Source organism: [Actinomadura] parvosata subsp. kistnae (assembly GCF_900323885.1).
Lineage (GTDB): Bacteria > Actinomycetota > Actinomycetes > Streptosporangiales > Streptosporangiaceae > Nonomuraea > Nonomuraea composti.
The window spans coordinates 284230-340805 of the sequence record NZ_OOHJ01000008.1 but is presented as its reverse complement, the minus strand read 5'-3'; the positions used below and the strand labels follow the sequence as shown (position 1 = coordinate 340805).

Genomic DNA, 56576 nt, shown 5'->3' with positions numbered 1-56576 from the left:
GCCATCGCCGCCGCGGCGGCGGGCAGCAGGCAGCGGACCAGCAGGTCCTGGACGGCCTCGGTGTCGTCCACCATGCGGCTCAGCAGGTCGGCGCCGCCGTGGCGGGGGCGCTGGGGCGGGATCAGGGCCTCGTAGAGCTGCTCCCGGGTGCCGGCCTGCGCGCGCAGGGCCACGTCGTGGCCGGTCAGGCGCTCGGCGTAGCGGAAGACGCCCTTGCCGGTGGCGAACGCCCTGGTCGCCACGATCGCCACGCTCAGCGCGGCCAGGGGCGGCTGCTCGGCGGCCCTGGTGATCAGCCACGCGGCGGCGGCGATGAGCCCCAGGCCCGCCAGGTCCGCCGCCGACCCCGCCAGGACGGCCCACACGAGGCGCGTGCCCATGCGCCGGTTCATCGCGCCTCCCCCTCACGCCGCGCCGCCGCCGCGACGCCGGCCGGTCCTCCGTCCACCACGTCCGCCACGTCCGCCGCATCCGCCACGTCCGCCGCATCCGCCACGTCCGCCGCGTCCGCCGCGTCTTCCACCGTCACGTGCGCCGGATCCGCGCCTTCGCCGGGCGCGGTGCCTGTGACGTGGGTGGTGTCGGAGAGGATGCGGCCCTCGTGGACGCGGATGACGCGGTCGGCGAGGTCGATCATGGCCGGGCGGTGGGCGACGATGACGGCCGTGCGGCCGCGTGAGAGCTCGGCCGTGCCCGACACCACCGCCGCCTCGCTGCGCCCGTCCAAACGGGCCGTGGGCTCGTCCAGCAGGAGCACCGACGCGTCCGGGCGGCAGAAGGCGCGCGCCAGGGCGATGCGCTGGCGCTGGCCGGCCGAGAGGTTGGCGCCGCGCTCGCCGACCAGGGTGTCGAAGCCCTGGGGGAGGGAGTCCACGAAGTCCGCGTGCGCGGCCGCCGCGGCCCTGCGGACGTCCTCCGGCGTGGCGCCCGGGGCGCCGAGGCGGATGTTGCCGGCCACCGACGTGGCGAACAGGTGGGGCCGCTGTGCCACGAACGCCAGCCGCGCCCGCCAGCTCGCGAGATCGAGCTCGCGCAGGTCCGTGCCGTCGACGAGGACGCGGCCCGCGGTCGGCTGGACGAAGCCGAGGATGAGGTGGAGCAGCGTGCTCTTGCCGCCGCCGCTCTCGCCGACCAGGGCGACGCGTTCGCGGGGGCCGATGGTGAGGGAGACGTTCTCCAGGGCGGCGCCGTCGCGGCCGGGGTAGCGCACGGTGACGTTCTCCAGCCGGATCTCCGGCGCGCCCCGCGCGGGTTCGAGGTCGCGTCCTGTCCGGGAGGTGAGTTCCGGTTCGTCCGCCGACCGGTCGAGGACGGCGAAGGCGGCGTCGGCGGCGGCCACCCCCTCCATGCTGGCGTGGAAGCGCGTCCCCATGGCCCGCAGCGGCAGGTACGCCTCGGGCGCCAGCAGCAGCACCAGCAGCGCCGTCGTCAGGTCGAGCGACCCGCCGAGCAGCCGCAGCCCGATGGGCACGGCCACCAGCGCCAGCGACAGGGACGCGCACAGCTCCAGCACCAGCGACGACAGGAACGCCACCCGCAGGGTCCGCATGGTGGCGCTGCGGTGCGCGTCGGCGATCTGCCGGATGACGCCGGCCTGGTAGCGGGCCCGGCCGAAGGCGCGCAGGGTGGGCAGGCCGCGGACGACGTCGAGGAAGTGCCCGCCGAGCCGCGACAGCGCCACGAACTGCCGCTCGGTGACGGCTTTCGTGGTCATGCCGACGAGCGCGCCGAAGACGGGGATGAGCGGCAGCGTGACCAGGACGATGATGGCGCTGGCGAGGTCGGCGGCGAAGAGCCGGATGAGGACGGCGACGGGCACGACGGCGGCCACCGCGATGGCGGGCAGGTAGCCGGTGAGGTAGTTGTCGAGCCCGTCGAGGCCGCGCCCGGCGAGGGTGACGAGCTCGCCGGAGCGGTGCGCGGTGAGCCGGGCGGGCCCGAGCTCGCGCAGCCGTTCCAGGAGCCGGTGCCGCAGGGCGGACTTGACGCCGGTGGCGGTGCGCCCGGCGAAGACGCCCTGCGTCCAGGCGAGCAGCGCCCGCACGCCCACGACGGCCGCCAGCACGGCCAGCACGCCCGTGGCGAACCGGCCGGACAGCACCCCGGCCAGCAGCTCGGCCTGCACCAGCACGAGCAGCCCGGCCAGCACGGCGGCGGCCATGGTGACGCCGAGGTGGCGGCGGACCGAGCGTTCGGCCCGCATGAGCGCGAGGAGATCCTTATGCACGTGCCCTCAGAAGAACGACGGGAGCCGGAAGGCGTCCTTGCCTGGCCGGAAAGTGCGCCATACCCATACTTGCGCGCCCAGCATGATGGGTGCGACGGGCAGGACCATGACACTGAGCACACTCAGGGTGGCGGCGGGCGCGCTGTGCTCCAGCAGGTACGGCATGGCGCCGCCCAGCACCCCCAGCGCGGGCAGCGCCGCGACGAGCGCCGACGCCGCCAGCACCCATCCCGGCCGGCTCACCCCGAACGTGCCGGGGGAGCGCCAGCCGAGGAACGTCCATCCGTGGAAGGCGAACAGCAGCGTGACGACCATGCCGAGCAGGAGCCCGAGCGGGTGCACGGGTGAGGCGTGAAAGCCGGTGGCGGCGGCGTACAGGACCATGCCCCAGCCGGCCGACAGGCCGAGGGAGCCGAACGCGATGGCCGCGTCCCAGAAGCCCCGCCAGGCGGAGCCGCCGAGGCGGCGGCGGAACCACAGGCCGGCGTCGCGCAGGATCCAGCTCAGCAGCATGGCCACGACCAGCGGGTACAGCCCGAACAGCACCTCGCCTTCGAGCAGCGGGTAGACGCCGAACAGGGTTCCGGCGACGGCGACCAGCCACACCTCGTTGGCCAGCACGTACGGGGCGATGGCGGCGACCATCCGGTCCCGGTTCTCGCGGGTCCTGCCCAGGACGGGCAGCAGCAGCCCCACGCCGAGGTCGAAGCCTTCGAGGGCGAAATATCCGGCCAGCAGCACCGTGAAGACGGCGAACCAGATCACTTCCATGTCGCTGGACTCTCCTCAGTGACTCAGCGCGGGGGTGCGCGGCTCTTCGCGGGTGGTGGCGCCGAGGTCGAGGTCGCGCGGGCCGCGCCTGATCACCCGGGCGATGAGGACGTAGTCGACGACCGCGAGCAGCCCCAGCACGGCGGCGAACCCGATGAGCGAGGCCGTCACCATGCCCTGGGTCAGCCCCGGCGACATGGCGTCGGCGACGGTGAGCCGCTCCCAGATCATCCAGGGCTGGCGGCCGATCTCCCTGGCCATCCAGCCGAGGATGGACAGCACGAACGGCAGCGGCGTCATCGCGATCAGGATCGGATGCGCCCACCGGGCCCGCGGCAGAACCTTGATCATCGGCAGCATCACGAACAGCACGACCAGCCCGAGCAGCTGCCCGAACTCGATCATGAATCCGAGCGGGGCGGCCGCGGCGAGGTTCTGGCCCCCGAACTTGCCCTCGGGGACGGCGCCGAACTGCGCGTAGCCGAAGGCCATGGTGACGAAGATGCCGATGGCCGCGGTGACCACGCCCATGCGCAGCGACCGGCTGAAGAACTCGTTCTCCTGCGCCTTGCGCCGCAGCCGGTACGCGCTCGCGCCGACCAGCACCATGCCGCCGGTGAACAGCCCGGCCCCGAGGACGTGCGGGAAGGCGAAGATGAGCGCCTTGTTGGTGAGCAGCGCCCCGAAGTCGACCAGCTCCATGCGGTCGCCGCGCACGACGGCGCCGGCGGGGTTCTGCAGGAACGCGTTGCCCATCATGATGAAGAACGCGCTCGCGTACGCGGTGAGGGTGACGAGCCAGATGCACGCGAGGTGCGCCCACGTGGGCAGCCGGTGCCAGCCGAAGATCCACAGCCCGAGGAACGTGGACTCCAGGAAGAAGGCCACGAGCGTCTCCATGGCCAGGGGCGCGCCGAAGACGTCGCCCGCGTAGTGGGAAAGGCCGCTCCACGACAGCCCGAACTGGAACTCCATCACCAGCCCGGTCACGATGCCGAGCGCGTAGTTGATGACGTATATCTGCCCCCAGAACCTCGTCATGCCCTCGTGCAGCGGCTTGCCCGACATCGCCCATCGGGTGTGCATGATCGCCACGAGCGGCGCCAGGCCCAGCGTGAGCACCACGAACAGGAAGTGCAGGCTGCCTGTCACCGCGAACTGTGTCCGCGCCAGATCCAGTACGTCCATGAACCGCTCCGTTGTTGTGCCTACCTACATATAGACAGCCTACATGTAGACTGGCTACTTAGCGGAATGGTGTTTAGGATCAGAGGCATGAACCCGGACGCGCTGCGCGGACACATGGACGCGCTGTTGCTCTCAGTGCTGGAGCGCGAGCCGCTGCACGGCTACGCCATCATCGAGGCGCTGCAGGAGCGCAGCGGCGGCGCGCTCAACGTGCCCACGGGCACCGTCTACCCGGCCCTGCGCAGGCTGGAGCGCATCGGCTACCTGTCCAGCGAGTGGGCCACGGTGGGCGGGCGCAAGCGGCGCACCTACCGGCTGACCGACTCCGGCAGGAAGCAGCTCCAGGGGGAGCGGTCGGCCTGGCGGGAGTTCACGAGCGTGATCGGCAGCGTCCTGCGCGCGGAGGCCACCGCCCTGCGCTGAGGGGTGCGGCAGGTCAGCGCGCCTCGGCCAAGGAGGTACGCGTGATGCGGACGCACCGCGTGGCGCCGTAGAGCTGGATCGCCCACATCGCCGACGTCACCAGGTTGGCCACCACGCTGGGCAGGCCGTGCAGGGTGTTGGGGGAGTCCATTCCGTAGGTCATCAGCATCCCCAGCCCGGCCGTGATCGGCAGCGAGGCGAAGACGAGCACGCCCAGCGACCGGGTGGCCAGGCGGGGCCGGCGGATCCAGCGGGAGCCACGGCTGAGCGCGAACAGCACGAGACCGCCGTACAGGCCGGTGCCGAGCTGGACGAGGTCGAGCAGGCGGGAGGCGGGCGCGTACCACCACGGCTGGTTGAGCCAGGCCTGGTCGGTGCCCGGGTAGATCCGCCACAGCACCGACCACATGGCGACGGTGATCGGCACGCTGATGAACAGCAGCACCCCCAGCCGCCGCCCGCGACGGCGGTCAGCTCGGCCTGGTAGCCGGGCGCGACCTCGTGGACCGCGCCGAACTCCGCGACGGCCAGCCGCTCGGCCTCCGCCCGCTCCAGCCCGTCGGCCTCCAGCGCGTCGGCGGTGTCGATCAGGCTGTCGCGTGCCTCGACGACGAGATCGCGCTTGGGGCCGTGCGGACCGCTCAGGGCGCCGTCGAGCTCGGCCACGTAGTCGTCGATGAGCATGGCTCAAGTCTACGGAACGCGATCTAGGCGGTCCATCGGGGAGCTCCCTGAGATTCGCCCGGCTTGTCATGTAGGAAATTTCCTACGTATAGTGGCCGACATGCTCATCTCCTCCCTTCTCACCGTCACCGTGCCCGTCACCGACCAGGAACGGGCGCTCGGCTTCTACACCCGCGTGCTCGGCTTCGAGGTGCGCACCGACAACCCGTTCCCCATGGGCCGCTGGCTCACCGTGGCGCCCGAGGGCGCCGCCACCACGCTGCTGCTGGCCTCCTGGTTCCCCTCCATGGCGCCGATCGGCGGCCTGGTCGTGGGCGCGCCCGACCTCGACGCGCTGGCCGCCAGGCTCCAGGAGCACGGCACCGCCTTCCAGGGCCCCAGCGAGGAGGCGTGGGGCCGGCAGCTGCTCTTCCACGACCCGTTCGGCAACGGCTTCGTGGTCAGCCAGACGTGAGCGCCGACCACGTCTTCACCGCGCTGGCCAGCCCGGCCCGGCGCGAGCTGCTGCGCCTGCTGCTCGACGAGGGCGCCCAGCCCGCCGGGCGGCTGGCCGAGCGGTTCGACATGAGCAGGCCCAGCGTGTCGGAGCACCTCAAGGTGCTCAAGGACGCGGGCCTCGTGGCCGAGACCCGCAAGGGCAGGGAGCGGCACTACCGGCTGGAGGCGGCGCCGCTCATGGAGATCCTCGACTGGCTCACCCCGTACGAGCGGTTCTGGCGCGAACGCCTCACCGCGCTCACCACCCTTCTCGACGAGATGGACGACGACGAAATGGACGGCAGCGATGGCTCACGACACGACGGCTGAAGACCTGCGCGCGATCAGGCTCGACCAGTTCCTCGCCCATCCGCCCGCCAAGGTGTGGCGGGCGCTCACCGAGCCCGACCTCGTCGCCCGGTGGCTCATGCCGGGCGACTTCAAGGCCGAGGTGGGCCACCGGTTCACCTTCACCACGACGCCGAAGAAGCAGGTCGGCTTCGACGGCATCGTCTACTGCGAGGTGCTGCGGGTCGAGCCGGAGAAGCTGCTGCGGATCAGCTGGAGCGACGGCAAGCGGGCCGACTGGACGGTCACCTGGCGGCTGGAGCCCGAGGGACGCGGGACCCGGCTGTTCCTCGACCACGAGGGCTTCGACCCGGGCGACGAGGTGCAGCAGCTCTCGCGGCGGATCATGGGCGGCGGCTGGCCGCGCATGTTCGGCGCCATCGAGAAGATCGCCGCCGAGCTGTGAGCACCCCCCTCACCGGTGCAGGGCCGGGCCGGGGACGAGGTCGGGCCGCTGCGCCGCGTGAGGGGTGGAGTTCCACGCCACGGCCGCTGCCATGAGGGCCATCACCAGGGCGAACCAGGCCGCCGCCCGCCCCATGCGCATGCCGTACCCGCACAGAAGCCACGACACCGACAGCCACCACCCGTGACCGGCCTGCCGCCGCATCTCCATGGCGGCGAAGGCGAAGTCGGCCGAGGTGGCGCTGTCGGTGGGCCGCAGACCGGCGTAGAGCGCCGCGAGCCGGTCGGGCGAGGCGCCCGGATCGTCGGGGCCGGAACGCCCGTGCACGGTGCCCTCGTCGGCCAGCGCGCGGCGGCGGGAGAACCACCGCAGCATCGGCCAGCGCAGGCTCACCCGCACCCCGCGGGGCGTCAGCGCGAACGTGCACTCCTTCACCCGCACCCCCGAGGGATGGGTCAGGCCGGCGAACCGGCACGCCGACAGGTCGAGCCCGAACAGCTCCAGGCTGGCCGCGTCGACCTGCCGCAGCGAGGTCAGCACGGACCTGCCCCGCCCGGTGACGGTGGCCGGGCCGTGCAGCACGGCGCCCTCCAGGTCGGCCTGCGCGTCGGTCAGCCGCACGGTGGTCGGGCCCTTCACCTCCACCTGCCGCAGGTCCACCCCGCACCGCGTGACCGTCACGTCGAGCAGCCCGTCGGCGCGCGCCCTGGCCGCCGTGAGCCGGCCGGTGGCCGACAGGTACGCGTCGGCGGCGAAGTGCGCCGCCTCGAACCCGGCGTGCCCGCTGACCTTCCGGAACGACAGCGTCCGGCCGAACCGCGCCCCCCGGAACGCGGCCCCGTCGCCGAGCCGGGCGCCGTCGAAGGTGGCGTAGCCGTCGAACCTGGCCCGCTCGCACGACAGCCCGTGGCCGAACACGGCCTGGCTGAACAGCGCGTCACGCGACATCACGGCCCGGTCGAGCGAGACGTGCCCGCGCGCGGTCACCCCGTGGAAGGACAGCTCCCTGGTGAACCGGACGCCCGCGAGCGAGACGTTCCCCTCGAACCGGGCGCCGAAGAACGAGGCCAGCCGGTCGAAGCGGGCGCCGTCGAGCGAGACGTCGCCGGTGAAGGTGACGCCGGAGAGCCTGACGTCGCCGGTGAACCTGGCCCGGTCGAGCCGGGTGCGGCCGGGTCTGCGGCCGGTCGCCTCGAGCACCCTGGACAGCAGGTCGCTGGTGATGGTGGTGCCGCGCAGGTCGAGCAGGCGGCCGGGGGCGAGCTCGCCCAGGGCCGCGGCGAGTGGTTCGGGATCGAGGTGAGCCAGGCAGAAGCCGGACGGCCGGCTAGCGACTCCGGTGCAAGCAGCCGAATACGCGCAGGTGACCCAGTCCATGCATGGGTGATACCCGCCGCGGCCCGGGTCAAGGATCGACAATTTTATGGTCTATCCACATTTGTGCTGATATATGCGGTCTAAAATCTCCCGATCGTCCGCGAAGTGCCCGCAGGGCCCGCGCACGAGGGTCCCGCGGGCCCGCCGGGCATGGAATGCTGGTGATGGGTACGTGGTTGAGACGGTTGCACTGCAAGCGACAACGAGCGAGGAGCCACTTGTGGCGACCATCGAAGTAACAGAGAAGAACTTCAACGACATCGCCGACAAGGGGATCGTGCTGCTCGACTTCTGGGCCGAGTGGTGCCCGCCGTGCAAGAAGTTCGGGCCGATCTTCGAGCAGGCGTCGGACAAGCACGACGACATCACCTTCGGCAAGATCGACACCGACGCGGAGCAGGGGCTCGCGCAGGGCTTCGAGATCACCTCGATCCCCACGCTGATGGCCATCCGCGACGGCATCGTGGTCTTCGCCCAGGCCGGCGCCATCCCCGCGCCCGCGCTGGAAGACCTGATCAGCCAGGTCAAGGCGCTCGACATGGACGCCATCAGGGCCGAGCTCAGCGAGGAGCTCAAGAAGGCCCAGCAAAACTGACGCCCGGCCGCTGAAACGACGAAACCCCGCCCGAGCAGGCGGGGTTTGTCATGTGCGGCCTTTTCGTCATGGGCGGCCTCAGAGCTTGCGGCCGACGCCCACGTACCCGAAGTTGATGCCGTTGCCCGGCGCCGTCGGGTCGTCGGGGCGCCAGCCGTTCGGGTACGTCAGCCCCGGCTCGGCCAGCTCGTACCCCTCGAAGAAGCGCAGGATCTCCTCGCGGGTGCGCAGGTTCAGCGAGGCCGTCGCCTTCTTGTAGATCTCCAGGGCCTGCGGGGTCGCGTCCGGCGTCGAGTCCACGGCGTGGCTGATGACCAGGTGGCTGCCGGGCACGCTGACCTTGCGCAGCTTGGCCACCACGTCGTAGGCGCTCTCGTCGGGGATGAAGTGCAGGATCGCCAGCGCCAGGAACGCCACCGGCTGCTCGAAGTCCACCAGGCCGCCCAGCTTGTCGAGCAGCGCGTCCGGCTCGCGCACGTCGGCCTGGAGGAAGTCGACGTTGTCCTTCCTGGCCAGCAGCGCCCGGCCGTGCACGCACACCACGGAGTCGTAGTCGACGTAGACGACGCGGGCCTCGGGGGCGATCTCGTGCGTGTTGCCCTGCGTGGGCAGGCCGGCGCCGAGGTCGACGATCTGGCGGACGCCCTGGTCCACGACGTACCGGACGGCGCGGCGCAGGAAGGCGCGGTTGGCGCGGGCCCCCACCTTGGTATCGGGGAAGTTCTTGAGGATCTGCTCCGCCGCCGCCCGGTCGGCGGCGAAGTTGTCCTTGCCGTCGAGGTAGTAGTCGTACATACGCGCGACGTTGGGGACGTTGGGGTCGACTCCCTCCGGAGCACTGTCCACGTTATTCTCCCGAAAAATGGGCTCTTTTCGGGGTGATCATAGCTCCGGAAGCTCCGCGTATATCGTTAAATCGGCACAGCGGCTTAATGAGAGGTAAATCACTCGAACAGGCCGTGACGAGGCCGACGCGGGCCGGAGTTCCCCGGCCCGCGCGCCCACGAGTGAGTGATCAGCCGCGGTAGAGCTCCGCCACCCGGAAGGCCAGATCGAGCGACTGGCCCCGGTTGAGCCGGGGGTCGCACGCCGTCTCGTAGCGGGTGGCCAGGTCGGTCTCGGCGATCTCGAACCCGCCGCCCACGCACTCGGTGACGTCGTCGCCGGTGAACTCGATGTGGATCCCGCCCGGGTGCGTGCCCAGCGAACGGTGCACCTCGAAGAAGCCCGCCACCTCGTCGAGCACGTCGTCGAGGTGCCGCGTCTTGTGCCCGCTCGGCGCCTCGAACGTGTTGCCGTGCATCGGGTCGCAGATCCAGGCCACCTTGGCCCCGGTCGCCGTGACCTCCTTGACCAGCGCGGGCAGGTGCTCGCGGATCTTGGAGGCGCCCATCCGGGTGATGAACGTGAGCCGGCCCGCCTCGTTGGCGGGGTTGAGCTTGTCGATCAGCGCCAGCGCCTCGTCGGGCGTGGTCGTCGGGCCCAGCTTGACGCCGATCGGGTTGCGGATCCTCGAGAAGAAGTCGACGTGCGCGCCGTCGAGCTGGCGGGTGCGCTCGCCGATCCAGACCATGTGCGCCGACACGTCGTACGGCAGCCCCGTACGCGAGTCGATGCGCGTGAGCGCCCGGTCGTAGTCGAGGATGAGCGCCTCGTGCGAGGAGTAGAACTCGACCGTATGGAACTCCTCGGGGTCGGCCCCGCACGCCCGCATGAACGCCAGCGCCTGGTCGATCTCCCTGGCCAGCTGCTCGTAGCGGCGCCCGGCGGGCGACTCGGCCACGAAGTCCTGGTTCCACGCGTGCACCTGCCGCAGGTCGGCGTAACCGCCCTTGGTGAACGCGCGCGCCAAGTTGAGCGTCACGGCCGAGGAATGGTACGCCTTGAGCAGCCGCCACGGGTCGGGCCTGCGCGCCTCGGCGGTGAAGTCGAAACCGTTGACCATGTCGCCCCGGTAGGCGGGCAGCTCGACGCCGCCCCGCACCTCGGTGCCCTTGGAGCGCGGCTTGGCGAACTGGCCGGCCACCCGGCCGATCTTCACCACCGGCACCCGGCCCGCGTACGTCAGCACGATGGCCATCTGGAGCAACGTCTTCAGCTTTTGGCGCACGTTGTCGGCCGTCGCGCCGGCGAAGGTCTCGGCGCAGTCACCGCCTTGCAGGACGAACGCCTCGCCGCGGGCGACCGCGGCCAGTTGCTCCTTGAGCTGGTCGCACTCGCCGGCGAACACCAGCGGGGGGAGGCTGCCGAGCTCGGCGACAACCTTGTCGAGCTCGCCGCGGTCCGGCCAGTCGGGCTGCTGCGCCGCGGGGAGGGCTCGCCAGGAATCGAGATCCACTAGATTGCTGCTCACGAGATACGAGGGTATTCCACTGGCTCGGCCCCACCGACCCCCTTGTCCACGTTGTGAGAATGCGGTTATACGCAGACGAATCTCGGACGGGTCAAAGTTCCTTTACGGTCACGTGCTCGGGCCGTACGCCGTGGCCGACGAAACGCGGCGCCACCCGGTTGAGCAGCGGGATCCTCGTCAGGTCGCGGGGCAGCCGCGACGGGTCGATCCGCCGCCGCAGCGCCGGGCCGATGACCAGGCTCTGCACCACCCGCTGGGCCGTCTGCGTGACCACGGTCGGCGGCATGCGGCGGCGTTGCAGCCGGTGCAGCGTCGCCTCCGGGATCGGCGCCCCGGCCCGCAGCGGCGCGGCCAGCAGGTTGGCGGCGGCCACGGCGTCCTGGACGGCGAGGTTGATGCCCACCCCGAACACCGGCGACATGGCGTGCGCGGCGTCCCCGACGCACAGGAAACCGGGCCGGTGCCAGCGGCGCAGCCGGTTGATCGTGACGGTGAGCACGCTGACGTCGTCGTACGAGCCGAGCCCCTGGAGCCGGTCGGTCAGCCACGGCAGCAGCGTCGCCACCGGGCGGCGCAGCGCGTCGATGCCCCGGGCGGCCATCTCGTCGTAGCCGCCCTTGAGGATGAGGTAGGCGAGCTGCCAGTAGCTCTCCCTGTTGATCGCGACCATCATGTGGCCCGGCGAGATCCGCAGGAACGTGTCGTCGCGGTCGCCGGCCTCGCGGGGCAGCCTGAACCACACCACGTCCATGGGCGCGCCGAGGTCGCGCGGCACGAGGCCGGCCCGCCCGCGCAGCACCGAGTGCCGCCCGTCGGCGGCGACCGTCAGGGCCGCCCTGATCTCGTGCTCGCCGGACGGGTCACGGTAGCGCAGGCCGCGCACCGCCCCGCCCTCGCGGATGAGGTCGTACGCCTCGGCGTTCATCAGCAGCCGGAACCCGGGATAACGCCCGGCGGCCGACGTGATGAGGTCGAGGAAATCCCACTGCGGCACGAACGCGATGTACCGGTAGGCGCCGGGCAGCCGGCGCAGCGTCGCGATCCGCACGTCGCCGCCGTCGGTGACCAGGTTGAGATCGTACGCCTTGCGGTGCGGCAGCTTCAGGAACTCCCGCACCAGCCCGAGCTCGTCGAGCACCTGCAGCGTCGAGGGGTGGATGGTGTCACCCCGGAAGTCGCGCAGGAAGTCGCCGTGCTTCTCCAGCAGCGTCACCTCGACGCCCGACCTGGCCAGCAGCAGGGCCAGCATCGCTCCGGCGGGCCCGCCGCCCGCGATCACGCATCCCATAATTCATCACCCAATGAGATTGTGTCATCTCCCGCGAAATGAGCAAGGCCCAAGGCCATCCGGCGTGCCGCAGCCACCGAAGTACATGCAGTGAGCCGCCTCTCACACACAGGGAGTGGACATGAAGGACGAACTCCACACCCTCTCTGGCGCCTACGCCGTGCACGCACTGCCGTACGCCGAGTGGGTGCTGTTCGAGGAGCACCTGCACGCGTGCGGGCCGTGCGCGGACGAGGTGCGCCACCTGCGCGAGACGGCCGCGCGGCTGGCGGAAGCGGTCGCCGAGCGGCCCCCCGCCCGGCTGCGCCGCCGCCTGCTCGACGCCGCCGCCCGCTCGCGCGGCTTCGAGGACCCTCCCGAGCCGGTACGCGACGACAGCCCGACCGTCTGGCGACGCCCTCCCACCGTCGGCGCCCACCCGCCCGGCGACGCCTTCCCGCCTGGTGAGGCCCTGTCGCCCGCCCGGAACCCCTACCGCATGGCGGCGGCGATCCCCGTGACGGCCGACGGCGGCCAGGTGGTGCCGCTGCCGCGCCGGCGCGCCAGGGCGATGGCGGCGCTGACCGCCGTCGCCGCCGCCGCGGCCGTCGCGCTCGGCGTCGTCGCCCTCGACGCCCGCCACGACCTCAGCGAGCTGACCAGCCGGAACGAGGAGCTGGTCGCGGTGCTGGCCGCCCCCGACGCCAAGACCATGCGCCGCCCCGTCACGACCGGCGGCACCGGCACGGTGGTGATCTCCCGCGACATGGGGCGCATGGTGTTCACCTCGTCCGGCCTGCCCGAGCTGCCCGACTCCCAGGGCTACGAGCTGTGGCTGATGGGCCCCGGCGGCCCGCGCCCGGCCGGCCTGCTCGACCGGCGGCAGGACGGGGTGAGCCACCCCATGCTCCTGGCCCCGCTGGACCGCGACGGGCGCGTGGCGCTCACCGTCGAGCCCGCCGGCGGCTCCGAGCGGCCCACCACGACGCCCATCATGCTGGCCGAGCTGCCCAAGGCGTGATCGAACCGGGATGGACGGGCGGCCCCGGCGGGCCGATAGTTTCGATCATGCGTATCTTCGCCGCCCTGACCCTGGCCACCGCCCTGTTATGCGTCTCCCCAGCGGCACCCGCCGCGGCCACTTCGAGCGGGACCGCCGCGCCGGGCTCCGCGACGGTCGTGCCCGTGCAGGTCACGGGCGCCCCGGCCAAGAGGTTCAACCTGGTCATCCTCGGCGACGGCTACACCGAGGCCGAGCAGGCCAGGTTCAGGGCCGACGCCGACCGGCACCTCAACGTGATGTGGTCGATCGAGCCGTTCAAGTCCTACCGCAACTACATCAACGTCTACCGCGTCGACATCGTCTCCGGCGAGTCCGGCATCAGCTGCGACCCGGGGCTCGACGCGCCCCGCCGTACGACGCCGCTCAGCATGGGCTTCTGGGGCCGCTGCAACCCGGCCAGCGTGCAGCGCCTGATCACCATGGACAACGCCGCCGCCACCCGCTACGCCGACCTGGTCACCGGCACCACCTCCGGCAACCGGCAGATCCTCGCCCTGGCCAACAGCGGCACGTACGGCGGCGCCGGCGGCTCGTACGCGACCGCCTCCGGCAGCAACAGCATGTCCGCCCTGATCAGCCCGCACGAGCTGGGCCACTCCCTGGGCGGCCTCCAGGACGAGTACGACTACTACCAGCGCGGCGTCCCCGGCGGCGCGTACACCGGCGGCGAGCCGGCCAGCGCCCACCACACGCTGCTGACCGAGCGGGAGATGCTCGACCAGCGCGGGAAGTGGTGGCGCTGGCTGGGGGAGCCCAGCGAGTCGGGCGGCCGGATCGGCCGTTACGAGGGCGGCCTCTACTACACGACCGGCGTGTGGCGGCCCAGCGCCCACTCGATGATGAAGACCCTCGGCTACTACTTCGACCAGGTGAGCCGCGAGGTCATGACGCAGCGCATCACCGCCAAGACCATGCTCGTCCAGGACGCCACGCCCGCGGACGGGCCCGTCGGCGCCGACCGCGTGCTCTGGGTCGAGCCCATGCGCCCCGTCGGCCACTCGCTCGTGACCACCTGGTCCGTGGACGGCAAGGACCTGCCCGGCGACCGCGACTCCCTCGACCTGCGGACGCTCGGCCTCGCCCCCGGCACGCACACGGTCACCGCGACCGTCTCCGACCCGACGGAGTTCGTCCGGGACCCGGCCGTCAGGGCCGCCATGACCAGGACCCGCACCTGGACCGTGGACACCGCGATCACCACCCCGCCGGACGGCCTCCAGCCCGAGATCGTCTCCGCCACCCCCACCGACCGGCCCGTCGGGCGCGACGACGTCGTGTACGTCGAGACCACCCACCCGGCCGCGACCGTCCCCGACGTCACCTGGACCCTGAACGGCCGCACCTACCACGGCACCGACCTGGACCTCGGCGCGCTGGACGCCGGATCGGGCCCGCTCACCGCCACCCTCGGCGGCCGCACGCTCACCTGGGCGGTCGACGCCGCCACGCCGTCCACGGCGTACGAGCTGTCGAAACCCCTGGCCCGCTCCGGTGACACCTACGTCTACAACGGCCCCTTCACCATGCGCCTCACCGGCACCGACGACCGCGACGGCCACGTGGTCTCGGAGTCGCGGGTGGACGGCGACGGCTGGTTCAACTACTTCGGCTGGCCCACCTCCTCGGAGCTGCCGTGGACGTTCTCCGAGCAGGGCACGGTGATCGACTCCCTCGTGTACGGGAAGCTGCCGCGCGGCAGGCACGTCGTCGAGTACCGCTCCATCGACGCGGCCGGCAACTACGGCAAGGCCAGGAGCTTCACCGTCACCACCATCGCCCCGCCGCCCGCCTGCACCAGCACCGTCACCGGCACCCACCGCGGGCCGCTCACCGTCACCGGCGGCGTCACCTGCCTCGACGGCGCCCAGGTCACGGGCGTGGTCACGGTCAGGCCGGGCGCGTCGCTGGTCGTCAAGGGCGGCCGGATCACCGGCGCGGTCACCGCCGACCGGCCCGCCGAGGTGCACCTGCTCGGCGCCCGCGTGGACGGCGCGCTCGCCGTGCACGGGGCCGCCACGCTCACGATCGCCGGCGCGGACCTGCGCGGCGCCGCCCTGCTCACCGGCGGCGGTGGTACGGCGGTCCTGACGGGCAGCACGGTCAAGGGCGCGCTCGCCTGCCAGGGCGTCCGCCCCGCCGACCTCGGCGTGCCGAACACGGTCAAGGGCGGCGACCGCTGCGGCGACCTGGCCGACGGACGCCCCGCCGGGCACGCGTACGAGGCCGTCCGGCACACCGGCCGGTGACCGTCCCACCGAAGCGCCCGCGAGAGGCGGTCCGGCACGCCGGCCTACCGGACCGCCCGCGCGAGGCGGTCGAGCACGCCGGCCTACCCGACCGCCCGCGCGAGGCGGTCGAGCACGCCGGTCAGTGACGCCGTCGCGAGATCGCGGATCCCGGCGTACTCGTCCTCCGGGTACTGCCGGGGCCCGTTCTCGATCAGCAGGATCAGGTACAGGTAGGCGCGGTAGAGGTCGAGCCGGATGTGCGCCGCCGGCGTCAGCTCCAGCGGCGTCACCTCGCGGTAGCCCGCCAGCAGCGGATCGTCCTCCGCCAGCTCCCCGAAGATCGTCGGCGTGACGAACTCGGCCAGCGGGTCGCCCCAGAAGGCCCGCTCGTGGTCGATGATCGCCTGGATCCGCGGCGTCCCCCTCAGATCGAGGAAGACGTTGCCCGCCCACACGTCGAAGTGCACCAGCCGCGGCGTCGTCACCTCGTCGAGCACCGGCGCCGCGGCCTCGAACACCGCCATGATCTGCTCGGCGGGCAGCGGCAGCGGCGCCGGGTAGCGCTCGGTGTCGCCGAGCAGCGCCGCCACCATCGCCAGGAACGCCTCCCGCCACGTGGCCCCCGTGATGCCCGCGTGCGGGTAGCCGAACACCTCGCCCGTCACCGCGTTGAACCGGGCCAGATGCCCGCCCAGCTCCCTGCGCAGCGCCGCGTGCCCGTCCGGCTTGACGTCGTTCCACGACACGCCGTCGAGCGCGGCCAGCAGCAGGTAGTCGCCGCCGAGCACCGGGTCGTCGTAGCCGGCCCGCAGCAGCCCCGCCACGGGCACGCCCGCCGCGGAGGCCAGCCCGATCGCGGTGGCCTCCATGCGCAGCAGGTTGCGCTCGTAGCTGAGCTGCTCCAGATCGGGCGGGGGAGACAGCTTGAGCACCGCCTCCCGCCCGTCGTCCAGCTTCAGCCGCCAGACGGCGTTGGCGTAGCCGTCGGTCAGCTCGGTGGCCGCCGTGACGCCCGCGCCCACCGCCCGGCGTACGAGGGCGTCGAGCTCGGCCTCCGTTAACCGGCGCTTGGTCCTGCTGTCCACGCGACCCCTTTCAGGCCGATTCCCGGCGCACCAGATGCGTGTCGAGGATCACGACGGGCTGGCGCAGCTCCTCGCCGTGGATCCGGGCCACCAGCAGCTGCGCCATCTGCCGGCCCATGGCCTCGGTCGGCTGGTGCACGGTGGTCAGCGGCGGGTCGGCGTGCAGCGCGGCCTTGGAGTCGTCGAAGCCGATCACCGCCACGTCGCCGGGGATCGAGCGGCCCTCGGCCTTGAGCACGCGCATCGCGCCCAGCGCCATCGGGTCGGACGCGGCGAACACGGCGTCGAGATCGGGATGCGCCCGCAGCAGCTCCTGCATCGCCGCCGCCCCGCTGTGCTCGGAGAAGTCGCCGTAGGCGACCAGCTCCGGCAGGCCGGACGGCAGCAGCGCGTCGCGGTAGCCCGACAGACGGTCGACACCCACGCCCATGTCCTGGGAGCCGGCGATCGTGGCGATCGCCCGGCGGCCGAGACCCAGCAGGTGCTTGACCGCCTGCCGGGCCCCGGCCCTGTTGTCCATGTCCACGTAGCTGTAGGGGTCGAGGCCGACGGGACGGCCGCCCAGCACGGTCGGCACGCCCATCGCCTCCAGCCTGCCCGGCAGCGGGTCGGCGCCGTGCAGCGACAGCAGCAGCACGCCGTCGACGTGCTGGCCCGTCAGGTAGTGCTCCAGCCGCGCGTGCTCCTCCGGGGTGCGCGCCATCGCGAGGATGAGCTGCAACCCGGTCTCGGCCAGCGCCGAGCCGATGCCGCGGATGGTGCCCGCGAAGTACGGCTCGTCGAAGACCCGGAACTGGGACTCGGACACCACCAGGGCGACAGTGTCCGTGCGGCGCGTGACCAGCGCCCGCGCCGCACGGTTGGGCACGTAGCCCAGCTCGCGGATGGCCAGCTCGACGGCCTCGCGGGCCTTCGCGCTGACGTTCGGCGAGCCATTGATGACTCTAGACACCGTGCCCCGGCCTACCCCGGCCCGAGCCGCGACTGCCTCAAGAGTCGGTCGGTTCATGGCGCCTATTCTGCCGGATGATCTCCGCGTACCAGAGCGCGCTGTCCTTGACCAGCCGTTCCTGCGTCTCGAAGTCCACGCGGACCAGGCCGAACCGCTTGCCGTAGCCCCACGCCCACTCGAAGTTGTCCATCAGTGACCAGGCGAAATACCCCTCCAGGGGCACGCCCGCGTCGATGGCCTCCTTGCACGCCCCGAGGTGCGCCTCGACGTAGGCCAGCCGCTCCCGGTCGTGGATGCGGCCGCCGTCCAGCACGTCCTCGAAGGCCGCGCCGTTCTCCGAGACGACCATCGGGATCGGCGGGTACTCCCGCGCGACCCTCGTGAGGATCTCCACGAGGCCGCCCTCGTCGATCTCCCAGCCCATCGCGGTGACCGGCCGCCCGCCGTTGACGAACGACACGTGCTCGCTGCCGACCCACGGGGAACCCGAGTCCGTGGGGGCCGCCGCCGCCGACGCCTTGCCTCCCGGTGCTCCCGAGACCGTGAAGCGGCTGTAGTAGTTGACGAGCAGCACGTCGATGGGCGCGTTGATGGTCTTCATGTCGCCCGGCTCGATGAAGCCCTTGTCGAACGGCAGGTCCGCCAGGACGTCCTCCGGGTAGCGGCCCAGCAGCAGCGCGTCCAGGAAGAAGCGGTTCTGCAGGCCGTCGATGCGGCGGGCCGCGTCGAGGTCGCGCTCGCTGTCGGTCTCCGGGCTGATGGCGTACAGGTTCACGCAGCCGCCGACCCTGCGCGCGTTCATCGCCTGCACGGCCAGCCCGTGCGCCAGGTTGAGGTGGTGCGCGCCCCTGATCGCGTTCTCCGGCTCGCGCCTGCCCGGGGCGTGCTCGCCCGAGGCGTAGCCGAGGAACGCGGCGCACCATGGCTCGTTGACCGTGCTGAAGGTGTGGACGTAGTCCTTGAGCGCGTCGTGCACGGCCGCCGCGTACTCCGCGAACCGGTAGGCCGTGTCCCGGTTGGGCCAGCCGCCCTTGTCCTCGAGCGCCTGCGGCAGGTCCCAGTGGTAGAGGGTCAGCCACGGGTCGATGGCGTGCTGGCGCAGCTCGTCGCAGAGCCGCTTGTAGAAGTCCAGGCCCTTCTGGTTGACGGCGCCTGAGCCGGTCGGCTGGATGCGCGGCCACGACACGGAGAACCGGTAGGCCGACAGGCCCAGGTCCGCCATGATCGCGACGTCTTCCCGGTAGCGGTGGTAGTGGTCGATCGCCACGTCCGCGTTGTGCCCGTTGAGCACCTTGCCAGGAGTCTTGGCGAAGGTGTCCCAGATCGACACGCCGCGCCCGTCCTCGGCGACGGCCCCTTCGATCTGGTACGCCGACGTCGCCGCCCCCCACGCGAAGCCCGCGGGGAAGCGCAGCTCGGCACGCGTCTGTTCTTCTTGTGTCGTCACGCCTTGACCGCACCTTCCATGAGTCCGCCGACGATCTGACGGCCGAAGAGGACGAATACCAGCACGAGCGGGATGATGGACAACGCCGTTCCCGCGAAGATCAGCGAGTACTCCGTGGAGAAGCGGGCGTTGAGCCCGTTGATCGCGATCTGAACGGTCGGGTTCTCCTGGTTGAGCACGATCAGCGGCCACATGTAGTCGTTCCACATGAGCATGAACGTGTTGATGCCGAGCACCGCCATGCCGGGCCGCACGGCCGGCAGCACGACGTTCCACCAGATGCGCAGCGTCGCCGCGCCGTCCACCCGGGCGGCCTCGACCAGCTCCATCGGCACCGACTGCCGGGTGTACTGCGTCATCAGGAACACGCCGAACCCGTTGAGCAGGTACGGCAGGATGACCGCCTTGAGGGTGTTGGTCCACTCCAGGCTCACCATGAGCCGGTAGAGCGGCACCACGCCCATCTGCTGCAGCGGCACCGCCATCGTCAGCAGCACGAGCAGCAGCAGCGCGTTGCGGCCCTTGAAGTTCAGGTTCGCGAACGCGAAGCCGGCCAGCGTCGAGATGAGGATGACCGAGACGGTCACGACGCTCGCCACGATGAACGAGTTCGTCAGGCCCAGCAGGAACTGGGCCTCCGGGTGGGTCAGGACGCGCACGATGTTGTCGCCCAGGTTCCCGCCGGGCAGGAACTTCGGCGGCGAGGCCACCGCGTCGGCGTTCGTACGGGAGGCGATGACCAGCATCCAGTACAGCGGGAACGCCGACAGGAAGATCGCCAGACCCAGCATGACCCTGGTCAGGACGGTCGGTTTCCAGACGGTCATCGCGTGCCCCCGATCCTGCGCACGAACAGGAAGTTGATCGCTGCTCCGACGAGGATCAGCAGGAAGAGCAGCCAGGCGGCCGCGGAGGCGTAGCCGTAGTCGAACTCCCGGAAGGCCTCCTTGTAGACGAACATGGCGACCGTCTGGAACTGGCCCTGCGACCCGCCGTCCGGATTGCCGTTGTAGAACGTCATCGGCTCCGAGAACAGCGTCAGCCCGCCGATCGTGGAGTTGAGCACCACGAAGATCATGGTCGGGCGCAACATCGGCAGCGTGATCTGCCAGAACTGCCTGCGCCGCGAGGCACCGTCGATCGAGGCGGCCTCGTACAGATCCTTCGGGATCGTCTGCATGCCGGCCAGGAAGATGATCGCGTTGTAGCCGGTCCAGCGCCAGTCGACCATCGTGGCGATCGCGATCCACGACGGGACGCGCTCGGCCCGCCAGTTCGTGTGGTCGATCCCGAACCAGCCCAGGATGTAGTTGACCAGACCCCAGTCGCGGGCGAACAGCTGCGTGAACACCACCGCGACCGCGACCACCGACGTGACCAGCGGGAGCAGCACGCTCATCCGGATCGGCAGGCGGAACTTCATGTGCTTGTTCAGCGCGTTGGCCAGGAACAGGGCCAGCAGCATCTGGGGGACGGTGGCGATGAGGAACATGGCCACGGTGTTGATCGTGGCCCGCCAGAAGTCGTCGTCGCCCAGCAGCGCGACATAGTTCCCCAACCCGGTCCACTCCGTGGTCCCGGTCAGGTCGTAGTCGTAGAACGAGTAGTAGAGCGTGAAGGCCAGCGGGAAGAGCCCGAAGGCGGCGAACAGGATGAAGTAGGGGGACACCAGGGCGTACGGCATCGCCTTGACGTCCAGTCGGGAACGCCAACGGCGGCCGGGCGGACGGTCACGGCGATGGGTGTTGCGTGACGCCCGCGGAAGGGTGTCGAGGCTCATAACAGACCTTTCGGCGGCAACATGCCCGGCCCGCTTCCAGGCGGGCCGGGCGGGAGGATCAGCCCGCGGCCTTCACCGCGTCGTCGACCAGCTGCTGCCAGGCCTTGTCGTAGGGGACGGAGCCGTCGTCCATGCCCTGGATGACCGACTCGATGGCGTTCTTGACCTGGGCGTGCTTCACGCCGAGGAAGACCGGCTGGAGGCTCGCCGCCGACTTGGCGAAGATCTCACCGATGGGAGCGTCGTTGAAGAACTCGTTCTTCGCGCCCTGGACCGCCGGGTCCTGCTGCGCCTTCGTGTTGCTCGGCATGTTGCCGAAGTCGGTGAAGATGCTCGCCTCGGTCTGCGCCTGCGTCAGGTAGTCGGCCACCATGGCCGCTTCCTTCGGGTGCTTGCTCTGCTTCGGCACGGCCAGCCACGAGCCGCCCCAGTTGCCGCCGCCGCCCGGCACCGACGCCACGTCCCACTTGCCCTTGGCGTCGTCGCCGGCGTTGCCGCTGACCACGCCCAGCATCCACGACGGGCAGCCGACCGTCGCGAACGAGCCCTTCTGGGTGCCCGTCGCCCACTCGTCGGTGAAGTTGCGCAGCTTGGCCGTCAGGCCCTGCTGGCTCATCTTCTGCGCGAAGTCGAACGCGGTCTTCACCGCCGGGTTCTTGTCGACGATGAGGTTGTTGCTCTTGTCGAAGTAGCTGACGTTGCCGTTCTTGGCGGCCTCCTGGTAGAGGACCACCTGGTACAGCGTGTTGGTGCCGTCAGCCCACTTGGTGTCCTTCACCTTGGACTGGAACTTCTTGCCGACGTTCATGAACTCGTCCCACGTCGGCCACAACGCGCTGACCTCGGTACGGTCCGTCGGCAGCCCGGCCTTCTCGAACAGGTCCTTGCGGTAGCAGAGGCTCATACCGCCGATGTCGGTACCCAGCGCGAACAGCTTGCCGTCGGCCGTGACGCCGTTCTCCCACTTCCAGGCGGGGAAGTCGGCCTTGCGCGACTCCAGGCCGTACTCCTTCAGGTCGGCCCACCACTCGGTGCGCGCCTTGGCCAGGCCCATGCCGCCCTCGTCGATGCCGACGACGTCACCCGCCCCCGTGCCCGAGGTCAGCCACTGGATCATCTGGGGCCAGTACTGCTGCTCGAACTGGTCGGTGAGGTTCTCGTGCTTGATCTGGATGTCCTTGTGCTCGGCGTTCCACTTGGCCACCGCGTTCTTGTAGCCGAAGTTCTCGCCGCCGCCGAACGTCTGCACCCGGATCGTGACCGGCTCGGTCGCGGCCGAGGAGGCGGGAGCGCTGGACTGCGGAGTACCGCCGGAGCTACAGGACGCGACGGCGAGCGCCGCCGCGGCCAGGGCCGAAGCCGCGGCAAGACCGCCGCGACGCTTGCTGATCATCATGGTGGACCCCTTCTCGGGTGAATGTTGGGGGAGTGCACCGCGGCACGCGCTCCGCCGCGGTGGGAGTCTTTGGGAGCGCTCCCACAAAGGGTGCACTCAGCGGGTGTGCACGTCAATCCCGCGAAACGTAACCGTTACCAATGGTGCAGTTTGGACTAAAGAAACTGCCTTTATGGTGATAAATCGCCCAAAGAGCCGATTGGGAGCGCTCCCACCTCAAGAGGCACGTTTCGTGTCACATCAAGGGCATGTCACCCGTACTGCCACCCCTTTCCGCCGGTCACCGCCCCAGTCACCGCCCCAGCCGGAGTCAGTCCGACCAGCGGGCCGACCCCGACGCCGGCCCCTGCGCCACCGCGTCACGCCGGCCACCGCGTGGCGCCGGCCCCGCGTCACGCCAGCCACCGTGTCACCCGTCACACCAGCCCGCGCGCCACCGCGTCACACCAGCCCCTGCGCCGCTCGTCACGCCCGTCGCCGCACTCGCCATCCGGCCGATCTCAGCGCCAGTCGTGCAGGCGCACCTCGCCGGCTCCCGTGCCAGCGTCACGCCAGCCCCATCGCCTGCCGCGCCAGTTGCCGCACTCGCCATCCGGCCGATCTCAGCGCCAGTCGTGCAGGGTCGCCTCGCCGGCTCCTGCGCCACCGCGTCACGCCGGCTCCCGTGCCAGCGTCACGCCAGCCCCATCGCCTGCCGCGCCAGTTGCCGCACCCGCCATCCGGCCGATATCAGGCCGATCCTGGTACCAGCCGCACAGGGTCGCCTCGCCGGCCGCGCGCCATTACGCCGGCAATCGCACCAGCGGTCACCAGCCCCCGCGCCATCCGTCGCGCCGGCCACCGCATCAGCCGCCACGCCAGCCCCTGCGCCACCGCGCCACGCCAGTCCCCGCGCAACCCATCACGCCAGTCCTCGCGCCACAGAGTCACGCCCGCCACCGCATCAGCCGGCACGCCAGAGGCCGGGTCCGGTTGCGGCCCAGCGCCGGGCCGGCCGCCGAACCGGTCGGCTGCGGTGCCAGTGCCGGGCCGGCCGCCGAAGAGGTCGCGGGTCGGCCGGAGAGCCGGTCCTGGGGCCGATCACTGAGGGGTGCGGCGCTTCCTGAGGTCGGCGAGGGTCTCCTCGGCCCAGGCGAGACCCGTGCGCACTTGGGCGCGCCCGAGGCTGAGCGCGTACCTGCCGAAGGAGCCCTCCGCGGGCAGACAGTCGAGCTGCTCCAGCCGGGCCAGGTACCGCGCCCTGATCCGCTCGACCACCTTGATGGCCTGGTCAGGGTCGTCCAGCAGGGGCAGCAGGAACGCCTGCAGTGCCGGCTCGCTGCGGATCGTCATGCTGGGGTCGTGCTCGGCGAGCCACTCGTGCAGCTCGCGCTTCCCTTCCGCCGTGATCGTGTACGTCTTGCGCCCCCGCGCCCCCTCCGCCTCGGCCTCCACCAGCCCGTCGGCGGCCATCTTCACCAGCTCGGGATAGATCTGCGTGTGCCCGGCCTGCCAGACGTGGTTGAGCGAGTGCTCGAACTTCTTGGCCAGGTCATAGCCGCTGGCCGGCCCGACCGCCGACAGCAGCCCGAGCAGGGCGATGCGTAGGGACATGCCTGCCAGCATATCGAAGACTTGACATGTCAGGACTTACATATAACTCTTCACATGTGAAAACTGACACAAAAACTGACGGGCTCGTCCTGCTGGCCGTCCTCGGCGGCATGTTCCTCGCGATGCTCGACCAGACGATCGTGGGCACCGCCCTGCCCCGCATCACCGCCGAGCTGGGCGGTAGCGCGCTCTACACCTGGGTCGTGACCGCCTACCTGCTGACCTCCACGGTCACCGTGCCGCTCTACGGCCGGCTCTCCGACCAGCACGGCAGGAAACCGCTGCTGCTCATCGGCATGATCGTGTTCGTGGTGGGCTCCGCCCTGTGCGGCGCGGCGCAGGACATGGGCCAGCTCATCGCCTTCCGCGCCCTCCAAGGGCTGGGCGCCGGCGCGCTGCTGCCGCTGTCGCTGGCGTTGATGCTGGAGATGTTCCCGCCGACCAGCGGCCGCGGTGCCCGCACGCAGGGCGCGATCGGCGGGGTGATGGGGCTGACGTACCTGGCGGGGCCGTTCCTCGGCGGGCTGTTCACCGACCAGGCGAGCTGGCGCTGGGCCTTCTACGTGAACGTGCCCCTCGGCATCGCCCTGATCGGGATCGTCGTGCTGCGCCTGCCCAGGCGGCCGGGCACCGGCGGCGGGCGCCCCGACTACGCGGGCATCACCGTCTTCACCGTGGCCATCAGCGTCCTGCTCCTCGGCCTGACCGAGAAGGGCCTGGACGGCCACACCTGGACCGACGCCGCCGTCGCCGGGCCGATCCTGCTCGCGCTGGTGCTGCTGGCCGTGTTCGTGCTGGTGGAGCTGCGGGTGGCCGACCCGATCATGCCGATGAGCCTGTTCGCCAACCGTACGTACACGCTCGTCATGGCGACCTCGTTCTTCACCGCCTTCTGCCTGTACGCCGGCTCGGTGTTCCTGCCGCGCTTCTTCCAGCAGGCACTCGGCGTCAGCGCCACCGAGTCGGGGCTGCGGATCTACCCCATGATGCTGGCCATGGTGGGCAGCAGCGTGCTGATGGGCGCGCTCATGTCCAGGACCAGGAGGTACAAGCCGTGGCTGGCCGTCTCCCCGCTCCTGCTGATCGCGGGCGCGCTGCTGTGCTCCGGCCTGAGCGTCGGGACCGGCGGGCTCGCGCTCGCACTGTGGATGGTGCCGTTGGGCCTCGGCATCGGGCCGATGCTGTCCGGCCTGACCGTGGCCGCGCAGCAGGCGGTCGAGCCGCAGTACATCGGCACCGCCTCCGCCAACCTGACCTTCTTCCGCCAGATCGGCGGCTCCGTGGCGCTGGCCATCGGCGGCACCCTCTACACCTCCGAGGTCACCGCAAGCGCCCCCGCCCACGGGCTGGCCGCCGCCCACGCCTCCGCCTCGGCGCTGGTCATCCCGGCGCTGGGCGTCGCCGGCGCGGTCATCGCCCTGGTGGCGCTGATCGCCATGCCCGACAAGCGCCTCCAAGCCCCGCCCACGCCCGCCGCCAAGGTCGAGGCCGCCGTGTGATCACGAGGACCGGCAGGCGGCGGCCCGTTCCTCCAGCAGCGCACGCTCCCGGGCGTTGCGCGTCATCCCCGCCGCCCGCTCGAACTCCGACCGCGCCTCCGCCGCCCGTCCCAGCTTGACCAGCAGATCACCGCGCACGCTCGGCAGCAGGTGATAGCCCTTGAGCGACGGCTCGTCCACGATCTGGTCGAGCAGCTCCAGCCCCGCCGCCGGGCCGTAGGCCATCGACAGGGCCACGGCCCGGTTCAGCTCCACGACGGGCGAGCGCGACATCCTGGCCAGCGCCTCGTACAGCTCCGCGATCCGGACCCAGTCGGTGTCCTCGGGGGTGATCGCGCGCGCGTGACAGGCGGCGATAGCCGCCTGCAGTGTGTACGCCCCCAGCCCGCTCCCCGGCTTCCCCGCCGGAACCTCCACCGCTTTCCCGGCCCGTCCGTCCGGAAGGGCCCGTCCGTCCGGAAGTATCCCCGCCGGCCCTTCCGCCTTCCCCTCCGCCAGCTTCTCCGCCAGCTTCTCCGCCCGGTCGAGGGCGGCCAGGCCGCGGCCGATGAGCAGGCGGTCCCAGCGGGTCCGGTCCTGCTCCAGCAGCAGCACCGGCTCCCCGGACGGGCCGACGCGGGCTGCCGCCCGGGACGCCTGGATCTCCATGAGCGCCACCAGGCCGTGCACCTCGGGCTCCCTGGGCATCAACCCGGCCAGCACCCGCCCCAGCCGCAACGCGTCCTCACACAACCCGGGACGCATCCAGTCATCGCCGGCCGTCGCGGAGTACCCCTCGTTGAAGATCAGGTAGATGACCTCCAGCACCGACGACAGCCGCCCCGCCAGCTCGGCGCCCTGCGGCACCTCGAACGGGACCTGCTTGTCGGCCAGCGTGCGCTTGGCCCGCACGATGCGCTGCGCCACGGTGGGCTCCGGCACCAGGAACGCCCGCGCGATCTCGTCGGTGGTCAGCCCGCCGAGCACGCGCAACGTCAGCGCCACCCTGGCCTCCATCGACAGCGCCGGATGGCAGGCCGTGAACACCAGCCGCAACAGGTCGTCCTCGATCTCGTCGACCTCGGGCAGCTCCTCCTCCAGATCGAGGCGGTGGCCGAGCTCGGCGAGGTTGCGCTGCAGACGTTCGTTCCTGCGGATCAGGTCGATGGCGCGGCGCTTGGAGACGGTCATCAGCCAGGCGCCAGGGTTGCGCGGCACCCCGGACTCCGGCCACTGCTCCAGGGCGGCGACCAGCGCATCCTGAGCCAGCTCCTCAGCCAGCCCGACGTCTCGCACGAGCCCGGCGAGGCCGGCGATGAGCCGCGCGGCCTCGATCCGCCAGACCGCCTCGATCGCCCGATGGGTGTCCACAGCCGTCACCGGCCCATGAGACCAGCCCACCCACCCCCACGCAACCACCCCACCCCGGCCCCGTCTCCCGCCCACCCCCTCCCACCCGTCTCCCAGCACAGGCGCTTTCCGCCTGACCGGATCTCGGCCCCCGCCCCGGACCCGCCCTGCCCGCCTCGGACCTACCCTGCCGGGCCTGGGCGCGCCTCGCCCGGCCCCCTCCCGCCCGTCTCGTGGCCCGGGCGCTTCCCGCCCGATTGGATCTCGGCGCCCGCCCCGGATCCACCCTGTCCGGCCTGGGCGCGCCCCCGGCCTCCGCCCTGGCCGGACCGCTCGGGTGTGGTGTGGTGCCTGGCGGGTTCAGGCGTCCGGGGCGTCCACGCCGAGGCGTTCGCGGAGCGCCTCTTCGCGGGCGCGCTCCTGCGGTGGCAGCGAGTCGTCCGGTACGTCCGCCGCGTCGAACACCCGCCACACGTCCAGCCCTACCCCCTCGGCCCCGGGTGGGACGGGCAGCCGCAGGGCCCATTCGATGGCCTCTTCCCGTGACTTGACCTGGATCAGCCAGAACCCGGCGATCAGCTCCTTGGCCTCGGTGAACGGCCCGTCGATCACGCTGGCCTTCCCGTCGCTGTAGGCGATCCGGGCGCCGTACGAGCTGGGGTAGAGCCCTTCACCGGCCAGCAGCACCCCGGCCTTGGTCAGCGCCTCGTTGTAGGCGTGCATGTTGTCGACCAGCTCCTGACTGGGGAGCTCCCCGGCTTCGGTCTCGGCGCTCGCCCTGCCGACGATCATGAACTTCATCTGTCGCGTCTCCTTCGGCTCGTTACCGGCTCTCACCGACGCGTCGAACGGCGGCGGCGCGAATCGACAGTGCCGGGAAAACTGCACGGGGCCCATCCTCCCGCCTGTCACAGCCATCACAAAGCCGGACATCTACCCTCATGTGAGATTTCCGGAGCAGAAGGAAGACGACGTGGGAGCAGCCGAGCGGCGGCGTTTCGAAGAGCTCTACACGGAGCACTACGGGGCCGTCTCCGCCTACGTCCACCGCCGCACCGACCATCCCGACGACACCGCCGACGTGCTCGCGGAGACGTTCACGACGGCGTGGCGGCGGCTCGGCGACGTGCCGCCCGGCGACCAGGCCAGGCTCTGGCTGTACGGCGTCGCGAGGCGCGTGCTGGCCAACCACCGGCGCGGCGAGTCCCGCAGAACGGCCCTGGCCCAGCGCCTGCGCGACGAACTGGCCGCCTGGCAGGCACCCCCGGCCCAGGCACCGCCGGACGAGGTGCCGCACGGAGTGCGGGAAGCGTTCGCCCGCCTGGCGGACGCCGACAGGGAGGTGCTGACGCTCGTCGTCTGGGAGGAACTCGGCACCGCGGAGATCGCGACGGTGCTGGGCTGCTCCCGAATGGCCGCCCGCCAGCGCCTGCACCGCGCCCGCAAACGGTTCGCCGCCGAGCTGAAAGCCGCGCGGCGCCACGGGGCCGCCGCCACCACCCTTGCGAAGGAGAACGCGTGAACGTCGAAGACGCCATCAGCCGCCTCGCTCCTGCCCCCGGTCCCGGTCTGACTCCGGGCGCGCGCGCGATGATGGAGGAGATCATGCAAAACGCTAGCGCCGCTAGCATCGAGAGCGCCGCTAGCATCACGAGCGCCGAAAGCGCCAGGAGCGCCGCTGGCATTGCGAGTACCGAAAGGGCCGGGAGAGCCGGAAGGGCTGTGCCGGTCGTGCCGAGGCGCCGTAGGTGGCGGCTGGTGGTCGGGATCCCGGTGGCCGCTGCGGTCGCGGCGGCGGCCTGGGCCGTTCCGAACCTCCTGACCACCGCCCCCGCCGCCGCACTCGACATCAAGGACGACGGCGGCTTCTGGGTCATCGAGGTCAACGACCTGTACGCCAACCCGAAGGTGTACGAGACCCAGCTCAGGAACGCGGGCCTGAACGTCCGGCTGCGACTGGTCCCGGCCGCGCCGAGCCGCGTGGGCGGGGTCGCTCCCACGGCTGCCGAGGGGCAGCAGCCTGGCACGCGGTACCCGTACGAGGACAAGGTCCAGACCCTCGACCCGGACGGCTGCACCGAGCAGCGGACCTGCCACATCGGACTCAAGATCGCCAAGGACTTCACCGGCGACGCCGACCTCCTCCTGGGCCGCGCGGCCAAGCCGGGCGAGCCGATCCAGTGGGGCGGGCCGTTCGACACCCGCGGCGAGCCGATGCACTGCGTCCCCTACCGCAACAAGCACGTCAGCGAGGTACGCGCGGAGATGGGCCGGCGCGGCCTGACCATCGACGCCTTCGACGTGGACGGCAAGATCGAGCGATCGGTGCCGGACTCCATGTACGTGACCGGCGGATACATGAGCAAGGGCGGCATGGCCACGCTGTTCGTCGACGACGAGCCGGAGCCCGAGGAGAAGGTGGCGCTCGCCGCCAAGAAGCTGGGCTGCGCATGATCGGGCCGATGGCGGCCGCTCGGGGAGATGTGACCGGGCGGGTGACGGCTGTGCTGGGAGGTGCGGCTGGGCGGGCGGCGGCTGTGCTGGGAGGTGCGGCTGGGCGGGCGGCGGCTGTGCTGGGAGGTGCGGCTGGGCGGGCGGCGGCTGTGCTGGGAGGTGCGGCTGGGCGGGTGGTGGCCGTTCTGAGAGGCGCGATCGGGCGGGTGATGGCTGTTCTGGCTGGTGCGGCTGGGCCGGTGGCCGTCGTGCTGGTGGGCGCGATCGTCTTCGCGAGCCTGCCCGCGCACGGCGAGTCGGCGGCGGTGACCGCATCCGGCTCATCCGCGTCACCCCTGAACGGTCTCTCCGCGCCGCCTGTGAGCGGCGGCTCCGCGTTACGCGCGTCCGGCTCCTCCGCGTCGCTCGCGAGCGGCGGCGCCGCCGTATCGGAGCAGGTTGCGCCCGTGACGGGCGGGGTGACGCTGATCAGTGGGGATCGGATCGAGGTCACGCGGCACGGGCATCGGGTGATTCCCGCGTCCGGGCGGGAGGTGACCTTCACCCAGCAGGTACGCGGGGGCCACCTGTACGTGATCCCCTCCGACGCCCGGCCGTTGCTGGCCGCCGGATCGCTCGATCAGCGCCTGTTCGACGTCACCCAGTTGCTCCAGTGGGGCTATGGCGACGCGGGCCATGCGGACCTTCCGTTGATCGCCGAGGGCCTGGACATCCGGGGCGCCCGTAAGATCAGGTCGCTCGCGGGGCTCGGCATGACCGCGTTGCGCGTGCCCAAGGCCGAGGTCGCCGCCACATGGCGCGACCTCACCGCGGCCAGTGCGCGGACGGCCACGGGTAATGGCGGCAAGGCGGGCAAGTTGTGGCTGGATGGGCGGCGCGCCTACACCCTGGACCGCAGCGTCGAGCAGATCGGCGCCACCCAGGCATGGAAGCAGGGCCTGACCGGCAAGGGTGTCACGGTGGCGGTGCTGGACTCGGGGTACGACCCCGACCATCCGGACCTCAAGGACGTGGTCACGCAGTCGCGCAACTTCACTGACGATCCGGACGTCCGTGACACCCTCGGCCACGGCACCCACGTCGCCTCCATCGTGGCCGGCGCGGGGGAGAAGTACCGGGGTGTGGCGCCGGACGCGAAGCTGGCCATCGGGAAGGTCGGTACCGAGGCGGGGCCGACGGACTCGGCTGTGCTGGCGGGTATGGAGTGGGCCGCGTTCGAGGTCAAGGCCAAGGTCGTGAATATGAGCTTCGGCAGCGGCGACACCCCTGACCTGGATCCGCTGGAGCGGGCGGTGAACGAGCTGTCCGAGCGTACGGGCACGTTGTTCGTGGCGGGCGCGGGCAACGACGGCACGTGGGCGCCGGTGCTCAGCCCGGGCAGTGTGGACGCCGCGCTCACCGTGGGAGCCGTGGACCGTGAGGGCCGGGTCGCCGAGTTCTCCAGCCGGGGGCCGCGCGAGGGCGACCACGCCGTCAAGCCGGACCTGACGGCGCCGGGCGTGGGGATCGTGGCGGCCAGGCTCGGCGGCGGTCACATCGCCTATGACGGCACGTCGATGGCCGCGCCGCACGTGGCGGGCGCCGCCGCGATCCTCGCGCAGCGCCATCCGGACTGGACGGGCGCGCGGCTCAAGGCCGCCCTCGTCGGCAGCGCCAGGCCGACGCCGGGCGCGACGCCGTACGAGCAGGGCACAGGCCAGACCGACCTGGTACGGGCCCTCGCGCAGGACGTCACCGCGGACCCGGCGAACCTCTGGGTGCGCTTCCCGTGGAACGACCCCGGCGACCGCGTCGCCACGAGAACGCTCACCTACGCCAACGCGGGCGCCACCCCGATCACCCTCGGCCTGGCCGCCGAGGGCGAGACGCTGCGCCTGGCGGCGAGCACGATCGAGGTGCCCGCCGGCGGCACGGCCTCGGTCACGCTGACGATCGACGCGCGGGGCAGGCCCACCGGGGATCATCCCGGGATGATCACCGCGACCGCCGGCCGGACCGTGGTCAGGACGCCGGCCGGCGCGTTCGTGGAGCCCGAGTCGTACGACGTGACTGTCCGGGCCCTGGACCGGCAGGGGCGGCCGGTGGACGCCGCCGCCCAGCTCTACGACGCCGGGACGGGGACGATCCGCCAGCTCATGCTCGCCGGCGGAGCGACGAAGGTGCGCCTGCCCGAGGGCGACTACCGCCTCTACGCCGACATCGGCCAGGCCCGCGCGGGCATCACGTTCGCCCACCTGCCGTTGCGGGTGGACGGCGCCGACCAGGAGGTGACGGTGGACGCGCGGCAGGCGGTGCCGGTCACGGTCACCCTCGACGATCCGGCCGCCACGCAGCTGCGCGGCACCGCCGTCGAGCTGTCGCGCGGCCCGTGGGCGACGAGCGTGGTGACGAGCCGGACGCTGGCCGACGGCGTGTACGTCGTGCCGGCCCGCGACGAGGCCCTGACCTTCCGGGTACGGACCCGGTGGACGGGCTTCTACGACCTGGTGCAGACGCACACCGGCGGGCTGCCGGACGATCCCGCGTACCGGATCAGGCGCCAGGATCTGCAGACCGTGACGGACACCTACCGGGGAGCGGGGGTGGCGGCCACGGGGACGCCGCTGTCCGCGCCCGGGATCGGGGCGTCGCCGCTGCTCATGTCGTGGGACGACGTGGAGCTGCCCGGCACCCGCACCCACCACCGCACGCCCGGCCTCGGCTGGATCGGCGGCCTTCAGGTGGGCGACTCCGAGGTGACGGGCCCGAACCCGGCCGGCGGAGTCTGGAACGCCGCCGTGACCGGCCCCTCCGCGCCCGCCGGCCACCGCACGGGGAACGAGGTGACGTTCCAGGCGGGCGCGTTGTTCGCCGACAGTGGCGGGGGCTTCGGCGACGGTGGCGGTGGCGGTGCGTTCCGCGACGGCGGTGGAGGCTTCGGCGACAGTGGCGGCGGTGCGTTCCGCGACGGCGGCGGGGGCTTCGGTGACGGTGGCGGTGCGTTCCGCGACGGCGGCGGGGGCTTCGGTGACGGTGGCGGTGCGTTCCGCGACGGCGGCGGGGGCTTCGGCGACGCTGGCGGCGGCGAGGTCCGCGACGGCGACAAGGGGTTCCGCGACGGTAGCGAAGGGGTCCGCGACGGCGGCAGGGGCTGGGGCAGGAGCGGGACGGATGACGCCGCCACCGGCACCGCGACGCTCAGCAGCGGCGGGCGGGTGCTGGCCGAGGCCGGGCTGTCCGCGTGCCTGAGCGCCGGCCCCTGCGAGCTGCGCGCCGTGCTGCCGGCGAAGGCCGCCGCGTACACGCTGAGCACGTCGATGCGCAGGCAGGTGCCGTACTCGGCGCTGTCCACGGAGGTGACGGCGGAATGGAGGTTCAGGTCGGCGAGCACGCCGGAGCGGCGGCCGCTGCCGCTCATGGCGGTCCGGTACGCGCCGGACGGGCTCGACGAGCTCAGCCGGGCCGAGCGGGGCTCGGTGACCCGGATGCCGATGTGGGCGGAGGGCGCGGCGGTGCGGTCGGTGCGGCTGGAGGCGTCCGCCGATGACGGCAGGACGTGGCGTCCCGTGCCGGTCAAAGCGTCGGGGAAGGGGTGGCTGGCGACGGTGCGGAACCCGGGGGAGCCGGGGTTCGTGTCGCTGCGGGCCGAGGCGACGGGCTCGTCCGGGACGACGCTCACGCAGACCGTGATCCGGGCATACGCCGTAAAATAAGATCTACAACGTAAAGGCGGCCAGCTCGTCCAGGAACGCGCGCGCCGTCGGCGCGCAGTCCTCCAGCGACGGGACGGCCAGCGCCAGCGACCGCGTCAGCCCCGGCTCCAGCGGCCGGGTGACCACCCCGGGCAGGTCGGCGGGCAGGCCGAGCGTCGGCACGATGCTGACGCCCAGCCCCGCGCCGACCATCTCCAGGATGGCGGCCGGCCCGCTGGCCTCGAACGCGATGTCCAGCCCGACCCCGGCCGCCAGCGCCGCGCCCGTGATCAGCGGCCGGCAGCCGGCGGTGGTCAGGATGAACGGCCGCCCGGCCAGGTCGGGCAGCCGCACGGCAGGTTGGGCGGCGAGCCGGTCGCCGGACGGCAGCACGCACACCATGTCGTGCGTGCTGAGGTGCACGGTGTGCAGGCCGGGGGCGGGGAGGGTGACCACCCCGACCTCGGCCGCGCCGTGCCGCAGCCAGGCGCGCACGTCGTCGTCCATGCCCTCGAACAGGCGCACCTTGACCTGCGGGTAGCGGTCGGTGAACGCGCGCAGCAGCCGGGCGACGAGCGTGCCCGTGGCGCTGGGCAGGCTGGCCAGGCGCAGCTCGCCGGTGATCCGGCCGCCGGCGGCGGCCACGTCGGCGCGGATGAGGTCGAAGTGGCGCAGCGCCTCGCGGGCGCGGGCGTGCGCGCGCCGGCCGGCCTCCGTGAGGGCGATGCCGTCACGGTGGCGGACGAACAGGGCCGCGCCCAGCTCCCGCTCCAGGCTCGCGACCGCACGGCTGACGGCGGGCTGCGACATGCCCAGGAGCTCGGCCGCGGCGGTGAACCCGCCCTGCTCGGCCACCTCGACGAGCACTCTGAGCTGCGTCAACGTCATACCGCCATACCCTAGTTGGTATTTGACCGGGCAGGGTCCAGAACATCATGGTTATGCCATGTCAACGCGAACGACGATCGAGGTCGACGGGCGTCAGGCCAGCTATCTGACAGCCGGCGACGGCCCAGTGGTGTTGCTGCTGCACGGCACGTACTGGAGCAGGGTGTGGGAGCCGGTGCTCGACCGGCTGGCCGCGGCCGGGCTGCGGCCCGTCGCGGTCGACCTTCCGGGGCTGGGGCGCTCGGAGGGCGAGCTGACGCCGCAGACGGCCACCGTGCCGGCGCTGGCCGCCTGGGTGGGCCGCTTCGCCGCGGCGATCGGCGTGGACGAGCCGCTGGCGGTGGCGGGGCACGACATCGGGGGTGCGGTCGCCCAGCACCTGCTGGCGGGCGGGGTGGCGAAGGTGCGGGGGCTGGCGCTGGTGAACTCCGTCACGTACGACTCGTGGCCGGTGCCCGCCGTGGCCCGGTACCGCGACCCGGAGGTGGTGGCCGCCACGACCGTGGACGAGCTGCTGGCCGGGCGGCGTACCGCGGTCACCACCGCGCTGGGCCGGCCGGCGACGGAGGAGGAGCTGGCCGGCTACCTCGACCCCTGGCGCGACCCGCGGGTCTGCCGGTCGTGGATGAGGCTCGCCGGCGCCGCCGACAGCCGCTACACGCTGGACCTGGTGCCGGCGCTGCGCGCCGACCACACGCCGAAGCTGCTGGTGTGGGGGGAGGACGACCCGTTCCAGCAGGTGCACTACGCCGAACGGTTCGCCGCCGAGATGCCGGCGACGCGGCTCGTGCGCATCCCGTCGGCGGGGCACATCCCCATGGAGAACGATCCGGAGCGGGTGGCGGGGGCGCTGGCCGCCTTCTTCCTCGGTCTCTGATCAGCGGTAGACCTCTGCGATCGCGTGGAGGACCCGCTCGCGGGCGACGTGCGGCGGGGTGTGGCCGATGAGCACGTACGCGGCCAGGCCCTCGGCCAGCGCCACCAGGGAGAGCGCCGCCTCCATGTCGGGCCGGCCGGGGTCGACGAGGGCGGCGACGCGGCGGTGGAGGTCGTCGTAGAGGACGCGCAGGCGGGCCGCGATGCGCTCGTCGGCGAAGGCCAGGGCGTGGAACGACTGGCGGACGCGCATGTGGGCCCGGGTGGTGGCGTCGTACGGGATGAGCTCGGTGAGGACGGTGGTGAGCACCGAGCGCGGGTCGGCGTCGGCGAGGTCGCGGCCGACGAGCCGCCGGATGCGGGCGGCGCTCAGGGCGTTGCCCCGGTCGAAGGCCGCCTCGATGAGCTGCTGTTTCGCGGGGAAGTAGTGCTGGACGCGGCCGGGGGAGATGCCGGCCTCGGCGGCCACCTCGGTCAGCGAGACTGCGGCCAGGCCGCGGTCGGCGACGATGGCGAGCACGGCGTCGGCGATCTGGTTGCGCCGCTCCTCGTGGTGGGCTCCGGGGCCGCGGGTCCGCCGTTCCAACCGTTCGCCGCCTTTTCGATGTGATCCCATTGGATTGACTCGGCCAGTTTAGCCGGGTTACGGTCGCGTGCATGATAAACCGATGTGACCGCATTGGATTGTGGTGAGCGCCCGGGACGCGGGAGGCCCGCTCGCCCTCGCCAGGCTGCTGCCGCTGGCCGGGATGCGCCTGCTAGCGCCGTTCGTGGTGCTCGGCGTGGGGGCGGCGGTGCTGGGCCCGCTCAGCACCGTCCCGCTCGGGCGGCTGGTCGCGGGTGGCGGCTTCGGCGCGCTGAGCGCGTTGCTGCTGATGCTGCTCGCTCAGGAGCTGTGCACCGCGCTGCGCGAGCCCGCCGGAGCCGCCGTGGCCCGCCGCGTGGACGGGGTGCTGCGGGCCCGCGTGCGCGCGGCGGCGGCCGCCATGCCGCCGGCCCGTCTGGAAGATCCGCGCGTCCAGGCCGACCTGCGGCTCGCACTCCGCGGGCACCGTGGCCGTACCGCGGGGGCGGCGGCGGTGGCCGTGGCGGCCGAGGCGGGCCGGCTGGCGTCGGCGGTGGCGGGCGCGGCGATCCTGTCGGTGCACGTGTGGTGGCTCGGGACCGCCGCGCTCGCACTCTCCGTGGCCCAGAACCGGCGGATCACCACCATGCTGGTCGGTCCCGGGGGAGTGGACTCGGTGGGCGAGGCCGGGCAGGCGCGGCGGCGGGCCGACTACCTGGCCGATCTGGCCGGAGAGCCTGGTGGTGCCGCGAAGGAGATTCGCGTCTTCGGGCTGGAGGCGTTCCTCGTCGGGCGTTACGTGGCGGCGATGCGGGCCTACCTCGCCCCGCGGGTGCGCAGGCGGCGATCGGTGGTGCGCGGGTACGGGTGGGTGCTGGGGATCCAGGCGGTCTCGGCGTGCGGCACGTTCGCCGTGCTGAGCGTGCACGCGGCGGCGGGGCGGATCGGGGCGGGGGAGCTGGCGGGGTGCGTGGTGGCCGCCCTGCTGGTCTTCGCGTACGGGGCGGGCGGCCACCACATGTTCGACCTCGCTTATGGCGCGGAGCCGTACCGTGCCGTCACCCGCCTCCTGAAGCCCGTCCCCGCGCCGCCACCCGCCGGCACGGGCGGTTTCCACCTCACCGGCGTGACCTTCACCTACCCGCACGCTCCCGCCCCGGTGCTGGAGCACCTCGACCTCCAGGTGCGCCCCGGGGAGCGGCTGGCGATCGTCGGACGCAACGGCGCCGGCAAGACCACCCTCGCCAAGCTGCTCACCGGCCTCTACACCCCCGCGCACGGCAGCGCCACCACCTCCCGGGCGGCCGTCGTGTTCCAGGACTTCGTCCGCTATCCGCTGCCGCTGCGCGACAACGTCCGCCTCGGCGACCCCGCCTTCGACGGCACGGACGCCGACGTGCTCGCCGCGCTGGCGGCGGTCGACGCCCTCGACCTGCTGCACACCCTTCCCGCCGGCCTCGACACGCCGCTGTCGCGCGCCTTCACCAGCGGGCGCGACCTGTCCGGCGGGCAGTGGCAGAAGGTGGCGCTGGCGCGGGCCGTGTACGCCATGAACGCCGGCCGCGACCGCGCCCTCATCGTGGACGAGCCCACCGCCCACCTCGACGCCCGCGCCGAACGCGAGGTCTTCGAGCGGCTCCTGCACCACACCCGGGGGCGCACGCTGGTGCTCATCTCCCACCGCTTCGCCACCGTCCGCCGCGCCGACCGGATCGTCGTCCTGGACGGCGGCGCCATCGCCGAGCAGGGCGGCCACGCCGAGCTGATGGCGGCGGGCGGCCACTACGCGCACTGGTACCGCCTCCAGGCCGACCTGATCACGAGGAGCGACCCATGACCGACCCCTCGGGCGGCCCCGAGCGACCCTCCGGCCGCAGGCGGGTGACCGGCGCCGCGACGTGGGGCACGCTCCGCACCCTGCTCGTCCTCGCCTGGCGGACGGATCGGCGGGCCGGGCTCGTCCTGGCCGCGTTCCTCCTGTGCGGCGCGGTCAGCCACGGCCTGGTGGGCGTCTTCCTGCGCGAGCTGACCGACACGATCTTCACGGGTGCGATGGCGGGGCCTGCCGTGCTGGAGGCCGGGCTGTGGGCGCTGGCGGCCGGGGGCGCGTTGGCGGCGGGGGTCGCGTTCGGGCGGGCCGAGCTGGCGCTGATGCAGGAGCTGGCCGAGCGGATGGGCGTCGCCGTCCAGGAGGAGATCCTCACCCTGACCTCGGGCGTGCCCACGATCGAGCACCTGGAGCGCCCCGAGCACCTCGACCGGCTGCGGACGCTGCGCGAGGAGAGCCGGCAGCTCTACTTCGCGGTGTGGGCGCTGGCCCTGGTGGTGGAGCACGCGGCGCAGATCGGGCTCGGGGTGGCGCTGCTGGCCGCGGTGCATCCGCTGCTGCCGCTCCTGCTCGGCGGCGCCGTCCTGCCGTCCCTGCTGGTACGGGGGCGGGCGGCCCGGCACATCGACGCCGCCGCCGAACGGACCGCCGAGACCACCCGCCTGGAGCAGCACCTGTCCGAGACGGTCACGGACGCGGAGCCGGCCAAGGAGGTGCGCCTCAGCGGCGCCGCCTCCGCCCTGGACGGGATGGCCCGCCGGCACTGGGAGGAGGTGTCCGGCGTCCAGGCGCGGGCCGGGGTGCGTGCGGGGCTGCTCACGTTCGCCGGCTCGGCCACGTTCCTGGCCGGGTACGTCGCCGCGCTCGGCCACGCCGCCTGGCTGGCGCGGCAGGGACTGGCCACGCCGGGGGACCTCGTGCTGGTGGCCACGGTCGGCGTGCAGTTCGTCACCCAGGCGTCCCGGCTGGCCTTCCACTTCGGCTCGGTCACCGCGGGCCTGCGCGCCGCCGCCCGCCTGGCCTGGCTACGCGCCTACGCGGACGATCCCCGGGCCGGCGGCCGCCGAGCCGTGCCGGGCCCGATCGCCCGTGCCCTGCCCGACCGGCTGGACGACGGCATCACCCTGCACGGGGTGTCGTTCACCTACCCGGGCACCACCCGTCAGGTCCTTCACGACCTCGACCTGCGCCTGCCCGCGGGAGCCACGGTCGCCCTGGTCGGCTCGCACGGTTCGGGCAAGACCACCCTGGCCAAGCTCCTGTGCGGCCTCTACCACCCCGACCAGGGCGAGATCCGCGCGGACGGCGTCCCCCTCCACGGCCTGCCCCCGCAGGAGTGGCGGCGGCGCATCAGCGCCGTGTTCCAGGACCTGGCGCGCTTCGAGCTGACCGCCGCCGAGACGGTCGGCGTCGGAGACCTGCCCCGCCTCGGCGACCGCCGCGCCGTGGAGGAGGCCCTGGCCCGCGCGGGCGCCACCGGCCTGATCGCGGGCCTGCCCGACGGCCTGTCCACGGAGCTGGGCGACACCTTCGAGCGCGGCCACCGCCTGTCCGGCGGGCAGTGGCAGCGGCTCGCCCTGGCCCGCGCCTCGATGCGCCGCTCCCCGCTCCTCCTCGTCCTGGACGAGCCGACGGCCTCGCTCGACGCCCCGGCCGAGAGCGCCGTCTTCGCCCGTTACGCCGAGGCGGCCCGCCGCCACCCGGGCGCCGTCACCCTCCTGATCACCCACCGCTTCCCGACCGTGCGCACGGCGGACCTGATCGTCGTCCTGGACGCCGGCCGCATCGTCCAGCAGGGCACCCACGACGCCCTCATGGCCCGCCCCGGCCCGTACGCCGACCTGTACGCCCTCCAGCGCGCCGCCTTCACCGGCTGAGCCGTGCCGGACGGCGCTGGCGGGAGGTCGTTCAGGCGGAGGGCTTGTGCCGTCGGTAGTGGCGGGCGACGCGGACGCGGTTTCCGCAGCGGGCGGCCGAGCACCAGCGGCGGCGTGGGTGGGCGGGCAGGAACAGCATGACGCAGTCGTCCGCCTCGCACTCGCGCACGTTCGTGACCGCCGGATCGGCCAGCAGCTCGGCGGCGGCCTCGGCCAGCCAGGCGGCCAGCCGCTCCCCGGCGGACCCGTCGGCGCGGCGGCGGGTGGCGCGGACGGTGGTGCCGGACCAGGTCAGCTCGGTGATGGCGGGGGCGGCCCGCTGGGCCTGGTTGAGCGCCGCGAGATCGGCCGCCGCGGGCTCGGCGCCGTGCCGGACGCGGTCGAGGGCCCGCGCCGTGTGCTCGCGGACCCGCCGCACGGCCTCCAGGTCGCCCTCGGTCAGCTCCCCGACCTGCGGAAGCCGGTCGGACTGGAGGCGTAGCCACTCCTGCAGCTCGTCGGGTGTGGAGAGCAGATCGCCGAGGGCTGTGCGCGTGTTGACCAGGTCGAGAGCCAGCGGCTCCCCGGTCAGCGGTCCGAGCTCGCTCATGCTTCTAATGGTACATCCCGCTATTGACCCATTAGAAGAGTTCGCGCTATACCTAATGCATCATCCACCGGAGAAGGAATTAGACATGCTGCCCACGGTCCCGCGCATCACCCACCACCACGTCGACATCGACGGCGTCGACGTCTTCTACCGCGAATCGCACCCCGACCGCCCCGACGCCCCCGTGCTCCTGCTCCTGCACGGCTTCCCGTCCGCCTCGCACCAGTTCCGGCGCCTCATGGACGTGCTCGGCGCCCGCTACCGGCTGATCGCCCCCGACTATCCCGGCTTCGGCCACACCCGGGCGCCCGGCGGCTTCACGTACACCTTCGACCGGCTCGCCGACGTCACGGAGGGCTTCGTGCGGCGGCTCGGACTGACCCGCTTCGTCATGTACGTCTTCGACTTCGGCGCGCCGGTCGGCTTCCGGCTGGCGGAGCGGCACCCGGAGTGGATCGCGGGCCTGGTGGTGCAGAACGGCAACGCCTACACGGAGGGCCTGTCCGACGGCGCCAGGGACTTCGTCGCCCTGCGCCCCGAGACCCCGGGAGCCGAGGGGACGATCCGCGACCTGCTCACCCTGGACGGCACCCGGGGCCAGTACGAGACCGGCGTCCCCGACCCGGCGGTGATCGCCCCCGACGGCTGGACGCTCGACCAGCACTTCCTCGACCTGCCGGGCCGCAAGGAGGCCCAGGTGGCGCTGGCCTTCGACTACCACACCAACGTGGAGCGGTACGGGACCTGGCAGGAGTGGCTGCGCACGCACACCCCGCCGGCGCTCATCACGTGGGGCGCCGACGACCCGTTCTTCCCCGAGCCGGGCGCCCGCGCCTACCTGCGCGACCTGCCCGAGGCCGAGCTGCACCTGTTCGCGACGGGACACTTCGCGCTGGAGACGCACCTGGCGGAGATCGCGCCCCTCATCGCCGATTTCCTCGACCGGGTGTGGAGCTGACCGGCGCGCACGGGGAACTGTCAGCCGAGGTCGTCCCAGCCGACCTCCTTGAGCGAGCCGTCGGGCTGGGGACGGAAGACGCGCGGCTCGCCCATCTGCGCCACCAGGGCCTCGAACTCGGCGCGCCGCTCCTCGGGCGTGGGCCCGTCGGGGTCGATGACGGTGAAGCCGAGCAGCTCCACCTCCTCCGCGTCCACGTCGCCGGGCTCGACCGTGCCCTCGATGGTGAAGCCGAGCAGCTCGCGCAGCGCGTCCTCGCCCAGCTCGAGCGGGTGGAACGGCAGCGGGTACGGCTCGTCGGGGGTGGGCGGGACGGGGTGCTCGCCGTTCCAATAGGGCAGCTCGAACGGGTACGGCTCGCCGACGTTCTCGATGATGCCGTAGCCGGGGGAGAGGCTGAGGGAGCGGACGAGGCGGCCATCCTCCCAGACGGCGAAGGCGAGCCAGTCGACGACGCTGTGCATGGCGTGCAGCACGAGCCGGCGGCCCTTGCCGGCCTCCACCAGGTGGGCGGGGAGCTGCGAGGGGTGGTCGAGCATGAAGTGCGCGCAGCAGATGAGGTCGACGCCGGGGAAGCTGGTCGCGTAGGCGAGGTCGTCGGGCGGGCGGATGTCGTCGAGCAACGTGCCGGGCTCGGCCGGGGAGACGCGCCAGCCGGGGAAGGAGCGCTCGATCAGGGCGGCGGTGGCGGCCGCGTCGGGGCGGGCGGGGGTGCGGAGCAGGCGGGGGAGTGGGGTGTCGGAGGAGGAGTAGGCGATGACGCCGGTCTTGGCTCCCATGCGGGTCTCCGGGGGGTGAGTGCTCGGAACAACCTCGGAAGAAGCAAGGTAGCGAGCCGCTCCGACAGAACCGGCCCGCTTGGCTGGGACCGCCCGCCCGCCCCGGGGACCTACCCGCCCGCCCCGTGGACCGACCCGCCCGACCCGGGGACCGACCCGCCCGACCCGGGAACCGGCCCTCGACCGCAGCCACGCCGCCCGACCGGAACCGCGCTGCCCGGCGCAACGGTGCTGCCCGGCGCAACGGTGCTGCCCGGCGCAACGGTGCTGCTCGGCGCAACGGTGCTGCTCGGCGCAACGGTGCTGCCCGGCACAGCGAGGATCCTTGTCGAGGCGGGTGGGTGGCGCTGTGCCTGGTCGGCCGGTTGGCGAGGTGGCCGGGCAGCGTGGCGCGCCGCCCGGCACGGTCCGGCGGTGAGACCCCGGCAACGCGCGAGCCGTGGCGCGTCGCCCGGCCCGGCGCGGCGCGGCCCCCCGGAAGACCCCGGAAACGCGCGAGCGCGCGCCCCCGGTGGGGCGCGCGCTCGTGAGCGTCACATGGAAGGTGAAGGGCAGGCGATCAGGCCCTGGAACGTTCCGTCAGCCGGCGTACTGCGGGTACCCGTACCCGACGACCTGCGACTTCGGACGGATGCGCTCCTCGACCTTGCCGTTGCCGGTGTTGCCCTCGATGGTGGAGATGGTGCCGTTCTGGTTGTCCTTGACGACGAACCCGACGTGCTGGATGTCGCTCAGGCTCTTGCCGCCGCTCCAGGAGAAGAACACGACGGCGCCGGGCTTGGCGACGGTGCCCCAGCGGTGGTTGGCGGCGAACCACTTGGCGTGGGCGACGGTGTAGGCGTCCCAGCCGACCTGCGGGCGGGCGCCGGTCTGCTCACCGACCCAGGAGACGAACATCGAGCACCAGGCGGCGTTCAGGTACGCGGTGCGGCTGCCGCCGTCGCGGGCGACGGTCTCGGCGGCGCGCTGGGAGTTGGCGTACCACTGCTGGAACTTGGTGCCGCCGCCGGCGGCGTTCTCGGAGGTGCCGACCTGGGCCCTGGCCATGGCCAGGACCTGGTCAGCGGTTACGTTGATCTTGGTCTCGGCGCGGTCGTCCGCCGAGCCGGCCTTGTGGGCGGCGAGGGCGGTGGCCGGGTGCTTCGCGGCGGTGGCCGCGGCGACGCCCGTGGCGGTGTCGGCGTTGGCCGTCATGGCGTTGACGCCGAGGGCCGAGGCGAGGACGGTGGCGCCGAGGGCGGCGCGGGCGATGTTGGTCTTCGAGACAGCGTTGATACGGTACTTGGCCATCGAGGGAGGTGCTCCTTGCTTCCATGCCGCTTACCGGGTTAGCTGACGGGCTCGGGCGTGGAAGCTGCCCTACGGCACCGGAGTGCCGATTCGCCCCAAAGGACCTGGGTCCCCGGTTCCGCCCGAAGGCGGATTCAGCGGTCGCAGGACGATCCTGCGATCTTTCGTGCGATGGTCAGACATAGCCGGACAAACCGGACGTATGTCCCGATGTGCCCCATAAGGTAATACATGAGGCAAGAGGATTACAAATCCATAAAAGCCCAGCTAGGCAATCTGCCTGCGAGCGTCGGCCAGAAGCCCCATCATGGCAAGGGATTCGTCAAGAGGCATGATCGAGGATTCGGTCCTGCCTTCGGCCATTGCGGCGCGGACTTCGCGGATCTCTCCGGCATATCCGTTGTCGGCCGGATCGAGCACATGCTCTTCCGGCTCCATGGAGGGCCCGGTGAGAACGATCCGCTGCGGAGCCCAGAACGGCGCCTGGAGGTCCGCCCGCATCTGAGTACCTACAACACTGGCCTGGTTCGGGTAATTCCCGAGCAATGAGGCCGCCACGAGAGCGTGCCTGCCGCCGGGGTAGAGCAAAACGCCGGCCGCCTCCGCGTCCACCCCGCTGGGGGCCAGGGAGCCGGTGATACGCAGGTCGGAAGGCATGCCGAGGAGGAGCTGGGCCAGCCCGAACGGGTAGATCCCCAGGTCGAGCAGCGCCCCGCCGCCCAGCTCGGGGCCCAGAGGCGGTGCGCCGGGTCGTAGGGCGCCGCGAAGCCGAACGACGCCTGCACCGAGCGGATCTCGCCGAAGCGCGGATCCTCGGCGATGCGCCGGACGAGCGGGTTGAACCGCATCCACATGGCTTCCATCAGGAAGACGCCCGCCTCGCGCGCCAGCCGCACCATCTTCTCCGCGTCCTGCACGGTGGCGGCGAGGGGCTTCTCGCAGAGCACGGCTTTACCTGCGGCGATGGCCGCCTCGGCCACCTGGAGGTGCTGCGCGTGGGGGGTGGCCACGTAGATCGCGTCCACCCCCGGGTCGGCGCACAGCTCCTCGTAGGAGCCGTACGCCGACTCCGCCTCCAGCGTGGCGGCCAGGGCCTGCGCCCTGGCCAGGCTCCGTGAGCCGACGGCGGCCACCCGCATGCCGGGCTCCGCCGCGATGGCGGCCCCCACGGTACGGGCGATACCGCCGGTGGCCGCAATTCCCCAAGTGAAATCTCGCATCCGGAGATGTTATAGGGGAGGTAAAGGGCAATATGTCATTGAAGGGCGCGGCGTCCCAAATGCCACGCCCGTCACTCACGCCACGTTGAACGTGTCAGGGTCCGGCCCCAGCCGCTGCCCCTTGTTCAGCGCCCCGATGGCCGACATGTCCTCAGAGTCGAGAATGAAGTCGAACACGCCGATGTTCTCCTTGATCCGCGCGGGCGTGACCGACTTCGGGATCACCACGTTCCCGAGCTGCAGGTGCCAGCGCAGCACGATCTGCGCGGGCGTCTTGCCGTACTTCTCCGACAGCACCGCCAGCGCCGGGTCCGACAGCAGCCCCTTGCCCTGCCCGAGCGGGCTCCACGCCTCGGTCAGGATGCCGTTGGCCTCGTGGAAGGCGCGCATCTCGCGCTGCTGCAGGTAGGGGTGCAGCTCGATCTGGTTGATGGACGGCGTGATGCCGGTCTCGTCCATGAGCCGGGTGAGCGTCTCCACGGTGAAGTTGGAGACCCCGATGGCCTTGGCCCGGCCGTCACGGTAGATCTTCTCCATCGCCTTCCACGCCTGCACGTACTTGTCCTGCTTCGGCACCGGCCAGTGGATCAGGAAGAGATCGACGTGGTCGAGGCCCAGCCTGGCCAGGCTCTCGTCGAAGGCGGCCTCGGCGCGGCCGTGGTCGCCGTTCCACAGCTTCGTGGTCACGAACACCTTCTCGCGCGGCAGCCCGCTCCCGCGCACGGCCCGCCCCACGCCCTCCTCGTTGCCGTAGGCGGCCGCGGTGTCGATGTGCCGGTAGCCGGCCTGCAGCGCGGTGGTGACCGCCTGCTCGGCCTCGTCGGCGGGAACCTGCCAGACGCCGTACCCGAGCTGCGGGATCTGCACGCCGTCCGTGTTGAGCATGAGCGAATTCATACCCTCCATTGTTCATGCAGCGTTTCTGACGGCTTAAGGCGGTGGGGCTAGCTTGAAGCGGTCGTTAACGCGCCATCACCCCGCTGGGAGGGCAACGAGTGGTCGAACAGGCGTCGGCCTGGGTGGAGTCCCCGCTCCAGATGCTGTGCGCCGTCGAGGCCCACCACGCCGGGCTGCTCGGCCCCGAGACGGCCGTCGTGCCGCGGGCGGGCCTGCGGCCGCTGAAGGCCACCCGGCGCGAGCTGGGCTCGCTGGGGCTGCCGGACGGCCTGGTGCTGGCCGAGCCGCGCGAGCGCATGCCCAGGCGCGTGCAGGCCGTCGGGGACGCCTTCTCCGGCAAGGTGCAGCTGCGCTGGCTCACCTCCCGGCCGGGCCGCATCGTCATCGTGGACGACGGCCTGGCCACGCTGCGGCTGCTCGAACTGCTCGCCGAGGGCCCGTACCGGCCGCTGCTGCGCGCCCGCGCCCAGCCGACGAGGCTGCGCGCCGCGCTCGGCCTGGCGGCGGCGCTGCGGCTGCGGCTGAGCAAGGTGTCGGTCTTCACCGCCCTGAGCGTGGACGACAAGCTGGAGGAGGCCGTCCGCCGGGCCGGCGTCGACCTCGTCCGCCACGACTTCGCCTGGCTGCGGGCCCAGCCGCCCAGCGCGCAGGGCCCGGCCGAGCGCACGGTCGTGCTCGGCACCTCCCTCGTGCGCAACGGCCTCGTGCACCGCGACCACTACCTGCGCTGGCTGACCGACCTGGCCGCGCGCGAGCCGCTGGCCTACTACCCGCACCGCCGCGAGGACCCCGTGGACGTCGCCCTGATCAGGGAGCGCCCCGGCATCACCGTGCACGACGCCGGCGTGCCCGCCGAGCTGACGCTGCGCGGCCTCGACGCGGGCCAGCGCGTGCTCAGCCTCCCCTCCACGGCGATCACCTCGCTGCGGGTGCTGCTCAGCCCGCGCGGCGTCGCCGTCGAGCCCGTGGACGTTCCCGATGACTGGTGGACCAGCAGGGCGGCCCCCGCCCTGCGCTCGCATTTGACCGGAGTGCCCAGTTGAAAGTGTTGGCGGTCGCCGACTCCGACTCGTACCTGAAATGGGCGGCCTGCCTGCTCGGTGACCTGCCCGCGGGCTGCGTGACGGAGCTGGTCGTGGTGCGCACGCCGATCGCGCCGTCCCCGGAGCAGATCGCCGCGGCGGTGAGCGGCCGGCCGGGCGGCCCGCCGCCGGTGCTGTCGGCGCGCTCCGTGCGGCGGCTGGCCGAGCGCACGCTGCCCGACGTGATCCTCGTGGCCTGCACGGGCCCCGTGGTGGACGTGCTCGTCGCCGAGGTGCTGAACGAGCTGCGCCCGCGCCCGGTGTTCGTCAGCGGGCTGCCCGGCATCTCGGTGCCGGCCACGGAGAAGGCGTGGCTGTTCCGCAGCGGCTGCGACCTGTTCGTGGTGCACAGCGAGCGGGAGGTGGCCGAGTTCTCCCAGATCGCCGCCAGGCTCGGCGGCGGCGGGGCGGTGGGCCTGGCCCGGCTGCCGTTCCTGCGGGCCGAGCCGGCCGCCGCCGACGGCAACCGGGTCGTGTTCGCCACGCAGGCCAAGGTGCCCAGGGAGCGGGAGCAGCGCGAGCGGATCCTGCTGGCGCTGGCCGAGCTGGCCCGGCGCCGCCCCGACCTCGACGTGGTCGTCAAGCTGCGCGCCCTGGAGGACGAGCGGCAGACGCACAACGAGCGCTTCCACTACCAGCGGCTGTGGCGGGAGATGGGGGAGCCGGGGCGGCTGACGTTCGCGGCCGGCTCGATGCAGGAGCAGCTCCAGCGGGCGGCCGGGTTCGTGACGGTCAGCTCGACGGCGGCGCTGGAGGCCATCGCGATGGGCGTGCCGTCGCTGGTGCTGAGCGACTTCGGCGTGAACGCCGAGATGATCAACCTGGTGTTCGAGGGCAGCGACCTGCTGGGCACTCTCGACGAGCTGGCCGCCGGCGAGTTCCGCAGCGCCGCCGCGTCCTGGTGCGCGGCCAACTACTTCCAGCCGGCCGAGGACAACGACTGGGCCGGGCTGCTGGCCGGGTTCGTCGTCTCCCGCCCCAGGCCGGCCGCCACGTCGCTGCTCGACGGGCCCGAGCACGCGGCGGCGCGGCGCCGGGCCCGGCTCCGCGTGGAGGTGCCGCCCAAGATGCTGCGGGTGGGCTACCGGGCCAAGCGCCGCATGCGCCGCTACCTCAGATCGCTGACCTGATCTTCCTGCGGATCCTGGCCAGGGTGCTGGGCTTCTGTCCCGCGACGAAGCCCAGCGTCTCCAGCCGCTTGCGCTTGAAGTAGCGCGGGTCGAAGTCGATCCGCTCCGGCCGCAGGTCCGGGTAGGTGTCGGCCTGCATGCAGTAGCCGACGGCCCGCACCAGCTCCTGGAGGTCCGTCGCGGGCGGCTGCTCGACGCGCCCGTCGGGCGACAGCCGGGGCAGCAGGGCGTCGACGATGGTGGCCGGGATCCGGTTGCTGTTCTCGTACGGGGTCAGCCGCTCCAGCACCAGGTCCGTGCCGTACGAGGCCACCTGGAGCCCGAAGTAGCGGCGCGCGGTCACCAGCCCCGTGGAGAAGCAGCCCACCACCAGCTCCGGCCGCAGCGCCGCGAAGCACACCTCGGCCGGCACGCTCTCCGCGGCCACCGACAGCCGCACCCCCAAGGGCCCGGCGGCCGCGCGCAGGAGCTGGGCGTGCCGCCGGCCGGCGGCCGGGTGCGGCTTGAACACGACGTCGGTGCAGCCGCGCGCCACCAGCGCCTTCAGCATCGTCTCGTGCAGCCCCGCCTCCTCCTCCGGCGTGAGCAGCTCCAGCGCCGACAGGTACTGGCCGAGGATGACCGCCTGCCCGGCCATCATGTCGGGGGCGGTGGCGGTGACCTCGTGCACGATCGACAGGAACCGCTCGTCGGGCAGCAGCTCGGGGGCGACGCCGTACTCGCTGAGCAGCAGCGGCGTCAGGCCCGGCACGAGGTCGAGGTGGAGCAGCCGGGTGATGCGGCGGAAGATCTCGGCGGGCAGCGGGTCGCGGGTCGGGCCGTAGCTCATCAGCCCGTCGGAGTAGACCGTGATCGGGCAGTCGCGCACCAGGCCCGCGATCGTGCGCGCCGGCGGCACCGCGATCGACTCCAGCACCAGCTCCTCGACGTCGTCCAGGCCCCAGTGCGCGCGGATGAGGCGCTCGAACATCGGCACCTCGATGACGCGGGCCCGCCAGTCGGAGGGGTGCAGCGGCGCGATCAGCTCGTTCCACGAGTGCACCGCGTCGAAGCGGGAGCGCAGCGCGGCGAAGCCGGGCGTGCGCTCCAGCGGCGTCGCCACCTCGGGGATGGCCGCGTTGTTCGACACGACGAGGACGCGCCGGCCGTCGCCGAAGCGGCCCTCGTCGATCGCGGCCGCCAGCGACATCGCCCCGAACAGCGTCGAGGCGTAGAAGACCTTCACCTTTAGGACTCCTCCCGGTCGCGGCGGACCCGGACGTGCGGGCTGGGGGGCAGGTCGGGCACCAGGGCCCGCAGGACGCTCTCGCGCTCGGCCGACATCCGCGACACCGCGTCGGCCACCAGCTCCGGCGGCAGCGAGCGCACCATCTGCGCGCCGCGCTCCTCGAAGCGGGCGCGCAGCGCCGGCGTGAGCCGCTCGCCGATCTCCAGGTGGTGGGCGAGCAGCGCGCAGAAGTTGCGCGCCGCCTTGGGCAGGAACTCCGGCTCCAGGTCCTTGAAGACCAGCTCGAACGCGTCGAAGAAGTGCAGCTGGCGTTCGTCGCCCACCTGGGTCAGCGACCCGGCCACCATGCGCCGGTAGAAGATCCCGGCCAGCGACACCACCGCGAACGTGGCCGCCTCCCGGTGCAGCCGCCAGATCCACGGCCGGTCCTCGGCGGTGTGCAGCGAGCCGGGGAAGTGCAGCAGGTCGCCCAGGGAGCGCCGGTAGATCCCGGCCCAGGCGTACGGGTAGTCGACCATCGTGCGCACGCCGGCCGGCAGGATCGCGTCGCGGGGGGCGAGCACCGTGCCCCGCCGCGCCAGCGGGGCACGGTGCACGACCCGTTTGCGGCCCTCCACCTGCACGTGGTCGACGCGCACGAAGTCGCAGCCGAGCCCGTCGATCGCCTCGACGAGCCGCGCCAGGTAGCCGGGGGCCAGCCAGTCGTCGCCGTCCATGTAGGTGACGTACCGGCCGGTCGCGGCCGACAGGCCCGTGTTGCGCGCGTCCGCCAGCCCCACCGGCGCGGGGTTGCGGATCACGACCAGCCCGGGCAGCTCACCGATGAAGTCGTCGATGATCTCGCCCGTGGCGTCCACGGACCCGTCGTTCACGATGATGAACTCGAAGTCGGCGCGCGCGTTGCGGGACAGCGAGGTGAGCGCGTCGGCGATGAAGCGCTCGCCGTCCCGGATGGGCACGACGACCGAGAGCGTGATCAATGTTGTCGGTTCTTCCTGGTGGGGACGGTCAGACGGTCACGCGGCGCAGGCGGGCCTTCGGCGCCTCCTCGCCGGGGAAGACCCGCTTGACGCCGTCGCCCAGCGCCTGCTCGATGATGCGGATGTCGCGCACCAGGTGCTCCAGGCCGGCCGGCTCCAGCGAGGCGGCGTGGTCGGAGCCCCACATGGTGCGGTCGAGCGTGATGTGCCGCTCCACGCAGACCGCGCCGAGCGTGACCGCGGCCAGTGAGATCTGCAGGCCGCGCTCGTGGCCGGAGTAGCCGACCGGGACGCCGTAGCGCTCCTTGAGCGTGGTGATCGTGCGCAGGTTCGCCTCCTCCGGCGGCAGCGGGTACGTGGAGGTGGCGTGCATCATGATCAGCTTCTCGGTGCCGAGGATCTCGACGGCGGCGTCGATCTCCGACAGCGTGGACATGCCGGTCGACAGGATGATCGGCTTGCCGGTGGCGGCCAGGGCGCGCAGCAGCTCGTGGTCGGCCACGCTGGCCGAGGCCACCTTGTGCACCAGGACGTCCATCTCCTCCAGGAACTCCACCGACGGCACGTCCCACGGCGAGGCGAACCAGTGCAGGCCCCGCTCGTCGCAGTACTTCGCGATCTGTGTGTACTCGTCGCGGCCGAACTCGGTGCGCTCCTTGTACTCCAGGTACGTCATCTCGCCCCACGGCGTCTGCCGGATCTGGCCCTTCTGCTCCTCGGGCACGCAGATCGCGGGGGTGCGCTTCTGGAACTTGACCGCCTGGCAGCCGGCCGCCGCCGCGACGTCGATGAGCTGCCTGGCCAGGTCGAGGTCGCCGTTGTGGTTGATGCCGATCTCGCCGATGACGTACACCGGCTCGCCGTCGCCGACCAGCACGTCCCCGATCGCGACCGGCCCGAACTGCGGCCGGCTGCGCACCTCCACGGGAGCCGGCTCGGGGCGGGCGGCCACGACGCGGTCGCACAGCTCGCGCACCGCGCCGGACCCGCCGGCGCTGGTGAGCACCACGCGGGCGGCGGCACGCACCCGGGGGTGCGCGTCGGGGGTGGCGACCGGCCAGCCGACCTCGGCCATCGGGCCCAGGTCGTTGACGTCGTTGCCGACGTAGGCGACGCGGGCCGGGTCGAGCCCCTCGATGCGCAGCCAGTCGCGCAGCACCGTGCGCTTGTCGGCCAGGCCCTGCAGCACGGGCACGCCCAGCTTGCGGGCGCGGGCGGCCACCACCGGGTTGTGCTCGGTGGACATGATGAGCACCTTGACGCCGGAGCGCTTCAGCAGCGACACGCCCATCCCGTCGGAGCGGCTGACCAGCACCATCTCGCGGCCGTCGGAGTCGACGTAGGCGCGGTCGTCGGTGTGCACGCCGTCGAAGTCGGTGATGACGGCGTCCACGTCGATCGGCTCGGGCTGGTCGATGAACGGGGCGAGCGCTCGCACGAGCTCCAGGTCCTCCGGGTTGTCGATCTCGATGGCGTGCTTGGTCGGCACCGGCTGGACGGCGATCTCGCCGAAGAAGCGGTGGCCGTGCTCGCGCAGGCCGGCGGTGCGCATCACGTAGAAGGCGCCGTTCTCGCGGAACTCGGGCGCGCGGTCCTGGCGGCGCTGCCGCACGGCCGGGTCGTGGTTGATCCCGGCGCCGGTGGCCGTCCACAGGAACTCGTGGGTGGGCAGCCCGGACACGACGGAGTCGGCCTCGCCGTCGAGGACCTTGCGCACCGCCGCCGACAGGTCGGCCGGGTCGATGAACGCGCTGGTCGCCTGCACCAGCACGACGACCTCGGGGTCCGCGCCCAGGGCGTCGAGCGCGTGCAGCACCGCCGACTCGCTGGAGGCGGTCGCGCCGCTCAGCTCCGCCGGGCGCTCCACCACGAGCGCGCCCGCCTGCCTGGCGGTCTCGGCGATCCCGTCGTGGTCGGTGCTGACCACGACCTGGTCCACCAGCTCGGCGCGCAGGCACGCCCGCACCGCCCGGGTGACCAACGGGACGCCCCCGACCAGGGCGAGGTTCTTCAGGGGTACGCCCGCCGAACCTCCGCGGGCGGGAACAACGGCCAGGACTCGCAAGGTGTGTCTCCTCAGTGCATCGGATTGCACCCAGAAGCTAGAGGGCCGGATTGAACGGCCAGCGTCACCACCATTAACACTCCATGGGGATCCGGTAGAGCAACTCTGGCCGGCCCACCCCGCCGTACTGCGGCATGCGGGCCGCCACACCCAGCTCGACCAGGTATTCCAGGTATCTGCGCGCCGTCACTCTGGACACTCCGATCGCGTCGGCCACGGCCTGCGCGCCCATGCCCTCCGGCCGCTCCCGCAACCGGGCCGCCACCGCGTCGAGGGTGTCGCGCGCCATGCCTTTCGGCAGCTCCGAGGGACCGCGCAGGGTGCCGAGCACCCGGTCCACGTCGCCCTGGCCCACCGCGAGGCCCGCCTCCTCCTTGAACCGGGCGTAACGCGTCAGCTTCTCCGCCAGTGTCGCGAACGTGAACGGCTTGAGCAGGTACTGGGAGACTCCCAGCGACACCGCTGAACGGACCATGGCCAGATCGCGAGCGGAGGTGACCGCGATCACGTCGCACATCAGGCCGCCGGCCCGGAGCGCGCGGCACACGTCCAGCCCGTGCATGTCGGGCAGGTAGAGGTCGAGCAGGATGAGATCCACCGGCCGCGCACGCAGGAAGCGCAGCGCCTGCGCGCCCGACCTGGCCACCCCGGCCACCTCGAAGCCCGGCACCCGCTCCACGTAGATGCGGTTCGCCTCGGCGGTGATCTCCTCGTCCTCCACCACCAGTACGGAGATCATGGCCGCGGCAGCCTCACCGTGAACGCCGAGCCCTCGACCGTGATCGTGCCGCCCAGCCGCCGCACCGCCTGCCCCACCAGCGCCAGCCCCAGCCCGCGCCCGTCACCCTTGGTGCTCCAGCCCTTCTCGAACGCGTCGGCGCAGGCCGGGCCGGGCCCGTCGTCGCTCACCCGGATCAGCACGCCCCGCTCGTCGGCGCTCAGGTGCACCTCCACGCGGGAGGCCGCGTCGATGGCGTTGTCGATCAGGTTGCCCACGATCGTGACCAGCTCGCGGGCGTCCAGGCCCAGGTCGTCCAGCTCGCTGTCCTGGCTGATCACCAGCTCGGAGCCGCGTTCCGCCGCCTCCGCGCTCTTGCCCAGCAGCAGCGCCGCCAGCACCGGCTCGCGCACCGCGCCCACCACCCGGTCGGTCAGCTCCTGCGCCGCCCGCAGCTCCGCCGTGCCCAGCGCCACCGCCTGCTCGGTGCGGCCCAGCTCGACCAGCGTGATCACGGTGTGCAGCCGGTTGGCCGCCTCGTGCGCGGCCGAGCGCAGCGACTCGGCGAAGCCGCGCTCGGCGTCGAGCTGCCCGGTCAGCGCCTGCAGTTCGGTGTGGTCGCGTACGGTGACGACCGTGCCGAGCCGGCTGGGGGCGCTGTTGACGGCCAGCACCCGGTCGCCGACCAGGTGCACGCGCTCCTCGTCGTCGGCCACGACCGCCGAAAGGCCCAGGTCCCGCACGTGCCGGCCCTCGGCGTCGGCGGGCAGGCCGAGCAGCAGGCGGGCCGCGTCGTTGCACAGCGTCAGCGTGCCGTCCCTGCCGACCAGCAGCAGGCCCTCCCGGACGGCGTGCAGGACCGCGTCGTGGTGCTCGTGGATGCGGCCCAGCTCGACCGGGCCCAGCCCGTGCGTCTGGCGGCGCAGCCGGGCGGTGACCAGCCACGTGCCGGCCGCGCCGACGCCGAGCGCCAGCGCCACGATGAGCCCGCCCCAGGCGAGCTGGTCGCGCAGCCTGGCGCTGATCCGGTCGACCGTGATGCCGGCGCTGACCAGCGCCCGCACCTGCCCGCCCGCGACGACCGGCGTCACCGCGCGCTTGGAGGTGCCGAGCGTGCCGGTGTAGGTCTCGGTGAACGTCTCGCCGCGCAGCGCCCGGTCGATGTGGCCGAGGAAGCGCCTGCCGATCTCGGCCTCGTTCGGGTGGGTGTAGCGGGTGCCGTCCGTCTTCATGATGGTGATGAAATCGACCCCCGTCGCCGCCCTGGCCCGCTGCGCGTACGGCTGCAGCCGTACGGTCGGATCCCGCTCGCCGAGGGCCTCCAGCACGTCGGGCGAGGCCGCCACGCTGACCGCCACGGCCGTGGCCGTGGCACCCGCCTCCTGCTCCAGCAGCTCGGACGCCTGCCACAGGGCCAGCACCGCGCCGCCCGCCGCCGTGACGGCGACGACGAGCAACTGCAGGACCAGCATCTGCCCTGCCAGGCTCCAGCGCCGCATCGGGTTCCCCTTCATGTACGAAACTTACGCAATGGTGACCTGCATCACTCGTGAGGCGCATAGTCGCACGACGAGAAGGTCCATCGAAAACCGGCGGAGAACCCCCCTATGCGCGATCGCACCCGTTATCTCTATCTGGCCGTCATCGTGGCGGTCCTGCTCGGGATCCTGGTCGGCTTCATCTGGCCGGACGTGGGCCAGGCGCTCAAACCCCTCGGCACCGGCTTCGTCGCGCTGATCAAGATGGTGATCGGCCCGATCATCTTCTGCACCATCGTGCTCGGCATCGGCTCGGTACGGCAGGCCGCCCAGGTCGGCAAGGTCGGCGGGCTCGCCCTCGGCTACTTCATCGTCATGTCCACGGTCGCCCTGGTGATCGGCCTCGTCGTGGGCAACGTCATCGACCCGGGCTCGGGGCTGCACCTGACCGACACCGCCCGGCAGGCCGCCGAGGCGGAGGCCGCCAAGGGCGCCGACGCCAGCACCGTCGACTTCCTGCTCGGCATCATCCCCGAGACGGTCGTCTCGGCGCTCACCGACGGCTCGGTGCTGCAGGCGCTGCTGGTGGCGCTGCTCGCCGGGTTCGCGCTGCAGGCCATGGGGCCGAAGGGCGCGCCGATCCTGCGGGGCGTGGAGCACTTCCAGCGGCTCGTGTTCCGCATCCTCGCCATGATCATGTGGGCGGCGCCGGTGGGCGCGTTCGGGGCGATCGCGGCCGTCGTGGGCGCGACCGGCATCGAGGCGCTCAAGAGCCTGGCCATCATCATGGTCGCCTTCTACGTGACGTGCGTGCTGTTCGTCGGCGTGGTGCTCGGCACCGTGCTGTGGCTGGTGGCCCGGATCAACCTGTGGTCGCTGCTGAAGTACCTCGGGCGCGAGTTCCTGCTCATCCTGTCCACGTCGTCGTCGGAGACCGCGCTGCCGCGCCTCATCGCGAAGATGGAGCACCTGGGCGTCAGCAGGACCGTGGCCGGCATCACCGTGCCGACCGGCTACTCCTTCAACCTCGACGGCACCGCGATCTACCTGACCATGGCGACGCTGTTCATCGCCTCGGCCACGGGGGCGCCGCTGGAGTTCGGGGAGCAGGTGGCGCTGCTGCTGTTCATGATGGTCGCCTCCAAGGGCGCGGCCGGCGTCACCGGCGCGGGCCTGGCCACCCTCGCCGGCGGGCTGCAGGCGCACCGGCCCGAGCTGGTCGACGGGGTGGGCCTCATCGTGGGCATCGACCGCTTCATGTCCGAGGCGCGGGCGCTGACCAACTTCGCGGGCAACGCGGTGGCCACCGTCCTCGTCGGCACCTGGACCGGCGAGTTCGACCGGGAGCGGGCGGGGCTGGTGCTGGCGGGGCAGGCGCCGTTCGACGAGGCCACGCTGCTGGACGACGATGACGACACCGGTCAGGGCGAGCCGGCCAAGGAGCTGTCCCCGGCGTGAGGCGAGGGCGGGCAGGCCCCGGGCCTGCCCGCCACCCGGGTCAGGGCTTGCGGCCGATCCCCGCGTACGCCATCCGCGCCAGCTCCTCGTCCACGAAGACCGGGTTGAGCGGGTCGTTGAACGGCCAGATCGCGTGCTCGGGCAGCCCCGTGGCCAGGCCGGGCGGGATGAGCTCGAAGTCGCCGAAGAAGGCGCCGATCTCGGCCCCGGAGCGCGGCGTGAAGTCCGCGTTGGCCTTGCGGTAGAACTCCGACACCTGCTCGGCCCGCTCCGTCGCCACGTCGTTGGTGACGTGCGAGATGGCCAGGTAGCTGCCCGGCGCCAGCGCGTCGCGGTAGGCGGCCACGAAGCGCTGCGGCTCGTCCTGCTCGGTGATGAAGTGCAGGACGAACATCATCAGCACGGCCACCGGCCGGTCGAAGTCGAGCAGCCCGCGCACCTCGGGGTCGGACAGGATCTCCTCCGGCCGGCGGCAGTCGCCCAGCACCATCGCCACCCGGTTCGGGTCGGCCAGCAGCGCGCGGCCGTGCGCGGCCACCACCGGGTCGTTGTCCACGTACACCACGCGGGCCTCCGGGGCGTGGCGCAGCGCCACCTCGTGCACGTTCTCCTGCGCCGGCAGGCCGGAGCCCAGGTCGAGGAACTGGGTCACGCCCTGCTCGCACAGGTAGCGCACGACGCGGCCGATCAGCGCGCGGTTCTCCCGGGTGCCGTCGCGCACCTCCGGCATCACGCTGAGCACCATGTCGCCGAGCTCCCGGTCGGCCTTGAAGTTGTCCTTGCCGCCCAGGAAGTAGTCGTACATCCGCGCCGCGTTGGGGATGTGCGGGTTCACGCCCTGCGGCGCCTGTTCCGTCATGCCGTCCATGATCCACGACTGGGACAGGTGAAATCTACCGATTCGCGAGGGGCAGCCGCAGCACGAACCGGGCACCGCCCGGACGGTCCTCCACGCGGATCTCGCCGCGGTGCGCCATGGCGACGTCCCGCGCGATGGCCAGGCCGAGGCCGGTGCCGCCCGCGTCGCGGCTGCGGGCGGCGTCGAGCCGGGTGAAGCGCTCGAAGATGCGCTCGCGGTCGCACTCGGCGATCTCCATGCCGTCGTTCTCGACCGCCAGCACCGCCGTGCCCGGCTCCTCCGCGCGGACGGTCACCCGTACGGTGTGCTCGGCGTGCCGCTGGGCGTTGTCCAGCAGGTTCGTCAGGACCCTGGCCAGCTGCAGCCGGACGCCCTCCACCACCACGCCGCCGGCCAGCTCCACCCGCACGGGCACCTTGTCGCTGCGCACGGCCAGCTCGTTGCGCACCAGCTCGGCCAGGTCCACGGGCTCCTTGACGACGTCCACCCGCGAGCCGATCCTGGCCAGCAGCAGCAGGTCGGTGATGATGGCCTCCAGCCGGTCGGTGTCGCGCAACGCGCTGCTGACCAGCGCCTCCATGTCGGTGTCGTCCGGGTAGAGCTGGGCGCTCTCGAGCTGGGCGCGCAGCCCGGCGATCGGGGTGCGCAGCTCGTGGGAGGCGTCGGAGGCGAACTGGCGCTGCTGCTCGGCCGAGCGCTCCAGGCGGGCCAGGGTGCCGTTGACGGAGCGGGCGAGCTGGGCCACCTCGTCGTCGCCGGGCGGCTCGGTGACGCGGTGGCTGAGGTCGCCGGCGTGCACGGCGTCCAGCTCATGCCGCATGGTCGCGACCGGGCGCAGCGCCCGCCCGGTGACCAGCCACGTGGCCCACGCGGTCAGCGCGACGAGCAGGGCGACCTCGGCGAAGACGATGACCTCGAGGGTCCGGCTGGCCAGCACGTCGGGCGTGCTGCGGCCGGCGTAGACGACGGGGGAGTCGGCGAACATGCTCACCCGCACCGCCGTCAGGTGCACGCACTCGGTCGGCAGGCAGCTCGTCGTGCTGACGACCCGGTTCTTGGCGGTCGGGCGCACGTCGCTGAGCGGCGGCAGGTTCCTGGCGGCGTCGCTGGAGGCCAGGATGCGCCCGTCGGGGCCGACGACCTGGATCAGGTCGACCGACGGGCGCGGCACCGGGATGGCGGCGCCCATGGGCAGGGC

Annotated in this window: 53 protein-coding genes, 2 pseudogenes and 1 riboswitch (2 of these 56 only partly in view); of the genes and pseudogenes, 20 read left to right on the top strand and 35 right to left on the bottom strand. The window is 72.3% G+C overall.

Translation table 11 applies throughout. From position 1 onward, the window contains the following. The 4 genes in view from KIS93_RS64890 to KIS93_RS09760 are tightly spaced (at most 15 nt apart) and all read right to left on the bottom strand, a layout consistent with a single transcriptional unit that may run on beyond the window. A protein-coding gene (locus KIS93_RS64890; protein WP_246005239.1) for an ABC transporter domain-containing protein crosses the window boundary here: on the bottom strand, window positions 1–392 show its beginning. Its footprint begins 403 nt before the window's first position; 392 of the gene's 795 nt are visible here — the first part of the coding sequence; it begins with the start codon at window positions 390–392; its stop codon lies off the left edge, out of view. Further along, window positions 389–2227, bottom strand: a complete 1839-nt coding sequence (cydD, locus tag KIS93_RS09770) for a thiol reductant ABC exporter subunit CydD (protein ID WP_230466375.1) — start codon at window positions 2225–2227, stop codon at window positions 389–391. Before cydD ends, KIS93_RS64890 begins: the two co-directional genes overlap by 4 nt. Window positions 2228–2233: 6 nt before the next feature. Next, window positions 2234–2998: a cytochrome d ubiquinol oxidase subunit II gene (locus KIS93_RS09765; protein WP_080040730.1), complete on the bottom strand. Its 765-nt coding sequence runs from the start codon at window positions 2996–2998 to the stop codon at window positions 2234–2236. A 15-nt stretch (window positions 2999–3013) separates the two neighbouring features. Further along, window positions 3014–4186, bottom strand: coding sequence for a cytochrome ubiquinol oxidase subunit I (locus KIS93_RS09760; RefSeq protein WP_080040729.1), 1173 nt, complete (start codon window positions 4184–4186; stop codon window positions 3014–3016). Window positions 4187–4273: 87 nt separating this feature from the next. On the opposite strand from KIS93_RS09760, the gene KIS93_RS09755 reads away from it, so the two are divergent. Then, complete coding sequence (locus tag KIS93_RS09755) at window positions 4274–4609, top strand: helix-turn-helix transcriptional regulator (protein ID WP_080040727.1); 336 nt, start codon at window positions 4274–4276, stop codon at window positions 4607–4609. A 13-nt stretch (window positions 4610–4622) separates the two neighbouring features. Here KIS93_RS09755 and KIS93_RS64885 read toward each other — a convergent pair whose 3' ends face one another. Together KIS93_RS64885 and KIS93_RS64880 are read right to left on the bottom strand one after the other, a co-directional pair. Further along, window positions 4623–4772, bottom strand: coding sequence for a hypothetical protein (locus KIS93_RS64885; protein WP_246005238.1), 150 nt, complete (start codon window positions 4770–4772; stop codon window positions 4623–4625). Then, window positions 4772–5197 carry a hypothetical protein gene (locus KIS93_RS64880; RefSeq protein WP_246005242.1) on the bottom strand — a complete coding sequence of 142 codons (426 nt, stop codon included), beginning with the start codon at window positions 5195–5197 and terminating at the stop codon, window positions 4772–4774. The genes KIS93_RS64885 and KIS93_RS64880 overlap by 1 nt, the downstream gene beginning before the upstream one ends. Between KIS93_RS64880 and KIS93_RS64875 the strand changes: the two genes are divergently transcribed. The 4 genes from KIS93_RS64875 to KIS93_RS09735 all read left to right on the top strand — a co-directional run bounded on the left by KIS93_RS64875 (window position 5111) and on the right by KIS93_RS09735 (window position 6524). Beyond that, a complete protein-coding gene (locus tag KIS93_RS64875) occupies window positions 5111–5320 on the top strand; it encodes a hypothetical protein (protein WP_246005243.1) in 210 nt (69 codons plus the stop codon). The genes KIS93_RS64880 and KIS93_RS64875 overlap by 87 nt on opposite strands. Before the next feature lie 73 nt (window positions 5321–5393). After that, window positions 5394–5747 (top strand): VOC family protein, encoded by a 354-nt coding sequence (locus tag KIS93_RS09745; RefSeq protein ID WP_080046979.1) that lies wholly within the window; start codon window positions 5394–5396, stop codon window positions 5745–5747. Beyond that, entirely contained in the window at window positions 5744–6100 is a 357-nt protein-coding gene (locus KIS93_RS09740) for an ArsR/SmtB family transcription factor (protein ID WP_080040724.1), read from the top strand. The genes KIS93_RS09745 and KIS93_RS09740 overlap by 4 nt, the downstream gene beginning before the upstream one ends. After that, window positions 6078–6524: an SRPBCC family protein gene (locus tag KIS93_RS09735; RefSeq protein ID WP_080040722.1), complete on the top strand. Its 447-nt coding sequence runs from the start codon at window positions 6078–6080 to the stop codon at window positions 6522–6524. Before KIS93_RS09740 ends, KIS93_RS09735 begins: the two co-directional genes overlap by 23 nt. 9 nt (window positions 6525–6533) lie before the next feature. Here KIS93_RS09735 and KIS93_RS09730 read toward each other — a convergent pair whose 3' ends face one another. Then, window positions 6534–7901: a pentapeptide repeat-containing protein gene (locus KIS93_RS09730; protein ID WP_080040720.1), complete on the bottom strand. Its 1368-nt coding sequence runs from the start codon at window positions 7899–7901 to the stop codon at window positions 6534–6536. Between the two features lie 220 nt (window positions 7902–8121). On the opposite strand from KIS93_RS09730, the gene trxA reads away from it, so the two are divergent. Then, a complete protein-coding gene (gene trxA, locus KIS93_RS09725) occupies window positions 8122–8496 on the top strand; it encodes a thioredoxin (RefSeq protein WP_080040719.1) in 375 nt (124 codons plus the stop codon). 78 nt (window positions 8497–8574) lie between these two features. Here the strand turns inward: trxA and KIS93_RS09720 are convergent, their stop codons facing one another. The 3 genes from KIS93_RS09720 to KIS93_RS09710 all read right to left on the bottom strand — a co-directional run bounded on the left by KIS93_RS09720 (window position 8575) and on the right by KIS93_RS09710 (window position 12137). Beyond that, window positions 8575–9342: an SAM-dependent methyltransferase gene (locus KIS93_RS09720; protein WP_080040717.1), complete on the bottom strand. Its 768-nt coding sequence runs from the start codon at window positions 9340–9342 to the stop codon at window positions 8575–8577. 169 nt (window positions 9343–9511) lie between these two features. Beyond that, on the bottom strand, window positions 9512–10849 hold the full coding sequence (locus KIS93_RS09715; RefSeq protein ID WP_080040716.1) for a class II 3-deoxy-7-phosphoheptulonate synthase: 1338 nt from the start codon (window positions 10847–10849) through the stop codon (window positions 9512–9514). 91 nt (window positions 10850–10940) lie between these two features. Then, window positions 10941–12137, bottom strand: coding sequence for an FAD-dependent oxidoreductase (locus tag KIS93_RS09710; protein ID WP_080040714.1), 1197 nt, complete (start codon window positions 12135–12137; stop codon window positions 10941–10943). Window positions 12138–12258: 121 nt separating this feature from the next. Here KIS93_RS09710 and KIS93_RS09705 point away from each other — a divergent pair, with 121 nt between their 5' ends. Both KIS93_RS09705 and KIS93_RS09700 read left to right on the top strand, forming a co-directional pair. Next, window positions 12259–13137: an anti-sigma factor gene (locus KIS93_RS09705; protein ID WP_080040712.1), complete on the top strand. Its 879-nt coding sequence runs from the start codon at window positions 12259–12261 to the stop codon at window positions 13135–13137. Between the two features lie 47 nt (window positions 13138–13184). Beyond that, entirely contained in the window at window positions 13185–15425 is a 2241-nt protein-coding gene (locus KIS93_RS09700) for a M64 family metallopeptidase (protein ID WP_080040711.1), read from the top strand. 83 nt (window positions 15426–15508) lie between these two features. Here KIS93_RS09700 and KIS93_RS09695 read toward each other — a convergent pair whose 3' ends face one another. From KIS93_RS09695 to KIS93_RS09665, 7 genes are all read right to left on the bottom strand, one after another. Then, on the bottom strand, window positions 15509–16492 hold the full coding sequence (locus tag KIS93_RS09695) for a phosphotransferase family protein (RefSeq protein ID WP_080040710.1): 984 nt from the start codon (window positions 16490–16492) through the stop codon (window positions 15509–15511). Between the two features lie 10 nt (window positions 16493–16502). After that, a complete protein-coding gene (locus tag KIS93_RS09690; RefSeq protein ID WP_080040709.1) occupies window positions 16503–17501 on the bottom strand; it encodes a LacI family DNA-binding transcriptional regulator in 999 nt (332 codons plus the stop codon). Beyond that, a complete protein-coding gene (locus KIS93_RS09685; protein ID WP_080040708.1) occupies window positions 17482–18891 on the bottom strand; it encodes a GH1 family beta-glucosidase in 1410 nt (469 codons plus the stop codon). The genes KIS93_RS09690 and KIS93_RS09685 overlap by 20 nt, the downstream gene beginning before the upstream one ends. Beyond that, entirely contained in the window at window positions 18888–19718 is an 831-nt protein-coding gene (locus tag KIS93_RS09680; protein WP_080040707.1) for a carbohydrate ABC transporter permease, read from the bottom strand. Before KIS93_RS09680 ends, KIS93_RS09685 begins: the two co-directional genes overlap by 4 nt. Beyond that, complete coding sequence (locus tag KIS93_RS09675) at window positions 19715–20671, bottom strand: carbohydrate ABC transporter permease (RefSeq protein ID WP_080040706.1); 957 nt, start codon at window positions 20669–20671, stop codon at window positions 19715–19717. The genes KIS93_RS09680 and KIS93_RS09675 overlap by 4 nt, the downstream gene beginning before the upstream one ends. A 58-nt stretch (window positions 20672–20729) precedes the next feature. After that, window positions 20730–22067 carry an ABC transporter substrate-binding protein gene (locus tag KIS93_RS09670; protein WP_080040705.1) on the bottom strand — a complete coding sequence of 446 codons (1338 nt, stop codon included), beginning with the start codon at window positions 22065–22067 and terminating at the stop codon, window positions 20730–20732. Window positions 22068–23147: 1080 nt separating this feature from the next. Continuing rightward, entirely contained in the window at window positions 23148–23660 is a 513-nt protein-coding gene (locus KIS93_RS09665) for a PadR family transcriptional regulator (RefSeq protein WP_080046978.1), read from the bottom strand. 56 nt (window positions 23661–23716) lie between these two features. On the opposite strand from KIS93_RS09665, the gene KIS93_RS09660 reads away from it, so the two are divergent. Beyond that, window positions 23717–25159, top strand: a complete 1443-nt coding sequence (locus KIS93_RS09660) for an MDR family MFS transporter (RefSeq protein ID WP_230466373.1) — start codon at window positions 23717–23719, stop codon at window positions 25157–25159. Here the strand turns inward: KIS93_RS09660 and KIS93_RS09655 are convergent, their stop codons facing one another. Then, the gene (locus tag KIS93_RS09655; protein WP_080040703.1) at window positions 25160–26518 is read right to left on the bottom strand and encodes an RNA polymerase sigma factor; all 1359 of its coding nucleotides are present in this window, start codon (window positions 26516–26518) and stop codon (window positions 25160–25162) included. A 330-nt stretch (window positions 26519–26848) separates the two neighbouring features. Beyond that, complete coding sequence (locus tag KIS93_RS09650; RefSeq protein ID WP_080040702.1) at window positions 26849–27289, bottom strand: YciI family protein; 441 nt, start codon at window positions 27287–27289, stop codon at window positions 26849–26851. 172 nt (window positions 27290–27461) lie between these two features. Here KIS93_RS09650 and KIS93_RS09645 point away from each other — a divergent pair, with 172 nt between their 5' ends. From KIS93_RS09645 to KIS93_RS09635, 4 genes are all read left to right on the top strand, one after another. Further along, on the top strand, window positions 27462–28010 hold the full coding sequence (locus KIS93_RS09645; RefSeq protein WP_230466372.1) for an RNA polymerase sigma factor: 549 nt from the start codon (window positions 27462–27464) through the stop codon (window positions 28008–28010). Window positions 28011–28246: 236 nt separating this feature from the next. After that, window positions 28247–28942 carry a hypothetical protein gene (locus tag KIS93_RS09640; RefSeq protein ID WP_155128082.1) on the top strand — a complete coding sequence of 232 codons (696 nt, stop codon included), beginning with the start codon at window positions 28247–28249 and terminating at the stop codon, window positions 28940–28942. Window positions 28943–29002: 60 nt separating this feature from the next. Next, the gene (locus KIS93_RS67380; RefSeq protein WP_268966996.1) at window positions 29003–29131 is read left to right on the top strand and encodes a hypothetical protein; all 129 of its coding nucleotides are present in this window, start codon (window positions 29003–29005) and stop codon (window positions 29129–29131) included. A 20-nt stretch (window positions 29132–29151) separates the two neighbouring features. Then, entirely contained in the window at window positions 29152–32634 is a 3483-nt protein-coding gene (locus tag KIS93_RS09635; RefSeq protein ID WP_155128079.1) for a S8 family serine peptidase, read from the top strand. Window positions 32635–32637: 3 nt separating this feature from the next. Here KIS93_RS09635 and KIS93_RS09630 read toward each other — a convergent pair whose 3' ends face one another. Next, a complete protein-coding gene (locus tag KIS93_RS09630; RefSeq protein WP_080040698.1) occupies window positions 32638–33501 on the bottom strand; it encodes a LysR family transcriptional regulator in 864 nt (287 codons plus the stop codon). A 58-nt stretch (window positions 33502–33559) separates the two neighbouring features. On the opposite strand from KIS93_RS09630, the gene KIS93_RS09625 reads away from it, so the two are divergent. Continuing rightward, window positions 33560–34378: an alpha/beta fold hydrolase gene (locus KIS93_RS09625; RefSeq protein ID WP_080040697.1), complete on the top strand. Its 819-nt coding sequence runs from the start codon at window positions 33560–33562 to the stop codon at window positions 34376–34378. Here the strand turns inward: KIS93_RS09625 and KIS93_RS09620 are convergent, their stop codons facing one another. Then, window positions 34379–34963: a TetR/AcrR family transcriptional regulator gene (locus KIS93_RS09620; RefSeq protein ID WP_222107371.1), complete on the bottom strand. Its 585-nt coding sequence runs from the start codon at window positions 34961–34963 to the stop codon at window positions 34379–34381. A gap of 103 nt (window positions 34964–35066) precedes the next feature. Here KIS93_RS09620 and KIS93_RS09615 point away from each other — a divergent pair, with 103 nt between their 5' ends. Both KIS93_RS09615 and KIS93_RS09610 read left to right on the top strand, forming a co-directional pair. Then, window positions 35067–36779, top strand: a complete 1713-nt coding sequence (locus KIS93_RS09615; protein ID WP_155128076.1) for an ATP-binding cassette domain-containing protein — start codon at window positions 35067–35069, stop codon at window positions 36777–36779. Continuing rightward, the gene (locus tag KIS93_RS09610) at window positions 36776–38647 is read left to right on the top strand and encodes an ABC transporter ATP-binding protein (protein WP_080040694.1); all 1872 of its coding nucleotides are present in this window, start codon (window positions 36776–36778) and stop codon (window positions 38645–38647) included. Before KIS93_RS09615 ends, KIS93_RS09610 begins: the two co-directional genes overlap by 4 nt. Before the next feature lie 31 nt (window positions 38648–38678). Here KIS93_RS09610 and KIS93_RS09605 read toward each other — a convergent pair whose 3' ends face one another. Next, complete coding sequence (locus KIS93_RS09605) at window positions 38679–39236, bottom strand: CGNR zinc finger domain-containing protein (protein ID WP_080040693.1); 558 nt, start codon at window positions 39234–39236, stop codon at window positions 38679–38681. A gap of 85 nt (window positions 39237–39321) precedes the next feature. Between KIS93_RS09605 and KIS93_RS09600 the strand changes: the two genes are divergently transcribed. Further along, on the top strand, window positions 39322–40194 hold the full coding sequence (locus KIS93_RS09600; RefSeq protein ID WP_080040692.1) for an alpha/beta fold hydrolase: 873 nt from the start codon (window positions 39322–39324) through the stop codon (window positions 40192–40194). 20 nt (window positions 40195–40214) lie between these two features. Here KIS93_RS09600 and KIS93_RS09595 read toward each other — a convergent pair whose 3' ends face one another. From KIS93_RS09595 to KIS93_RS09580, 6 genes and pseudogenes are all read right to left on the bottom strand, one after another. Further along, on the bottom strand, window positions 40215–40973 hold the full coding sequence (locus tag KIS93_RS09595) for a DUF6928 family protein (RefSeq protein ID WP_080040691.1): 759 nt from the start codon (window positions 40971–40973) through the stop codon (window positions 40215–40217). Between the two features lie 579 nt (window positions 40974–41552). Continuing rightward, the gene (locus tag KIS93_RS09590) at window positions 41553–42263 is read right to left on the bottom strand and encodes a CHAP domain-containing protein (protein ID WP_080040690.1); all 711 of its coding nucleotides are present in this window, start codon (window positions 42261–42263) and stop codon (window positions 41553–41555) included. 12 nt (window positions 42264–42275) lie between these two features. Continuing rightward, window positions 42276–42413, bottom strand: a riboswitch (cyclic di-AMP (ydaO/yuaA leader). A 117-nt stretch (window positions 42414–42530) separates the two neighbouring features. Beyond that, window positions 42531–42764, bottom strand: a complete 234-nt coding sequence (locus KIS93_RS63235; RefSeq protein WP_222107370.1) for a hypothetical protein — start codon at window positions 42762–42764, stop codon at window positions 42531–42533. 60 nt (window positions 42765–42824) lie between these two features. Beyond that, a pseudogene (locus KIS93_RS68925) lies at window positions 42825–43115 on the bottom strand (Gfo/Idh/MocA family protein); the annotation flags it as partial. A 17-nt stretch (window positions 43116–43132) separates the two neighbouring features. Further along, window positions 43133–43483, bottom strand: a pseudogene (locus KIS93_RS68920) (Gfo/Idh/MocA family protein); the annotation flags it as partial. Window positions 43484–43558: 75 nt separating this feature from the next. Then, a complete protein-coding gene (locus KIS93_RS09580; protein ID WP_080040688.1) occupies window positions 43559–44380 on the bottom strand; it encodes an aldo/keto reductase in 822 nt (273 codons plus the stop codon). Between the two features lie 98 nt (window positions 44381–44478). Between KIS93_RS09580 and KIS93_RS09575 the strand changes: the two genes are divergently transcribed. Together KIS93_RS09575 and KIS93_RS09570 are read left to right on the top strand one after the other, a co-directional pair. Beyond that, a complete protein-coding gene (locus tag KIS93_RS09575; protein WP_080040687.1) occupies window positions 44479–45423 on the top strand; it encodes a hypothetical protein in 945 nt (314 codons plus the stop codon). A 2-nt stretch (window positions 45424–45425) separates the two neighbouring features. Beyond that, the gene (locus tag KIS93_RS09570; RefSeq protein WP_230466525.1) at window positions 45426–46592 is read left to right on the top strand and encodes a DUF6716 putative glycosyltransferase; all 1167 of its coding nucleotides are present in this window, start codon (window positions 45426–45428) and stop codon (window positions 46590–46592) included. On the opposite strand, the gene KIS93_RS09565 is transcribed toward KIS93_RS09570, so the two are convergent. The 5 genes from KIS93_RS09565 to KIS93_RS09545 all read right to left on the bottom strand — a co-directional run bounded on the left by KIS93_RS09565 (window position 46576) and on the right by KIS93_RS09545 (window position 53097). Then, entirely contained in the window at window positions 46576–47817 is a 1242-nt protein-coding gene (locus KIS93_RS09565) for a polysialyltransferase family glycosyltransferase (RefSeq protein ID WP_155128073.1), read from the bottom strand. The genes KIS93_RS09570 and KIS93_RS09565 overlap by 17 nt on opposite strands. Window positions 47818–47819: 2 nt before the next feature. Further along, the gene (locus KIS93_RS09560) at window positions 47820–48800 is read right to left on the bottom strand and encodes a glycosyltransferase family 2 protein (protein ID WP_080040685.1); all 981 of its coding nucleotides are present in this window, start codon (window positions 48798–48800) and stop codon (window positions 47820–47822) included. A 28-nt stretch (window positions 48801–48828) separates the two neighbouring features. After that, window positions 48829–50865: an N-acetylneuraminate synthase family protein gene (locus KIS93_RS09555; protein ID WP_080040684.1), complete on the bottom strand. Its 2037-nt coding sequence runs from the start codon at window positions 50863–50865 to the stop codon at window positions 48829–48831. Window positions 50866–50938: 73 nt separating this feature from the next. Continuing rightward, window positions 50939–51604: a response regulator gene (locus KIS93_RS09550; protein WP_080040683.1), complete on the bottom strand. Its 666-nt coding sequence runs from the start codon at window positions 51602–51604 to the stop codon at window positions 50939–50941. Continuing rightward, window positions 51601–53097, bottom strand: a complete 1497-nt coding sequence (locus KIS93_RS09545) for a sensor histidine kinase (RefSeq protein WP_080040682.1) — start codon at window positions 53095–53097, stop codon at window positions 51601–51603. Before KIS93_RS09545 ends, KIS93_RS09550 begins: the two co-directional genes overlap by 4 nt. 93 nt (window positions 53098–53190) lie before the next feature. Here KIS93_RS09545 and KIS93_RS09540 point away from each other — a divergent pair, with 93 nt between their 5' ends. Next, complete coding sequence (locus KIS93_RS09540) at window positions 53191–54519, top strand: cation:dicarboxylate symporter family transporter (protein ID WP_080040681.1); 1329 nt, start codon at window positions 53191–53193, stop codon at window positions 54517–54519. 40 nt (window positions 54520–54559) lie between these two features. On the opposite strand, the gene KIS93_RS09535 is transcribed toward KIS93_RS09540, so the two are convergent. Beyond that, window positions 54560–55378, bottom strand: coding sequence for an SAM-dependent methyltransferase (locus KIS93_RS09535; protein WP_080046976.1), 819 nt, complete (start codon window positions 55376–55378; stop codon window positions 54560–54562). A gap of 34 nt (window positions 55379–55412) precedes the next feature. Beyond that, window positions 55413–56576, bottom strand: partial view of a sensor histidine kinase gene (locus tag KIS93_RS09530; protein WP_080040680.1) — the 3' portion only. Its footprint extends 186 nt past the window's final position; 1164 of the gene's 1350 nt are visible here — the last part of the coding sequence; its start codon lies beyond the right edge, outside the window; the stop codon is at window positions 55413–55415.

Coding starts and splice junctions, on each gene's coding strand:
- KIS93_RS09765 (WP_080040730.1), bottom strand. CDS start 2,998: ATGGAAGTGATCTGGTTCGCCGTCTTCACGGTGCTGCTGGCCGGATAT.
- KIS93_RS09760 (WP_080040729.1), bottom strand. CDS start 4,186: ATGGACGTACTGGATCTGGCGCGGACACAGTTCGCGGTGACAGGCAGC.
- KIS93_RS09755 (WP_080040727.1), top strand. CDS start 4,274: ATGAACCCGGACGCGCTGCGCGGACACATGGACGCGCTGTTGCTCTCA.
- KIS93_RS64885 (WP_246005238.1), bottom strand. CDS start 4,772: ATGACCTACGGAATGGACTCCCCCAACACCCTGCACGGCCTGCCCAGC.
- KIS93_RS09745 (WP_080046979.1), top strand. CDS start 5,394: ATGCTCATCTCCTCCCTTCTCACCGTCACCGTGCCCGTCACCGACCAG.
- KIS93_RS09735 (WP_080040722.1), top strand. CDS start 6,078: ATGGCTCACGACACGACGGCTGAAGACCTGCGCGCGATCAGGCTCGAC.
- KIS93_RS09730 (WP_080040720.1), bottom strand. CDS start 7,901: ATGGACTGGGTCACCTGCGCGTATTCGGCTGCTTGCACCGGAGTCGCT.
- KIS93_RS09710 (WP_080040714.1), bottom strand. CDS start 12,137: ATGGGATGCGTGATCGCGGGCGGCGGGCCCGCCGGAGCGATGCTGGCC.
- KIS93_RS09705 (WP_080040712.1), top strand. CDS start 12,259: ATGAAGGACGAACTCCACACCCTCTCTGGCGCCTACGCCGTGCACGCA.
- KIS93_RS09700 (WP_080040711.1), top strand. CDS start 13,185: ATGCGTATCTTCGCCGCCCTGACCCTGGCCACCGCCCTGTTATGCGTC.
- KIS93_RS09690 (WP_080040709.1), bottom strand. CDS start 17,501: ATGAACCGACCGACTCTTGAGGCAGTCGCGGCTCGGGCCGGGGTAGGC.
- KIS93_RS09680 (WP_080040707.1), bottom strand. CDS start 19,718: ATGACCGTCTGGAAACCGACCGTCCTGACCAGGGTCATGCTGGGTCTG.
- KIS93_RS09675 (WP_080040706.1), bottom strand. CDS start 20,671: ATGAGCCTCGACACCCTTCCGCGGGCGTCACGCAACACCCATCGCCGT.
- KIS93_RS09670 (WP_080040705.1), bottom strand. CDS start 22,067: ATGATGATCAGCAAGCGTCGCGGCGGTCTTGCCGCGGCTTCGGCCCTG.
- KIS93_RS09665 (WP_080046978.1), bottom strand. CDS start 23,660: ATGTCCCTACGCATCGCCCTGCTCGGGCTGCTGTCGGCGGTCGGGCCG.
- KIS93_RS09650 (WP_080040702.1), bottom strand. CDS start 27,289: ATGAAGTTCATGATCGTCGGCAGGGCGAGCGCCGAGACCGAAGCCGGG.
- KIS93_RS09635 (WP_155128079.1), top strand. CDS start 29,152: ATGGCTGTTCTGGCTGGTGCGGCTGGGCCGGTGGCCGTCGTGCTGGTG.
- KIS93_RS09630 (WP_080040698.1), bottom strand. CDS start 33,501: ATGACGTTGACGCAGCTCAGAGTGCTCGTCGAGGTGGCCGAGCAGGGC.
- KIS93_RS09625 (WP_080040697.1), top strand. CDS start 33,560: ATGTCAACGCGAACGACGATCGAGGTCGACGGGCGTCAGGCCAGCTAT.
- KIS93_RS09610 (WP_080040694.1), top strand. CDS start 36,776: ATGACCGACCCCTCGGGCGGCCCCGAGCGACCCTCCGGCCGCAGGCGG.
- KIS93_RS09605 (WP_080040693.1), bottom strand. CDS start 39,236: ATGAGCGAGCTCGGACCGCTGACCGGGGAGCCGCTGGCTCTCGACCTG.
- KIS93_RS09600 (WP_080040692.1), top strand. CDS start 39,322: ATGCTGCCCACGGTCCCGCGCATCACCCACCACCACGTCGACATCGAC.
- KIS93_RS09595 (WP_080040691.1), bottom strand. CDS start 40,973: ATGGGAGCCAAGACCGGCGTCATCGCCTACTCCTCCTCCGACACCCCA.
- KIS93_RS09590 (WP_080040690.1), bottom strand. CDS start 42,263: ATGGCCAAGTACCGTATCAACGCTGTCTCGAAGACCAACATCGCCCGC.
- KIS93_RS63235 (WP_222107370.1), bottom strand. CDS start 42,764: ATGCGGGCGGACCTCCAGGCGCCGTTCTGGGCTCCGCAGCGGATCGTT.
- KIS93_RS09580 (WP_080040688.1), bottom strand. CDS start 44,380: ATGAATTCGCTCATGCTCAACACGGACGGCGTGCAGATCCCGCAGCTC.
- KIS93_RS09550 (WP_080040683.1), bottom strand. CDS start 51,604: ATGATCTCCGTACTGGTGGTGGAGGACGAGGAGATCACCGCCGAGGCG.
- KIS93_RS09545 (WP_080040682.1), bottom strand. CDS start 53,097: ATGAAGGGGAACCCGATGCGGCGCTGGAGCCTGGCAGGGCAGATGCTG.
- KIS93_RS09540 (WP_080040681.1), top strand. CDS start 53,191: ATGCGCGATCGCACCCGTTATCTCTATCTGGCCGTCATCGTGGCGGTC.
- KIS93_RS09535 (WP_080046976.1), bottom strand. CDS start 55,378: ATGACGGAACAGGCGCCGCAGGGCGTGAACCCGCACATCCCCAACGCG.